Origin of the sequence: Pseudomonas sp. DSP3-2-3 (assembly GCF_049898225.1) — a bacterium.
GTDB lineage: Bacteria > Pseudomonadota > Gammaproteobacteria > Pseudomonadales > Pseudomonadaceae > Aquipseudomonas.
This window is the reverse complement of record NZ_JAFCXH010000020.1, coordinates 57252-114131: the sequence shown is the minus strand read 5'-3', so window position 1 is coordinate 114131 and position 56880 is coordinate 57252. Positions and strand designations below refer to the sequence as shown.

Sequence of the window (56880 nt, the reverse complement as noted above, 5' to 3'; positions counted from 1 at the left end):
CACACCGGTCCCGGACAGCACCTGTTCGTTACGGAACACCGGCATGCCCAGCGATGCTTCAAGGTCTTTCGGACCAATCTTGATCACCGACTTTGGCTCGTCCAGCAGTTTGACCACGGCCTTGCGCACCACTTTGCTCAGCTGTTTTTCCAGCTGCCGCACACCGGCTTCCCGCGCGTAACCGTCGATCACCGCGCGTAACGCGTTATCGCTGATCGCCAGGCTGCCTTTGGAAACGCCCGCTTTAGCCAGTTGCTTAGGCCACAAGTGGCGCTTGGCGATGGCCAGTTTCTCTTCAGTGATGTAACCGGAGAGGCGAATCACTTCCATCCGGTCGAGCAACGGGCCGGGGATCGAATCGAGGGTGTTGGCGGTGCAGATGAACAGCACTTTGGACAGGTCCAGACGCAGGTCCAGATAGTGGTCGAGGAATTCGACGTTCTGTTCCGGGTCCAGGGTTTCCAGCAATGCCGAGGCCGGATCGCCCTGGTAGCTTTGGCCCATCTTGTCGATTTCATCGAGCATGATGACCGGGTTCATCACTTCCATATCCTTGAGCGCCTGCACCAGCTTGCCCGGTTGGGCGCCAATGTAGGTGCGACGGTGGCCCTTGATCTCGGCTTCATCGCGCATGCCGCCGACGCTGAAACGATAGAAAGGACGGCCCAGGGATTCAGCGATGGAGCGGCCGACGCTGGTTTTACCAACGCCTGGCGGTCCGACCAGCAGCACGATGGAACCGCTGATCTCGCCTTTATAGGCGCCGACCGCGAGGAATTCGAGAATGCGCGCCTTGATGTCATCCAGACCCGCGTGATGCTGATCGAGCACCTTGCGCGCGTGCTTGAGGTCCAGTTTGTCCTTGCCAAACACGCCCCATGGCACCGAACTCGCCCAGTCCAGGTAATTGCGGGTGACGGCATATTCCGGCGAACCGGTTTCCAGCACCTTGAGCTTGCCGATTTCTTCGTCGATGCGCTTGCGCGCCTGAGGCGGCAAGGTCTTGCCTTCCAGGCGGGCTTCGAACTGTTCGATGTCCGCGCTGCGGTCATCTTTACTCAGCCCCAGCTCCTGCTGGATGACCTTGAGTTGCTCCTTGAGGAAGAACTCGCGCTGATGTTCACCGATCTTGCGGTTCACCTCGGCAGAGATTTCTTTTTGCAGGCGCGCGACTTCGACTTCCTTGCGCAGCATCGGCAGGACTTTTTCCATGCGCTTGAGCATGGGTACGCAATCGAGCACTTGTTGCAGCTCGACGCCGGTCGCCGAGGTCAGCGCTGCGGCGAAGTCGGTCAGCGGCGACGGATCGTTGGGGCTGAAGCGATTGAGGTAGTTTTTCAACTCTTCGCTGTACAGCGGGTTGAGCGGCAGCAGCTCCTTGATCGCGTTGATCAGGGCCATGCCATACGCCTTGACCTCGTCGGTCGGCTCATTGGGTTGATGCGGGTACTCGACTTCCACCAGGTACGGCGGGCGATGATGTTTCAGCCAGGTCTTGATGCGCACCCGGCTCAGGCCCTGGGCGACGAATTGCAGCTTGCCGTTTTCGCGACTGGCGTGGTGCACCTTCACCAGCGTGCCGTATTCGGGCAACGCGTCGGTATTGAAGTGGCGCGGGTCTTCCGGCGGGGTATCCATGAAGAACAGGGCCAGGGAGTGGTGCTCGGACTTGCTCACCAATTCCAGGGTTTCGGCCCACGGTTCTTCATTGACGATGACCGGCAACACCTGGGCCGGGAAGAACGGGCGGTTATGAATCGGGATGATATAGACCTTGTCCGGCAGGTTCTGCCCAGGCAAGGCGAGCGAGGTGCTGGTGGAACTCAGGGTTACTTCGTGCTCAGCGTCTACTTCATCTGGCAAATCGAGTGAGTCTGCTTGCTGGTCGCTCATGGGGCACCTGCACAATTGAACATGGCTCTTAGATGGGGCGGTCTCCCTCAGGTTTCAATGGCTGCGGTCAATAGCATTTATAACCGGGTCAAAAACAACGCATTCAGCGGCAAATATCCCTTTGTCGCTACGGATTTTCTGGTACCAGTTATCCGCAGGGCACAAAAAAGGCGGCCATCCTTCGATAGCCGCCTTTTCAATGCTTCAGCGAATCATCAATCCGGCAGTTTGAACGCCATCACGTAGTCGCCTTGCTTGGTGCCCAGCGAGCCATGACCGCCGGCCACAACCAGCACGTACTGCTTGCCGTCCTTGCCGGTGTAGGTCATCGGCGTGGTTTGCGCGCCTGCTGGCAGGCGGCCTTCCCACAACTGCTTGCCGTTACGCACATCGTAGGCACGCAGGTATTGGTCAAGCGTGCCGCTCAGGAACCCGACGCCACCGGCTGTGGTGAACGTCCCGCCCAGGCTTGGTACGCCCATGGACAGCGGGACTGGAACCGGCGAGCTGTCACGCACGGTGCCGTTTTTGTGCATCCAGATGGTTTTGTGGTTGGTCAGGTCGACAGCCGCGACATAACCCCAGGCCGGAGCCTGGCAAGGCAAGCCCATCGGTGACAGCAGGGCTTCAAGGATCACGCCATAGGGCGCGCCTTTATTCGGCTGCACGCCTTCGGTTTCGCTTTTGCGACCCGGGCCGCCTTCAACTTCGGCCGCCGGGACCAGTTTCGAGCGGAACGCCATATAGCTCGGGTTTACGAATGCGATCTGGCGTACCGGATCGACCGAAATGCCACCCCAGTCGAACACGCCGAAGTTGCCTGGATAGACCAGCGAACCTTGCAGCGACGGCGGGGTGAAAGGGCCGTCGTAACGCAGGGATTTGAAGTCGATCCGGCACAGCATCTGGTCAAACGGCGTCACGCCCCACATGTCGCGTTCCTTGAGGGGCGGCGGCATGAAGTTCAGGTCGGATTTCGGTTGGGTCGGCGAAGTATGATCGCCAGCTACCGCGCCCTGAGGGACCGGGATTTCGTTGATCGGGATGATCGGCTGACCGGTGCTGCGGTCCAGCACATAGATGCTGCCCTGCTTGGTCGAAACCAGCACCGCTGGCTTGATGCCATCCGCCGTTTTCATATCCAGCAAGGTTGGCTGACCGCCCACGTCCATGTCCCACAGGTCATGGTGAGTGAGCTGCATGCTCCAGCGTACTTTGCCGGACGCGATATCCAGCGCGACGATACTTGCGCTGTATTTTTCCGACTCTGGTGTGCGATTGCCGCCCCATTGATCCGGGGTCTGGTTGCCCATCGGCAGGTACAGCATGCCGAGTTTTTCATCGACCGCGAACATCGACCACATGTTAGGCGAATTGCGGGTGTACTTCTGACCCTCGGCAAGAGGAGTGGTGTCGTCCGGATTGCCGCTGTCCCAGTTCCACACCAGACGTCCCGTGTGTACGTCGAACGCACGGATCACGCCGGAAGGCTCGTCCAGCGAAACGTTATCGGTGACGTGGCCGCCGATCACAACCAGATCCTTGGTCACCGCCGGTGGCGAGGTGGAGTAGTAACCGCCTGGCGCGAAGGTGCCGATGTTGGCGCTCAGGTCGATGGCGCCTTTGTTGCCGAAGTCTTCACAGACCTTGCCGGTGTCCGCGTTCAGCGCGATCAGGCGAGTGTCGGCGGTCGGCAGGAAGATCCGACGTGGGCAGGCATTGCTGCCGGTTGACGCAACCGCCGGAGTGGTCGGGCTTTGGGCCGGCGCGGCGGCATACGCGGCATCATCGTGATACGACACGCCACGGCAGGTCATGTGCGCCCAGCCTTTGAAGTTGGCGGCATTCTGTGTGCTGATCTTTGGATCGTAGCGCCAGATTTCCTTGCCGGTATCCGGGTCCAGCGCGATTACCTGGCTGTGCGGCGTGCAGACATACAGCATGCCGTTGACCTTGAGCGGGGTGTTCTCCGCCGTGGTTTCACCCGGATCGTTCGGCCCAGGGATATCGCCAGTGCGATAGGTCCAGGCCGGAACCAGCTTGTTGGCGTTTTCCGGAGTGATCTGCGCCAGCGGCGAATAGCGGTCACCGAAAGCGGTGCGACCATAAGACTGCCAGTCACCGTCGGGCATGGCCGGCGCAGTGTTGGTGGTACCTGCGGTGTCGCGGTCCAGTTGACCCTTGATTTCGCCAGGGTTGGTGAACTGGCTGGCCAGCGCGGCAACGCCGGCCAGCACCACGGCCACGCTCAACGCGCCGGTCGCCAGGCCGCCGGGTTGGCCACGCAGCACAGGGCGGCGGAACCAGGGCAGCAACAAGACGATACCGAGGGCAAACCACAATGCCAGACGCGGCACCAGTTGCCACCAGTCCAGACCGACTTCCCACAAGGCCCAGACAGTACTCGCGAACAGAATCACCGCATACAGGCCCAAGGCAGCGCGGCGCCCAGTGATGAGCAGCAGGCCCGTCACAGCGAAACCGATACCGGCCAGCAGGTAATACAACGAACCGCCCAGTTGCAGGAGTTTGACACCCCCCGCCAACATGATCAGGCCCATCAACAAGATCACCAGCCCGAGCAACGTCGGTAGCAAGCGATATCGACTGAAAGCACCATCAGTGCTCATAGTGTGAATCTCCGTGACAGATTAAGTGATTGAAACTTTGATATTCGTGACGCCGATTCCTGACGAATCGTGTGGCGATACTTTGACGCTAGTTGCTGAAACGTATTACTGACAGTTCAAATCAACCGTTGGTCAGAACGACGACTGGATTTTCAGTCCCGCGACCAGTGCGTCGTCGACCTTGTCCACACCGCCCGGATGACGGATGAACTGCAGGTTGGGACGCACGGTCAGCCAGTTGGTCAGGTGTACGCCGTAGTACAACTCGGCGTTGTATTCGGTGTCTTGTAGCGGCATGAAAGCCGGGTCGCTGTAGTCGTAGACCGCCGCTGCCCGATTTTGTGCGTCAGCGTTCTTGCGGTACGCCGGGTTGACGTGAATGCGCGCGACGGCCAGGCCGATGTCGTCCTGAGGACGGGCATCGAACGGGCCTTTATAGAAACCGCCCAGCGCCACATAGTTGTCGACCATGTTGGTTTTCTTGTCGTGCAGCGTGCCGTTGACGAACAGGCTCAGGCCGCGACTGGAATCGCCATCGACGGCCGTGACTTGCTGGCGCAAATTCAGCCACATGCCATGTTTGCTCGAAGCGCTGCGATAGGCGCCATCGGTGGCGGCAGCAGACTGACCATTGCTGTTTTTGTACACGTCCTGGCTGTCAGCGGTGCTGTAGTAATAACCGGCGCGGTACTCACCCGGCAGCCCGGCAACTTTTGGCGCCCACACCAGTTCAACCGGCAACACTGCGCCTTGAGTGCCGCTGCCGCTGAGCTTGAAGCCGTTGTCGTTTTCCAGGTTCGACGGGTTCTGTTCGAACACGCCGATCTGCGCGAACACCTCAGGCGTCAGCTGGTATTTGACGCGCATGGCCCATTGGCTGATTGGCCAGTTGTAGACGATGCCACCGTCCCAGTTGCCGACCTGGGAACCGCATAACGCCAGGTTCTGGAAGTCGCAGGGGAAGGTGCCGAAGTCTTCGCCCTGATTGAAACGGCCGAGCTTGATGCTCAAGGCCTGATCGAGGAATTTCTGCTGATACCACATCTGCGTCAGACGGGTCACGCTGCCCCGGCCCCAAACTTCCTGGGACGAAGAAAGCGTGCCGGTGCGCGGATCGCCGACGCGGTCATTGCTGATGTTGTCGCCATTACGATTGCTCACCGTCAACTGAAACTCGGCATCGTGCCAGCCGAGAATCTTCTGCAGATCAAGGTGCGCGCCCAGTGCCCATTGATCGCTGTAACGAACGGTTTTGTCATGGTTGTAACCGCCGTGCAGGTTGGAGCCTGTCTCGGAGGTGTAGTCCAGCTTGAAGTCATACCCTTGCCGGGCAAGCTCGCTGCGCTTGCCATTCCAGTCGCCCAGCATCCACGGGGAGTCGGCGTCGAATGCGGGTGCTGCCTGGGCGCAGGTTGCAAGGCCCAGCGCCAGCAGGCCGCAAAAGCCATGGATGGTTTGCAGGCGCGGCAGAACAGACACGGCCATGGCAGCAGAGCGTCTCGGGTAATCGGACATTAGGGACATTCTTTAAGTTATTAGTGAGGGTCGAAAGCGGCATCTCGCGCTTGAAGAAACGAGAGAAGGGATCGAAAAAACAGGATTAATCGATTCAGCCGTTGAGGGTTGCAATGATAGGGGGCTAACGACTCGGTAAACAGCGGGGAAATTGACATGGATCATTGCAACGGTTGCAACAGTAGGCTTGGTGGAGGCTACCTCCAGGCCGGACGCGCACACTGTTTCAGGAGAAGTCCTACACTTTTAAAGGGCATTGGCAGTGCGACAATCGAAAGTCTTCGCACGCTAAGCTCTTCCCGCTGTCAGAAGGCTCGGCTAAGGTGCGCAGCTCTTTGAACGCCCTTGATCATTCAACTCGAAGGTTCCGCATGACAACACAGCATTCCAACCCTCTGCATGGCGTGACGCTGGAACAGATCCTCAACGCTCTGGTTGAGCATTACGAGTGGTCCGGCCTGGCTGAACGCATTGATATTCGCTGCTTCAAGAGCGACCCGAGCATCAAGTCCAGCCTGACTTTTCTGCGCAAGACCCCTTGGGCTCGTGAAAAGGTCGAAGCGCTGTATGTGAAGTTGCACCGCAGCAAGGGTTGGTAACTTTGTCCGGTCTGGAGCCTGGGCCTCAAGGATTAACACTGATGTACGCCGAACACCCGCAACCCGCGCAAGGACAGCGCCGCTACACGATCATCGCTGCGAGCCTGGGCTGGTCGGGACTGATTATTCAGCTGTATCTGATTTTATTCGCGCGCTGGGCCGACGACGCCAGCCTGGTGGGCGGATTGGTGCGGTTCTTCAGCTTCTTTACGGTATTGAGCAACACGCTGGCGGCAATTGCCCTGACCTGTGCGCTGAGCAACAGCGCCTCAGCGGCGCAGCGTTTTTTTCGCCATCCCGTGGTGTGCAGCGGTATTGCGACCAGCATTGTTCTGGTCGGCCTGGCCTACAACATTTTGTTGCGCCATTTGTGGCAGCCCGAAGGCTGGCAATGGGTCGCGGACGAATTACTCCACGACGTGATGCCGCTGATGTTCCTGCTTTACTGGTGGCTGTACGTGCCCAAGGGCGTGTTGCAGTTCAGACATGTTCTGTTGTGGATTCTTTACCCGATTGTCTACTTTGCCTACGTGCTGCTGCGCGGCAATTCCCTCGGCGATTACATGTACCCCTTCATTGATGCGGGGACCATCGGCTTTGCCAGAGCGTTCATCAATGCGGGCGGGGTGTTGGCGGGGTTTGTTGGGGTTGGTTTGTTGTTGGCAGGCGTGGATCGATTCAAGGGACGCAGGGCGTAAAGCCCCGCTCCAACGGCGATTTACCCCTCATCCCGCTCATCAAGACGCCAGTAGCCCGAGCACTTGACCAGCGCTTCATCCAGCCCGAATTCGCCGAGCAACACGCGCCGAATCCTGCGCGACAACGCGGCTTCGGTGGCGACCCAGGTGTACAGCTGGCCTTCGGGCATTTCCAGGCGGCGGGTGACGTCCACCAGATCCTGCTCACCGCGCACGATCCAGATCACATCGACCTGCGCCTGGCTCTGGAATACCTGCTGCTCGCCCATATCCGCAACTTCGACTACCACCAGCGCGCAGCGATTGGCCGCCAGGCCTTCAAGGCGGCGCGCGATGGCCGGCAGAGCGGTTTCATCGCCGATCAGCAGGTAGCTGTCGAACATATCCGGCACAATCATCGAGCCGCGCGGGCCGGCGATGTACAGAAACTGTCCTGGTTCAGCCTGCGTTGCCCAAGTCGCGGCGGGGCCTTCGCCGTGCAGCACGAAGTCGATGTCCAGCTCGCCGCTTTCGGCGTCATAACGACGCGGCGTGTAATCACGCATGGCCGGGCGCGGGCCGTCATCTGGCGCGCCGAGCTTCATGGATTCCATCGCTCGCTCTTCTTCTGCAGTCTGCGGAAAAATCAGCTTTACGTGATCGTCGGTGCCCAGGCTGATAAAGCCGGTCAGATCCGGCCCGTGCAGTGTAATCCGACGCATCTTCGGCGTTATGTCTGTTACGCGCAGCACCTGCAACTTACGGCGTTTGATTTCATGGCTGACACGATGGATCGATTGTTGCGAATTCATTCGGACTTCTCCGGTGCGCTGTGGGGGCCATCAACGATGGCTTTGGCAGTGTTGTTGAGCAGGTCGCGAACCCGCAGGATTTCTTCGGGGCTCCAACGTCCATCATGCAGATGCATGGCATGACGCAGATTGTTTACGGCTTCGTGGATTTCCGGCGGCCGTTCGTGACCCCGCAAGGAGCGCTTGCTGACGTCGATGCGCATGCGCACGCCGTCCAGCGCCACGGCTTGTTCGGTCAATGAGGCGCGACCCGCTTCGGTGATGGCGTAGTGTTTTTTGCCGCCGTGAGCGCTGCCTTCGATCAGCTCGCTTTCTTCAAGGAAGGTCAGGGTCGGATAAATCACGCCGGGGCTCGGGCTGTAGGCGCCATCGAACATGCTTTCGATCTGGCGGATCAGGTCGTAGCCGTGGCAAGGCTGTTCGGCGATCAACGCCAGCAACAGCAATTTCAAATCCCCCGGCGCAAACACCCGAGGCCCACGGCCGCCGCGTTCGCCGCGAGGACGCTTTTCAAAACCGTCACGCCCTTCGCCATGGTCGCGGTGATGGGGGCGGTGTTCATTGTGGTGATGGTCATCACGCATTTCTCTATCTCCAATGCAAGTTAGATATACCTTAAGATATATCTTGGACCTTACGCAAGGGATAAAGACGAACGGTTATCATCTGCACGCGTCAGCATTTGTGTGGGAGCGAGCTTGCTCGCGAAGAGGTCTACATACGCCACATTTTTTGAACCTGAAATAGTATCTTCGCAAGCAAGCTTGCTCCCACACAGTCTCTGGTGGATGCCTACAAAGATTGGGTTCCAGGCGCAGTGCACTGCGTATGCGCCCCCGGCTCAAGATAAGGACTCAGGATCGGCGCCATGCCCTTGAGTACCTGCACCGGTAGCGCAGAAGTGAAGCGAAACCCTTCCGCTGCCTTGCCAGGCACGAAGGCGGTTAGGGTGCCGAAGTGGTTGTCGCCCAGATAAAACACGAAGGTCGCCGTGCGGTTTATCGCCCTGGAGCTGAGGATGCGACCGCCCGCGCCGATGCTTTCAATGCGGTTGTCGCCGGTGCCGGTTTTGCCGCCCATCGCCAGCGGGCTGCCATCCGGCAATTTGAAACTGCCTAGCACGCGCTTTGCGGTGCCGCCTTCCACCACTTGCGACAAGGCTTCACGCATCGCTGCCGCCACTTCGGACGACAACACGCGCTTGCCCGATTCCGGGTTGTTGGCGAGTCGCGTTTCGTACGGCGTGTCGGCGGCAAAATGCAGACTGTCGATGCGCAAGGTCGGCAAGCGAATGCCATCGTTCTGGATGATGCCGATCAACTCCGCCAAGGCCGCAGGGCGGTCCCCCGAGCTGCCGATTGCTGTCGCCAATGAAGGCACCAGATGATCAAACGGGTAGCCGACCCGCTGCCAGCGTTGATGGATATCGAGGAACGCTTCGATCTCCAGCATGGTGCGGATACGACTGTCGCGAGCACTTTTATGCCGGCTTTTGAACAGCCAGCCGTAAACTTCCTGGCGCTCGAAATGGCTGGCCGCAACCGCATCCTTGAACTGCGCCTCCGGGTTTTTCAGGAGATAGCCCACCAGCCACAGATCCAGCGGGTGAACCCTGGCGACATAGCCCTGATCCGGCAAATCGTAGGCGCCCGGGCCGTAGCTCTGATACAGGTCAGTCAGGCGCTTTTCGTTCAGCTTGGGGCCGATTTTTGCTTCGGCCATGTGCGCCCGGACAAACGAGTTGAACGCAGTCTGATCGGCTTCCGGCAGCAAGTAGCGATGCACTGCCGCCAGTCGCGGCGCAGTGGGATGAACGCCGTCGAGAAATGTATCCAGCCGCTCCTGGGTGGTCTTGTTCTTGTAGCGTTTCCAGAACCGCAACAGAAAAACCGTGCCTTCCCGATCCGCAAAGTTGGCGAGGTATTCCTGACGGCGCGGATTGTCATCGTCCTTGAGCAACTCGGCGCTATTGCTGGGCGCTTGATAGGTGCTGTAACGCACCACGTCGCGCATCAAGCGAATGAACGGCAAGTTGATCGACTCGCGCAGGGCTTCGCGCAGAGTGGGATTACGCGCGTTGTCTTCTTTGCGAAAGTTATTGAAGTGATGCAAACCGCCGCCAGTGAAAAAGCTTTCGCCGGGGCTGGCTGAGTAATGCCGGTCCAGGGCCGCAGACAGCATCTTCGGCAAACTGCGATCTTTATTTTGCGTCAGATAATCCACCGCCCAGCGCGTCAGCCGATCCTGCTCTTGCACTGGAGTTTTGCTCAGTTGCGCCGAGGTCAGACCGGAGTAGCGCTCGTGCAGTTCGGCGATCATCTCCAGATAAGTCGTCAGCACCCGCATCTTTGCCGTGGACCCCAGTTCCAGCTTGCTGCCTTCATTGATGTCAAACGGCTGGTCGGTGCTGTCGGTCTGCACCCGGACCCGTGACCCATCGGGACCGCGCTCGAACAGGGTGAAGCTGTAACGCACCTGCGCGGTACTGGCTGGCGTCAGCAAGCGCTCGCCCAACAGCCCGACGTTCGCTGCAAACGCCGGGTCCGCCAAATCGCGCAGATACTGGCCGACGCGGGTCTGCAACTCGCTTTGCAAAGTAGTGGTGGCGGACAGGTCCAGCCGATCCAGATCGTAGAGCGGGCGATTGAGCATCCCCGACAACCGGCTGCGCGCCACACTGATGCCCTTGTTGGTTTCAATCGGCTGAATGGTCGGCTGCTGAACCCAGTTGCGGTACGTGACCGTGCTGTTCAACGCCGCATCAGCCAAGCGCTGATCAATGATTTTATTTAGCGCCAGCAGACGGATATGGCTATCGGTCAGGTCAGCCAGCTCCGCGCGGCCCTTGGCCAGATAGTGCGACGGGCGCCGCTGGGCAATCACCAGTGACAGCACTTCACGCAAAGCCAGGCCTCGTGCGGCCAGGCTCTGCGGATCGCTTGCGGTGGACGCCAGTAGCTGGTTGGTGCGCACGAAATCCGCGCCATACCAGACCCGCAAACCTTCGGCCAACCCATGCACTTCGCCATGGCCCGGCACGGCCGACAACGGCACGCTGTTCAAATAATCGCGCACCACTCGTTGCCGGGCTTGCAGGGTTTGCTCGCCGGGTTGATAGGCGCGAACGCTGGCGGAAATCATCTGCCGCAGCTTCTCGGAACCGGATTGAGTCAAGCCGTCGGGAGAGTGACGGTATTTTTCCAGCTGTGTGGCCAGCGTACTTCCGCCTGCCGACTGGCCGGGCAAACCGGCCAATTTCGCCAGCTGCGACACGGCAGCCTTGGCGAAACGCGGCCAGTCCACCGCCGGGTTGGCCATTGGTTGCTTTGGGTCCAGCAAGTCACGGTTCTCGATGAATAACAGGCTGTGTACCACCACCGATGGAATCGCGGCATAGCTCGGATAGAACTGCTGCGGGTAGCGGAACTGGTAGAGATCAGTACCCCGACAGTCGGTAATCGACAGGCCTGCCTGAATCTTCTCTTCGTAAGGCACGAAAAATCCGCGCCGACCGTAAGCGAGAAGTTCTGGAGAGAAGCGGGTCTGTTCAGTGATCAGGTAGTCGCGTTTGAGCAGTCGCGGCAGAAACTCATCCAGCGACGAATAACCCAGACGTTTATCAAACGGCCCGTCCCCCGGATACAAAACGGCATCACTGGGACCGGGCTGCAGTGAGTAGCTCAGGCTAGCCGCAAAGCGGCTGAACTCCCGGGCCTGCAGCCGGGAGGTCCGCGACTCGGTTGAAATAACAAAACCGAACACCACCAGACCCATGACCAGCAACACCCAAAACACGCGCCACGCATAACGCCTGTGGCGAGGGCTTTTCGGCATTGATGGCTGATCTTGACTGTCGACGTTCAGCGCAGCCTGCTTCGTATCGGAATGCCGTAATACGCCCATATCCATTGGCCCGGTTAAACCTGTTAATCGCACCTGACACAAGCTTAGACGCTGGCAGACGTGGCAGCAGAAATCTTTGCTAAAGGGCGGGGTAGGGCCTTGGAGGTGCCTTTGTAGGAACGGTCTGTTTATAAACGTCAGCGGTTGACGGCCAGTGGGTCGGGTGATTACGTCCGGTTTTGTCAGTGGCCTAAACGCCCTGTGTAAATGAATTTATATATTGATTGAATCTATTCAAGGATGTGTGATGAACAAGAATAGGCCTGAAAGTTTTGAGCAACAGAAGAAATGGACGGCTGCGTTCGCGTTGCATTGCATCAGCAACTAAATAACCTTATAGATAGGCAGGTCTATAAGCCCCGCCTATCTATTTTGTCAGCGTTCAGTCATCACGTTTTATATCAATAGAACGACGCTCATAAATTGGTTCGTTGGGAATCCAGGGCTTTCCGAAGAGATCCAGTGCGCCGGTCGGATGTGCCAATAGCGCCGCATAATTCACACGCGTGCCTAGATTTTCCATGCTAAGAAGATCTTGTCCGGGTTTGGGCACTTTATAACTTGCGTATTTTATTAGCGTTTCTGCATGTGCTTGAAGGGCCGCGTTAAGCCGCTTGTGATCGCGTATGGACTGGGTCAAAATTGCTTGCTCTAGCTGGGTGAGTTCTTCTGAGTCAATAATGCTGATTTGGCCGCATGCATCCAGCGTGAAGTTGAATGGTTTGGTCGATAGCTCTGGATATGTTTTGGCTAGCGAACCCTTAAAATTTTGCAGCTCTGACTTGATCGTGTTGACTCCTGTCTCCGCGATCTGGCGTAACGTAGATAGCTCGTAGTGTCGGCATGTCCAACAGCACTCTTTTTCCTTGAGAACTTCCAGGCCGCCCCAAGGATTTTCTCTTGCGTAATTTTGGTCTGCTGTCATTCCGATAACTCCCTGGAACAAACATTGCTGATCCGAAGAGCCTCTATATCCCTTCAACGTATCAGTCGAACTGACTGGCTTATCGCTGGGTTGCGAAGTGGTCCGCAAGGATTGTCTTTGTTCATGATTAGCTTGAATGGCTTCCTCCTCCTTGGCATTTCTCGATGCCAGGGTTGGGTAGGGTAATTTCGCAGCTGAATTTGTATTGATATTCACAATAACTCTCTCTCTAATTTATTCACCCTTCATAACGGCCAATCGCGACAAAACTTGGCCTGATAAATTTGTGGGAAACTTCCGAGAAGGAGTTTCAGTGCGACGCTGTTCTCAAACAGCAACCACCTACGCAGGTTTTGGTTTGCCCAGGCGTTAGCCATGTCGCGAGCGGGGGCGAGGAGTACGCCGAGGCAGGAGGTTTTCAACGAGTATCAACTCGCTGTCAGTTGTAAGTATCGGCAGCACTGGTTGTGCGAAATGTATGGCGAAATTGCAGGTGAGTAGGATACTTCTGATTTTTTACGAGCGTGTTGACTCAAATTATACGCAGTGATTACGTCGGATTTGTCAGTGGCCAAGCTGCCTGGCATAACCGAATTTAATTGTCGAGGTTTCACATGCGTAAGAATAAAAAATTACTATTGGGTATTGTCGTGTCCGCTGTTTTTTTAGCGGGAACTCATGCTGCACGGGCACAAGCTGTTGACGAGGGAAGCGTTGCACAAGTTTCCCCCGCACCGACGGTAGAGGAGCCAGTATTCAGCGTGTTGTCAGATAAAATTCATGACATCAACGCCCGGTTAAATAGTTCGACATCCGAGCACTATTACGGCTTCACTTCCGTGCGAGGCCAGGATGTCTTGCTGGATTTATCGAGTCGGCAACACATCAAGGTCGAGCGGCACGTAGACGGAGCCTGGACATTAATTTCAGGCCGAAATACCCTCAAAGGCCTGAAACCGGGCGAAGAAATCATCCTGAGGGTGACGCACAACCAGAGTACGCCCTTTGGCGGCGGAGAATATAGCCTGGTGTTTGGCTCCTATCCCGTCTTGAAGGAATTCAAGTTTCACGATGAGGAGGCTGTTTTGCGGATCCCGTATGGCTATGCCGATCCGGAATGGCTGCCTACTCAAGCCTATAAGCAGGCCAGGATTGAGGTGCAGTTTACTGACACTTCCGGTGCGCCGTTGGAAGGGGCGAAGGCTGGCTTCGGTTTGCGCTTCGAAAACGACTACAGGGAAAAAATCAGCTTTTACTTTTATTCGAACCCTGAAGGTAAAGCTTCGCAGTTGGTGGAGTTCGGGCGGTGCGAAGGTGGTACGCAAGCTAGGGACTTCGTTGAGTACAGCCGGGGCTATAACAATACATGGAGAAGTTATTATCGCACCGGCGGTTACGTGGTCTTGAACCCAATGGTCGGAGTAACGATTAATCCTGAAGGCTACAATTTGGCGCATATCTGTCGCCAGCAATTGGTGAGCAGCAGGCCTTCTTGAGCATAGCAATATCTGCGGCCCGCCAGTTTTGCCTGGCGGGCCGCTTCGGGTGATTAGGCATAAGTATCGAGGAGCGTTTGGGGTTTTTTTTCTACGTAGTGAGTCAGCTTCTGTAGGAAATTGCGCTGCAAATCACCCCAAGGGACTCTGAGGTTGTCACCGTAAAACAAGGTTGACTGAAAGTTATACCTGTTCAAAGTGTACTTTCCTTTATAAGGTTCGAAGTGATCTATCATTGCCATCAGTGTTTTGGAGTGAGCGTGTGCTGTGGCACGTAAATCGTCGAAATTGTTGATTTCTTTTGTCAGCCAGTCTATATCCACTTCGCTGAGCTCTACCGGGGACGCAAGTATCTTGATTTTTGCATTCTCGTCCAATGTGAATGAAAATTCCACCGAAGCGATATCGGGACGAAGGTCTTTAACATGATCGGTGAATTGCTCGAATTTTAGTTGTAGTCCTCGAAGGTGTTTTATCGAGTCTAGACAAATCATAATCATATATAAGGCTTCATTATTGCTTTCACTAAGCGTTGCGTCGTACTCCTCGTAGGTCATCCAAGGTTTTTCCTGGTACTCATAGAGTTCGATTTTATCAGCCGTGTCTAGGGCTTCCGGGGCTGCGTCTGCGTCGAGCGCCTTTATGTCTCCGAGTTTGCCAGCTGCCAAAGCTGGCCTCTCAACGTCAATTTTTCTATTTTGTACCAACGGATAAACACTGCTGACGCTCACTGCGGAATTGATATTCACAATAACTCCTTCTCTAATTAATCCATTCCCCTCCTTAACGGCCAACTCCAAAAAAACTTGGCCTGATAAAGTTGTGGGAAACTTCCGAGAAGGAGTTTCAGTGCGACGCAGTTCTCAAACAGTAACAACCTGGGCAGGTTTTGGTTTGCCCAGGCGTTTATTGAGATCGAGCCAGGCGGCCATGAGCACCATCAGCGCGAGGCCGATAAGGGCGGTGCAGACTTGCATCGGCCAGGTGTCGCCGGCGAGGGCGTTGGCCATGTCGGCGAGTGGCGCGAGGAGTACGCCGAGGCAGAAGATTTCCAGCGAGTAGCGCCCCATTCGGCAGGTCTGTTGCGCCGGCCAGTTGTCGAGCCAGGTTTGGCCGACGGGCAGCAGTTTTGCCACGCAGTAGGTCAGAGCCAGGAAGTGCAGCAGGCGAACAGGGGCAAGGTCGGTTTTGCTGATGGGGTAGAGCATATCGGCGATGTTTTGCGGCACCAGCTCGGCGTGCAGCTCAGGGAATTTCCAGAGTACGGTCAGCACGCCCGCCAGCAATACGTAAACGGCGCAGAGCATGAACAGCGGTTGCCGCAGCAGCGCCACCGGCTCGGCGCTGGTAGTCGATTTCGCTTGTGACTTCAGCGCACAAGCGCCGCCCAGAACAAATAGCAACTGCCACGCCACCGGATTGAAATACCAGACGCCGCCACCTTCGTAGGCTGAAAGGTTCCAACCGTACAGCGGCACCATCATGTACAGCGCCAAAGACAAGCCAACAGCCAGCGCAACGCTGCGCAGCATCAACGGCAGAATCAACGGCAAGGCGAGCAACAGCAGAATGTACAGCGGCAGCGGGTCAGTCAGGTTGGGCTTGAAGCGCAACAGCAATTCATCGGCCAGCGCCTGTTGTGGATTGCCGACGAAGTATTCCAGGCCCATTTCCCGGACCATGTCCCGGGTTTCGACGTGATTGTTGGCGACGAACACGATGCCCATCAACAAGGTCAGCAAGAAGATATGCACCACATACAGCACCCAGGTGCGGCGCAGGATGCGGATGCAGGCGACGACAAAACCGTCGCGTTGGGCAATGCGGCCGTAGGCCAGGATCGCAGCGTAGCCGGCCAGGAACACGAAAATTTCCGCAGCGTCGCTGAAACCGAAATTACGCACGGTCAATTGAGCGAAGGGATTGTCCGGCACGTGATCCCAAAAAATGAAGATCAGCGCCAGGCCCCGAAAAAAGTCGATGCGCAGGTCGCGTCCGTTGGTCATAACGGTGGGCTCTTGAAGTCGTAAAAAGTAGAGGTCAATGCACAGGCATGGTTCACGCCGCCGGTCCATAGGGCGGCGGCGCGGCAGGGTGGCGGGTTATACGGGTAAATGCAAAGCGGGGCTATTACAGAATGTGAGCAACGCCGTTTGACCAATAACGATCAGCGAACAGGCTAAACCCCTTGGTTAGGCTCAAAACTGTCGGCCCTCGCCATTTGCCACATGTTCGAATAGAAACTGCCATCAACAGGTCCGGTGAGTAACTGGCCGGGCTGCAGGAATACGTGGGATTGCGAGAACAGTTTCACTTCCGTCGCCGACATGCGCCGCACCAGGTGCCGCGCTCCCAGTTGCGACGGGTGATCCAGCCCGGCAGCGGCGATCATTTCCGCCAGGGCCTTGAGCGTATTGCGATGGAAGTTGAAGACTCGCTGAGCCTTGTCCGGCACCACCAGCGCACGCTGGCGCAAGGTGTCCTGAGTAGCGACGCCGGTCGGGCATTTGTTGGTGTGGCAACTCTGCGACTGGATGCAGCCGATGGCGAACATGAAGCCGCGCGCCGAGTTGGCCCAGTCGGCGCCGATGGCCAGCACGCTGGCGATGTCGAACGCACTGACGATCTTGCCGCTGGCGCCGAGCTTGATCTTGTCCCGCAGGTTCAAGCCCACCAGGGTGTTATGCACAAACAGCAGGCCTTCGCGCATCGGCACGCCCATGTGATCGGTGAATTCCACGGGCGCTGCGCCGGTGCCGCCTTCGGTGCCATCAATCACGATGAAGTCGGGCAGGATGCCGGTTTCCAGCATGGCCTTGGCGATACCCATGAATTCCCACGGATGGCCCAGGCAAAACTTGAAACCCACCGGCTTACCGCCGGACAACTCGCGCAACTGTGCGATGAATTGCATCAGTTCGTAGGGTGTAGAGAATGCGCTGTGCCGTGACGGCGAGACGCAGTCTTCGCCCATCATGATGCCTCGGGTTTCGGCGATTTCCTTGGTCACCTTGTCCTTGGGCAGGATGCCGCCGTGGCCGGGTTTGGCGCCCTGGCTCATCTTGATTTCGATCATTCGCACCTGCGGGTCCTGCGCCTGTCTGGCGAAGCGCTCGGGATCGAACCGGCCATCTGCAGTGCGGCAGCCGAAATAGCCGCTGCCCAGCTCCCAGGTCAGGTCGCCGCCGTTTTCCCGGTGATACGGGCTGATGCTGCCTTCGCCCGTGTCATGGGCGAAATTGCCGAGCTTGGCGCCCTGATTCAAGGCGCGGATGGCATTGGCACTGAGTGAGCCGAAACTCATCGCGGAAATATTGAACAACGAAGCCGAGTATGGCTGCGTGCACTGCGGGCCGCCGACGATGACGCGAAACGAGTTCGGATCGCTCAACGGCGCAGGACGCATGGAATGGCTGATGAATTCGAAGCCAGTCTGGTAGACATCAATCAGCGTGCCGAAGGGCCGGTCTGCCGACTCATTCTTGGCTCGGGAATACACCAGCGAACGCTGCGCCCTGGAAAAGGGCAGGGCGTCGCTGTCGGATTCCAGCAGGTATTGGCGAATTTCCGGGCGGATGGCTTCCACGGCGTAGCGAATATTGCCCAGGATTGGGTAATTGCGCCGCACCGAATGCGGTGATTGCAGCAGATCGAGAACACCGACTACCGATAGCACCCCGGTGACCAGGGTAAACGGCCATAACCATTCGTGGTGCCAGAACGGCAAGCTGAACAGCGTGAACAACACACAACCTACAAAGAAGGCGTAACGACTGAGAAGGGACAGGCTCATACGTATTCCTGGGCTAATAACGGTGATGCGAATACTGCTCGCAGAGCCAATGAGCAGGCCAGCATTTGTTGCGCTAACGGTGGAGCGATGAGCGTTGACCACGTCCTGTTGGCGAGTCTTGCCCGCGAACATAGAATCTCCAACGAATCTGTATATCCATTTAGGCGGCTTGCGTTCGGCCTATAAAGATCAGCTCTCCAACACCCACGGTTTCACGCGACGGGTTTGCTGCGCCATTTCATGGATATCTTCCCGTCCTTCGAGGCTTGTCCAGCGCAGGTGCTCAATCAGCTTCATTTCCATGGGGTTGAGCGCCACGAAGCCCAGTTCGTCGGCCTTGCGCATGAACGTGTCACGGGGTTCGGCAGGCTGGCTGGCGGCGATCACGTCCTGCAAGGCGCCTTGCAGCATCGAGACGTAGCTCACCAACATTGAAGGGTTGCACAGCACATCGGTTTTATTGACATAACCATCAAGCAGACGCAGCGAGTCGCGGGCTTCGACCAGGCGGTTGTACGCGTAGGAGGGGAGTTGAAAATGATCGGGTTGAGACATGGCTTGTTTCCATCCGGCCAGTACGCCAGGAGACCAATCCCGGGTCATTGATTGAGCAACAGCGGCTCGAACCTTAGCGACAAGCGCCTGCCTAATCAAGTTCGCGAATGATGCAAGTCACGACAATCGATGATGGTTCATATTTAACGTTATGTTACTGTATAACACATCGATTACGTACTCATCCGGAGGCAACATGAAACCTGATATCCACCCCGCGTACCGTACCGTGCTGTTCCACGACACCGCTGCCGATGTCTTTTTCCTGATCGGCTCCACGGTTGATACAGACCGCACCCAACAACACACCGACGGCCAGACGTACCCTTACGTAGCCCTCGATGTGTCCAGCGCTTCGCACCCGATGTACACCGGGCAACAGCGTAAAACCACCACCGAAGGCCGCATCGCCGGCTTCAACAAACGCTTTGCAACCTTTGGCTCCGCTGGCAAGAAAGATGCTGAAGCGGCTGAATGAAGCAGCGTGGTCCCGGGCGCTGGACGATCAGGTTCTGTTCGTCCAGCGTGCGGGATTTTTTTTGCCTGGATTTTGCCTCCGACGACAACTGGCATGCTTCGCCGCTGGACTAACGCCTCGATTTGCTTTTGACTCTGCGGCCTGAAAACCAGGAGTTGTCGCTTTGAAAACATCAGTCGCCATCCTCTTCGGCGGACAATCCAGCGAACACGAAGTCTCGCTACAGTCAGCCAGGAACGTGATCAACGCGATCGACCGCGGCAGTTATGACCTCACTTTGATTGGTATCGACAAGCAAGGCCGCTGGCTGCGTTTCGATGAGCATGATTACCTGCTCAATGCTGACAATCCCGCGCAGATCAAACTCAGCGGCTCGGGCAAGCGCTTGTCATTGCTGCCGGGCAGCCTGGCCGGGCAGTTTGTCGAGGTTGAATCAGGCATTGAGTTGCCCAGAATTGACGTAGTGTTCCCGGTGATTCACGGTGCCTTTGGCGAAGATGGTTCGTTGCAGGGCTTGTTGCGCCTGCTGGCGATCCCCTGTGTCGGACCGGACGTGCTCTCGTCTGCGGCCTGCATGGACAAGGACGTCACCAAACGTTTGCTGCGCGATGCCGGGATCGCCGTCGCCCCTTCGCGGGTGCTGACTCACGGGCAATCGGCGCGTTTCGAAGAGGTGTCCGCGACGCTGGGCCTGCCGATGTTCGTCAAACCGGCCAGCCAGGGTTCGTCCGTCGGCGTCAGTAAAGTCAGCGATGAAGCGGGCTTTATCGCGGCGTTGGCGCTGGCTTTCGAGTTCGACCACAAGGTGCTGATCGAGCAGGGCATCGTCGGTCGTGAAGTGGAATGCGCGGTGCTCGGCAATCGCCAGCCGCAAGTTAGTGTCTGCGGCGAAGTCATCGCCAATGACGAGTTCTATGCCTACGACACCAAATACCTGAACGGCGATCAGGCCCGGATCGCCATTCCCGCCGAGCTGGCGCCAGAACTCAGCGATCAGGTGCGCGAAGTCGCCTTGCGCGCTTATGCGGTGCTGGGATGCGCGGGGCTGGCGCGGGTGGATTTCTTCGTCACCGAGGGTCGGGACATCATCATCAATGAGGTCAACACCCTTCCGGGATTCACCTCTATCAGCATGTATCCCAAGCTCTGGCAGGCCAGCGGCATGACCTATGCAGGCCTGATCGACCGGTTGATTATCCTGGCGCTGGAGCGCGCCGACGAAGTGCGCCAGCTCAAGGTCGAGATATTTTCATGAAAGGGATTCAGATAGCCGCAGCGCTGTTGATCGGTACCGATGGCCGCACCTTGTTGGTCCGCAAGCGCGGGACGACAGCCTTCATGCAACCGGGCGGCAAGATCGAACCCGGCGAGCCGCCTGCCGTCGCCTTGGCGCGAGAGCTTGAGGAGGAACTGGGCTTGCTGATTGATCCGGCCCAGGCGGGTTATCTCGGCTCGTTCGCTGCACAGGCTGCCAACGAACCTGGCTTCGAGGTGCGCTGCGAGCTTTTTGAAGTGCGCATCGATGGCGACGTGGTACCGGCGGCAGAGATCGAAGAAGTGGTCTGGATCAGCGCCGACAGTCATCCCGAACTGCCATTGGCCCCGCTGACCCGGGACTCGATCCTGCCGATTTATCGGCAGATGCTGGCTACGATTTAATTGCTGGAGCGAGGCTTGCCCGCGAAAAACTATAACGCGGTGGATCTGTTCCACCGAGGCGCTTGATTCCCGGGCAAGCCTCGCCCACGGATCTACGCAACATTCGCGATAGGACGTACAGCCGATGCATTTGCGTCTACTGGAATGCCGTCTTCCCGGATAAATCCGGTCCCACAAAATCAGCGCGATCCAGTGGGACCGGCTTTAGCCGGGAAGGCGTCGGTTCAGACAATACTTCTGCAGCGCCTGGTGGTTGCCCCCAGACATAGAATCTCCAACAGCTCGCCGTTCTACCGCACCGCACTAACCCCATCCAGCGTCGAGAACGAGGTGTCCTTGGCGGTGAGCAGGAAATCGCGCATGTACGGCGCGTCGAGCATGTCGGCGCGCACGGCGGCGTACAGCGTAGCGAACAATCCTTTCTCGCCCAGGCGCTTGGCCTTCACGTAGCCTCGCGAGCTGTATTCATGCAGCGCCCAATGCGGCATGCCACACACGCCACGGCCGCTGGCAACCAGTTGCATCATCATCACTGTCAGCTCCGATGTGCGCACCTGCGCCGGTTCGATGTCGGCGGGTTCCAGAAACCGGGTGAAGATGTCCAGACGGTCGCGTTCCACCGGATAGGTGATCAGCGTTTCCTTGAGCAAATCCTCGGGCACGATATAAGGCTTGTTCGCCAACGGGTGCTGGTTGGCCACGGCTAACATCGCCTCGTATGTGAACAGCGGTACATAAGTAATACCCGCCAGTTCCAGTGGATCGGATGTCACCACCAGATCCAGATCACCACGGGCCAGCGCAGGCAGCGGCGCGAAAGCGAAACCCGAGGCCAGATCCAGCTCCACTTCCGGCCAGGCATCGCGAAACTGATCGATGGTCGGCATCAGCCACTGAAAACAACTGTGGCACTCGATGGCCATGTGCAGACGCCCAGCCGTGCCACCCGCCAGGCGGGCAATGTCGCGCTCGGCGCTGCGCAATTGCGGCAGCACCGAGTCAGCCAGTTGCAGCAGGCGCAACCCGGCGCTGGTGAAACGCACCGGCTTGGTCTTGCGCACGAACAACTGCATGGCCAGTCGCTCTTCCAGTTCCTTGAACTGATGGGACAGGGCCGATTGCGTCAGGTGCAGGCGCTCGGCCGCTTCCACGAGGCTGTCGGCTTCGCGCAAGGCATGCAGGGTTTTCAGGTGGCGTATCTCAAGCACCGCAGGCGCTCCATGAATGGATTTTGTGATCAACACGAAAACAATGAGTTTGTCTCATGTTGCCTCCGCTGTCGACAATAGCGCCATCTTTTACGGAGGGACGCATCATGGCCTTGGCCCACGCACTTGGTTTTCCGCGCATCGGCGCTGATCGCGAATTGAAGAAAGTTCTGGAAGCCCACTGGAAGGGCGAGCTGGATGAGCAGGGCCTGCGCGAAGCCGGTCGCGAACTGCGCGCCGCTCACTGGCAGTTGCAGAAGGATGCAGGCATCGAACTGCTGCCGGTGGGCGACTTCGCCTGGTACGACCAGGTTTTGACCCATTCACTGACCTTCGGCGTGATCCCCCAGCGTTTCGCCGACACCACTGACGCCCATGGCTTGCCGACCCTCAACACGTTGTTCGCCATGGCGCGCGGCGCGACCGCATGTTGCAACGGCGCCCACGGCAAAGGGCAATACGCGCAGGAACTGACCAAGTGGTTTGATACCAACTATCACTATCTGGTCCCTGAATTCACTCAGGATCAGCGTTTCCAGTTGAGCTGGGAGCAGCTGTTCGAAGAAGTCGACGAAGCCCGCGCGCTGGGCCACAAGGTCAAGCCGGTCGTCATCGGCCCACTGACTTACCTTTGGCTGGGCAAGGCCAAGGGCGACAGCTTCGACAAGCTCGATCTGCTGGAGCGCCTGTTGCCGCTGTACGGCGAAATCCTCGGCCGGCTGGCTGCCCAAGGCGTCGAATGGGTGCAAATCGATGAGCCGATTCTCGCGCTGGATCTGCCGCAGGACTGGAAGAACGCCTTCGAACGCACTTATCACAGCCTGCAATATTCACCGCTGAAAAAACTGGTGGCGACCTATTTTGGCGGTCTGGAAGACAACCTTGGCCTGGCGGTTTCCCTGCCAGTGGACGGCTTGCACATCGACCTGGTGCGCGCGCCGGAGCAACTGGCTGCGGTGCTCGACCGTCTGCCGACGTATAAAGTGCTGTCCCTGGGCGTGGTCAATGGCCGTAACGTCTGGCGTTGTGATCTGGACCAGGCGCTGGGCCAATTGCGTGAAGCGCAGCTGCGCTTTGGCGACAACTTGTGGGTCGCGGGCTCCTGCTCACTGCTGCACAGCCCGGTGGATGTGCAGCGCGAAGACAAACTCGATGCCGAGCTGAAAAGCTGGTTGGCGTTTGCCGTACAAAAGTGCGCAGAAATCTCGCTGCTCAGCGCGGCCTTGAACACGCCGGAGTCCTCCGAAGTGCAATCGGCGCTGGCTGAAAGTCGCGAGATACAGCTCAGCCGCGCGCAATCGCCACGCATCCATAAGCCTGAAGTGCAGGCGCGGCTCGCGGCAATCACCGCTGCCGACAGCCAACGTCAATCGGTCTTTGCCGCGCGCATTGAACAACAGCGGGCGCGCTTGAATCTGCCGGCATTTCCGACAACAACCATTGGCTCGTTCCCACAAACGCCGTCCATTCGTCTGACGCGTCAATCCTGGAAACAAGGGCGTCTGTCGGCCAACGATTACACCGATGCAATGCGCCACGAGATCCGCCACGCAGTGCAGACCCAGGAACGCCTGGGGCTGGACGTGCTGGTGCATGGCGAGGCCGAGCGCAATGACATGGTCGAATACTTCGCCGAGCAACTGGACGGCTACGCCTTCACCCGCTTTGGCTGGGTGCAAAGTTACGGCTCGCGCTGCGTCAAACCGGCCGTGATCTTCGGCGATTTGAGCCGTCCGCAGGCGATGACTGTGGACTGGATCAGCTACGCCCAGAGCCTGACCGACAAGGTCATGAAAGGCATGTTGACCGGGCCGGTGACCATGCTGATGTGGTCTTTCCCCCGCGAAGACGTTTCGCGCAAGGTGCAGGCGCAGCAATTGGCGCTGGCGATTCGCGACGAAGTGGTGGATCTGGAAACGGCTGGCATCAAGATCGTGCAGATCGACGAAGCGGCATTCCGTGAAGGGCTGCCGCTGCGTCGGGCGAACTGGCAGGAATATCTGGACTGGGCCGTCGAAGCCTTCCGCCTGTGCGCGTCGGGCGTGCGCGACGAAACGCAGATCCATACCCACATGTGCTACAGCGAATTCAACGACGTGATCGAGTCCATCGCCGCCATGGACGCCGACGTAATTACCATCGAAACCTCGCGCTCCGACATGGAACTGCTGCAAGCCTTCAAGGCGTTCGATTATCCGAACGACATCGGCCCCGGCGTCTACGACATCCATTCGCCACGGGTGCCCGGTACTGAAGAAATGGTCCGCCTGATGTCCAAGGCCGTACAACGCATCCCGGCCGAGCGTTTGTGGGTCAACCCCGATTGCGGCCTGAAAACCCGCGCCTGGCCGGAGACCGAAGCGGCGTTGGTGAACATGGTGGCAGCGGCGCGGCAGTTGCGCAGCGAACTCGCTTAATATTTGTTGGAGCGAGTCCGATCCCTATTGATCCAGAATGACCATTCAGCCCTCTTCATCAAACTGTCACGTAACTGTGGCAGCGCGCTTTGCAAAACATCATCAAACTCATTGCCTACTGGGGATCTGTTTTTTGGTGTTTTTTCATGCGCGTGTTTCTCTTTCTGGCCGCACTTTTGTGCGGCTTGCCGTCTTTTGCGGCCTCTCGATGCGATGTCAACGTTCCTACGCAAATAGCTGAGCTCCAGCAAGTGCGCCTGGCTTACCAAAGTATCGGCCGTGAATCGGACCCTGCACTGCTGCTGGTCATGGGTTTGGGTGGGCAGTTGATTCACTGGCCCGACGAAGTAGTGGTCGCCTTGTGTGAGCAGGGTTATCGGGTCATTCGCTACGACAATCGCGATGTCGGCCTGTCGACCTGGATACAGCCGCCCACCAATGCCAACCTGACCTACGAAGTGCTGCGCTTCAAGCTGGGTCTGCAGGTTTCGGCGCCGTATTCGTTGACTGACATGGCCGATGACGCGCTGGGTTTGATGGACGCATTGCACGTCCGGCAATTTCATGTGCTGGGCGCGAGCATGGGCGGCATGATTGCTCAGCATCTGGCGGATCTCGCGCCGCAGCGCATCGAAAGCCTGACATTGATCATGACCAGTTCCGGTGCCCAAGGCTTGCCGATGCCCAATCCGGTGCTACTGCAATTGCTCGCCAAACGTGGCGCGCCGAACCGCGAGGCCGCTCTGGAGCAGCAGGCGGATCTGCTCGCCGCGTTGGGCAGCCCGCAAGTGAAGGATGATCGTGCGCTGTTGCTGCAACAGGCTGCGACGTCCTACGACCGGGCATTCAATCCGGAAGGTGTAAAGCGGCAGATTCTGGCGATTTTGGCCGAGCCCAGCCGCGTCGAACTGCTGGATCGCCTGCGTTTGCCGGTGCTGGTGGTGCATGGCACGGCGGATCCGTTGTTGCCGGTGATGCACGGCGTGCATGTGGCCGCGCATATTCAGGGCAGTCAGTTGCGGCTGATTCCCGGTCTGGCCCATCGTTTTCAGGAAGCCTTCAAGGCACCGCTGCTGGGCGCGGTGTTGCCCTACCTGCGCGCGCAGCACGAAGACGGCCGACATATGGCGCAGCTTTGAATATCACCGGGACTTAGGCGTATCGTGGCAGCCTTGTTTTCTTTGAGTGAGCCTGCCATGACGACTCCCCTGAAAATCGATTTTGTCTCGGACGTTTCCTGCCCCTGGTGCGTGGTCGGCCTGCGCGCCTTGAGCGAGGCGTTGGCTGAGCTGGGCGATGAAGTCCGGGCGCAGATCCATTTCCAGCCGTTCGAGCTGAACCCGAACATGCCCGCTGAAGGTCAGGATATCGACGAGCATATCCAGGAGAAATACGGCTCCACCCCAGAGCAGTCCAAAGCCAATCGGGAAAACATCCGCCTGCGTGGCGAAGAACTGGGCTTCACGTTCTCTCAGGGCAATCGGCGCATCTACAACACTTTCGATGCGCACCGGTTGCTGCATTGGGCTGAGCTGGAAGGCAAGCAGCAGGCGCTGAAAGAGGCGCTGTTTACGGCTTACTTCACCGATCTGGCCGACCCGTCCAGTCATCGGGTATTGGCGGACGTGGCGCAGAAAGTCGGCCTGGATCGACTGCGCGCCGAGGCTATTTTAAGCAGCAACGAATACGCCACTGAAGTGCGCGAGCTGGAACAGTTGTGGATTTCCCGAGGTATCAGTTCGGTGCCGACCATCGTCTTCAACGATCAATACGCCGTTTCCGGTGGGCAGCCGGTGGATGTGTTTGTGGGGGCGATTCGGCAGATTCTGGGGGAGGGCAAGTAATTATTGTTCCTGCCGGACGCGGTACCGTGGGAGCGAATTCATTCGCGAAGAGGCCGGCACAATCACTAGATTTCCGTCGCCAGGAATGCCGCCTTCCCGGATAAATCCGGTCCCACAATGCGGTTTGCGGCGCGTTTCAGCCCAACCCGTACTTCTTGACCTTGTCGAACAACGTGGTCTTGGCCATGCCTAGCTCCTGACTGGCCTGGCTCAGGTTGCCGCCGCTGCGTTGCAGGGCCTCGCTGAGCAGGTTTTTCTCGAAGGCTTCGACGGCTTCGGCAAAGCCCAGGCTTTGGCTGTCGATGTGGGCGCTTGCGGTCTTGAAGGCTGGCAGGCCGAGGGCAAAGCGTTCGGCGACGTTGCGCAGTTCGCGGACGTTGCCGGGCCAGTCGTGGCTCATCAGGCTGGATACGGTTTGCGGGTCCAGTTGCGGCGGTTCGCGGTCGAAGCGCAACGACGACAGCTGCAGAAAGTGCTCGAACAGCTGCAAGATATCCTCGCGGCGTTCGCGCAGCGGCGGCAACTCCAGGGTCACGACGTTCAAGCGGTAATACAAGTCGCTGCGAAACTGGCCGCTCTTGCCCATCTCGTTCAGGTCCGACTTGGTCGCGGCGATCACCCGGCAATCCACCGCCACGCTCTGGTTGGAGCCCAGGCGTTCCAGCGTCCGCTCCTGCAAGACCCGCAACAGCTTGATTTGCAGGTTGATCGGCATGCTTTCCACTTCATCAAGGAACAGCGTGCCGTTGTGCGCGTGTTCGATCTTGCCGATGCGCCGCTTGCCCGCGCCGGTGAAGGCATTGGATTCATGGCCGAAAATCTCGGTTTCGAACAGGCTTTCCGGTAGTCCACCGCAGTTCAGCGCGACGAATTGCTGGGCGTGACGTCGACTGAAATCGTGCAGGCAGCGGGCGACGAGTTCTTTGCCGGTGCCGGTTTCACCTTCGATCAGCACGTTGGCCGATGTGTCGGCAACGTTGGCGATCAAGGCGCGCAGGTTTTGCATGGCTGGCGAGCGACCGATGATCTTGCCTTCCAGGGAATCCCGTTCAGCCAACTGCTTGCGCAGCGACCAGACTTCCCGGGCCAGCCCGCGTTGCTCCAGGGCACGACGCGCGACTTCCACCAGCCGTTCCGGGGAGAAGGGTTTCTCCATGAAGTCATACGCGCCGTCGCGCATGGCATTCACTGCCATGGAGATGTCGCCATGGCCGGTAATCAGCACCACCGGCAAGCTACGGTCGCGGGCCTTGAGCTGGGTCAGCAGTTGCAGACCGTCGATGCCGGGCAGGCGAATATCGCTGATGACAATCCCGGCAAAGTTATCGCCGATACGCGCGAGGGCTTCTTCGGCACTGCCGACGCCTTCGCTGGGAATGTCTTCCAGCGCCAGCGCCTGCTGGCAGCCGAGCAAGACATGCGGGTCGTCTTCGACGATGAGTACGGTCAGGTCAGTGTTCATTTGGGGTTCTCATCAAGCGACGCAAATTCTGATTCGAGCTGTAGGAGCCAACTTGTTGGCGATGCGTCGGGCCTGCGCAGTGAACGAAATCGCCTTCGCGAGCAAGCTCGCTCCCACCGGTCACACAGGCACCAACGGCAAACACAACACAAACGCCGTCCCGCCCGTTGTTGGATGCTCAGCGCCGAGGCTTCCGCCCGCCGCTGCGGCAAGGCTCGCAGACAAGGTCAAGCCAAGCCCCAGCCCTTGTTCGCCGGGCTTGGTGGTGAAGAACGGCTCGAACAGGTGCTTGCGCGCCTCATCGTCGATGCCGTGGCCGTTATCCCGTACCAGCAGGCGATAGCGGCCGTCCACCACCGAACCTTCCAGCCACAGTTCAGGCAGCGGTTGGGCGTTCATGGCGTCCAGTGCATTGCCGATCAAGTTGACCAGAATCTGTTCAAGGCGCGTCTGGTCGATCATCAACTGCGCATCGACAAAATCCTGATGCAGATCCAGAGAAAAGTTTTCCAGGCGTCCGGCCAGCAATTGCAACGCGGCCTCGACCGCTTTGCTCAGCAAGGCCTGGCCCTTGTCATCGCCGCGTCGGGCGAAGGCGCGCAGGCTGGCGGTAATGCGGCCCATGCGGTCGACCAGATCATTGATGGTGCGCAGGTTGGCGCTGGCCGTATCCAGTGCGCCGCGTTCGAGGAAGCGCACGGTATTGCCCGACAAGGTGCGCAAGGCAGCGAGCGGCTGATTCAGTTCGTGAGCGATGCTGGTGGACATCTGGCCGATGGCCGCCAGCTTGCCAGCCTGTACCAGTTCATCCTGCGCCCGGCGCAGCGTGTCTTCAGCCTGACGGCGTTCGCGAATCTGGCCTTTGAGTCGTTCGTTGCTGGCGCGCAAGTGCTCGGTGCGTTCGGCAATCTTGCGTTCCAGTTCGTTGTTGGCCTGCTGCAAGGCTTCCCGTGCCGCGAGGCGGGTCGAGAGCACTTTGCGTCGCTCGTTCCAGGCGATCAGCAAAAAAGCCACCAACGCGCAGATCACCGCGACCAGCATGCCCTGGCTACCGGCTTCCCGACGCAGGTCTTCCAGCGGAGTCAGCAAGGTCAGGTGCCAGGGCGTGTCGCTCAGTTGTCGGGTCTGCGCAAGATAACTCACTTGTTTATGTTCATGATCGACGCTGACGTTGGCCGGAAACGTGAGTTTCTCCACGCCTTCGTCAAGGGATTCGCGCTCCAGCGGTACCAGTTCATTCAGCGGGAACCAGTAATATTGCAGGCTGCGCGCCAGTCGCTCTTTTATTTCCGCAGTCAGCGGACGCACTGATTTCAAGCGTCGGGACGGGTCGCTGGAGAGAATGATGATGCCGTTCTCGTCACTGACAAATGCCTCCAGACGCGCCCGTTGCCAGCGCTGTTCAAGGGCTTCGAGCTGTACCTTGATCACGGCCACGCCAATGATCTTGCCTTGCTCTTCCAGGCCATGGGCCAGGTAGTAACCGGGTTCGCCGGTGGTGCTGCCGATGCCATAGAAGCGGCCGGGCAAGCCACGCACTGCGTCCTGATAATAGGCGCGAAACGACAAGTCTTCGCCCAGATAACTGTCCGCGTCGCGCCAGTTGCTGGTGGCCAGTACGCGGCCGGTGGTGTCCAGCACATAAATGGCGCGGCTGCGGCTGCGGCGGTTCAAACCTTCGAGGTAGTCGTTGACCTTCTGCCGCAGCTCGGGCGTCGGGTCTTTGAGCAGAGCTGAAACGTTGGACTCAAGCTCCAGCACGCTGGGCAAATAGGTGTATTTGTTGATTTCACTTTCAACGGTGCGCGCGTGCAGCTCCAGCTGACGTTCGCCATTCTCCTTGAGAGCCTTGATGCCGTTGTGTTCACTGAACAGATAGGCGATGTAGCCCAGGCCGATCATCAACGCAATGATCAGCGGCGGCAAAAACAGGTGGCGTATCAGGCGGGGTTTCACGGCGAGTGATGGCGGCGCGGCGCGATAAAGATTGGGGTCGCATTTCATCACAGTCGTCCTGAGCCGAACAGCGGCCTGACTCGCTAGAGAGCCAGGCCGCCGACGGGGTATCGCTTAGTGCTGAAGGATCTTGGCGAGGAAGTGCTGCGCACGCTCGGAGCGGGCGCTGACATCACCGAAGAATTCTTCTTTCTCGCAGTCTTCGACGATCTGTCCCTGATCCATGAAGATCACGCGGTTCGCCACTTTGCGGGCGAAGCCCATTTCGTGGGTCACGCACATCATGGTCATGCCTTCGTGGGCCAGCTGCACCATCACGTCGAGCACTTCGTTGACCATTTCCGGGTCCAGCGCAGAGGTCGGTTCGTCGAACAGCATGACGATCGGGTCCATGGCCAGGGCGCGGGCAATGGCCACACGCTGTTGCTGACCACCGGAAAGCTGACCCGGATGTTTGTTGGCGTGAGCGGACAGGCCGACACGTTCCAACAATTTCAGGCCCTTCTCGGTGGCTTCGGCCTTGCTGCGGCCCAGCACCTTGATTTGCGCGATGGTCAGGTTTTCAACGATGGTCAGGTGCGGGAACAACTCGAAGTGCTGAAACACCATGCCGACCCGCGAGCGCAGCTTGGGCAGGTTGGTCTTGGGATCGGCAATCGAAGTGCCATCAACGGTGATGTCGCCCTTCTGGAAGGGTTCCAGCGCGTTGACGCATTTGATCAGGGTCGATTTGCCGGAGCCGGACGGTCCGCAGACCACCACCACTTCACCCTTTTTGACTTCGGTGCTGCAATCAGTCAGTACCTGGAAGTCGCCATACCACTTGTTAACGTTTTTTATGGAAATCATACGGCGAACCTTTTTTGCAGGCGCTTCACCAGCAACGAGGCGGCAAAGCTGATCGTGAAGTACACCAGACCGGCGATGATCAGGAACTCATTGGCGCGGCCAATGATGTCGCCACTGGCCCGCGAAGCATTGAGGAAATCCACCAGGCCAACGGTGTAGACCAGGGAGGTGTCCTGAAACAGGATGATGCTTTGCTGCAGCAGCAGCGGGGTCATCTTGCGAAACGCCTGAGGCAGGATGATCAACCGCATCATTTGCCCGTAGGTCATGCCCAGCGCCTGTGCCGCACCCATCTGGCCTTTGGAAATCGACTGCACACCCGCGCGGACGATTTCGCAGAAGTACGCCGCCTCGAACATCATGAATGCCACGACGCAGGAGGTGAACGCACCGATGGGCGTGTCTTCGCCGGTGATCCAGCGCAGCACGAACGGCACCGCCAGATAGAACCAGGTGATGACCAGCAGCAGCGGGATGGAGCGGAAATAGTTGACGTAAGCCCCGGCCAGGTTGGACAGCAACTTGTTCGACGACAAACGCATCAACGCCAGGATAGTGCCGAGCACCAGACCGCCGACGATGCCCATGCCCATCAACTGCAGGGTCATGACCATGCCGTTCCACATGCCGGGAATGGCTTGGCTGATTCCGGAAAAGTCCATTATTTACCCCCCACGGAAATCAGGCCGGGCACCGCGACTTTCTTCTCGATCACGCGCATCAGCAACATCAGGCTCATGTTCAAGGTGAAGTAGATCAGTGTCGCCAGAGTGAACGCTTCGAACAGGTTCGCGGAAAACTCGGCGGTCTGTTTGGTCTGGGCGAGCAATTCCATCAGGCCGATCAGCGAGGCCACCGACGAGTTCTTGAACACGTTGAGGAATTCGGAGGTAAGCGGCGGAATAATGATCCGATACGCCTGCGGCAGCAGCACGTTCCAGTAGATCTGCGGCAGCTTGAAACCCATGGCGCGTGCAGCGGATTCCTGGCCGGCGGGCAACGCCTGAATGCCAGTACGCACCTGTTCGCAGACCCGGGCAGCGGTGAACAGACCCAGACACACCACCACGCTCAGGAACGCTGAGGTCGTCGGGTTGAGGTCCTGCTTGTACCACTCCTGAATGTGTTCAGGCAGCAGGTCCGGTACCAGGAAGTACCAGATGAACAGCTGCACCAGCAGCGGCACATTACGGAAGATTTCCACGTATACCGTGGCGATGCCCGATACCCAACGGCTCGGTACAGTGCGCATGACGCCGAGCACGGAGCCCAGCAGCAAGGCGATAATCCAGGCGGCAACGGCAATCGCGATAGTCCAGCCCAGACCGGAGACATACCAGTCCAGATAGGTTTCGCTGCCAACGCCGGTGGACTTGAAGAACACGCTCCAGTCCCAGTTGTAATTCATCAGGGTCTCCCCTCTGATCGATCCAGATACACGCAACGGCATCCTGAGATGGCACAAGCCGTCTCAGGAATATCTTGAGGGGCGATTAAGCCTTTTTGTCGTCAGCCGCTTTGTCGGTTGGGTTGCTGATCAGTTCTTTGACCTTGTCGCTCATCGGGAACATGAGGTTCAGGCCTTTTGGCGGAATCGGCTGTTCGAACCATTTGCTGTAGATCTTGTTGATTTCGCCCGACTTGTAGGTCGCCACGATTGCATCATCGACCGCTTTCTTGAACGGCTCGTCGCCTTTGCGAACCATGCAGCCGTAGATTTCGTAGGATTGTGCGGTGCCGGTCACAGCCCAGTCATCCGGCTTCTTGGCCTTGGCCATTTCGCCAGCGAGCAGCGCGTCGTCCATCATGAACGCAACGGCACGACCGGATTCCAGCATCTGGAAGGATTCGCCGTGATCTTTGGCGGAGATAACGTTCATGCCCATCTGCTTGTCGGCGTTCATCGACTTGAGGATGCGCTCGGACGTGGTGCCAGCGGTGGTCACGACGTTCTTGCCTTTCAGATCAGCAAAATCCTTGTAGGCCGAATCTTTCTTGGCCAGCAAACGGGTGCCGATTTCGAAGATGCCTACCGAGAAGTCAACCTGTTGCTGACGCTCGACGTTGTTGGTGGTGGAACCGCATTCAACGTCAACGGTGCCGTTCTGCACCAGCGGGATACGTGTCTGGGAAGTGACCAGGTTGTACTTGACCTTCAGGTCCGGCATGTCCAGGTCTTTTTTGATGGCTTCGACGATTTTCAGCTGGATATCGTGGGAGTAGCCAACCGGAACGCCGGAAGCATCAGCGATATAGGAAAACGGAATCGAAGCATCGCGGTGCCCGAGGGTGATGGTGCCGGACTCTTTGATTTTCTTCAGTGTGCCGGTGAGTTCGGCGGCGAAAACTGGAGTGGTAATCAGAGCGGCAGCGATTGCTGCGCCCAGAAGATGGGGGACGATGCGCATCTGTAATTCCTCGACTTTGTTTTTTTTATGGGGCCGAAACAGGTGTGGCCCGCTTGTTCGGCGAATGCTTCAACGGCGGCCGACAAGGGCACACGTTACTGTCGAAGCGATCGACAAGTAGTGTAGAGCAGGAGCCGTGCCAAGCACGCGTCTGTGAGTCAAGTCTTTGGTTTTAAAGGATTTATAGTTTTATCGGGGGAGCGGTGGGGTGTTTGGGCGTCCGGGATGCCGAACCAGGTGTCGAGGAGTGTTCGGAAAACCGAATGTATGACCGGCGGTTGAAATGCAAAACCCGTGGAAGCGAATGCATTCGCTTGCCACGGGTTCGTCCAGCGCAGCGTGATCAGGCTGCTTCGATAGCGCCTTTTCTACGCGCCACAACATCCAGGTATTGCTGGACGCCAGCACGCTCTTCAGCGGTCATGAACAGGCCCAGTTTGCTGCGACGCCAGAGAATGTCTTCAGCGGTGGTTGCCCATTCAGTGCTGCACAGGTAATCCACTTCACGGGTGTACAGGCCGGCGCCCAGGCTGTCGCCCATGTCCGCGAGGCTTTGCACGCCTTCCAGCAGGCGCCAGCTGCGACTGCCGTAGGTGCGCGCCCAGCGTTGGGCGATCTCTGCTGGCAACCAGGTGCAGCGTTGAGTCAGCTCAGCGCTTAACGTCGCCGGCGTGCTCATGTCTTCACCGCCGGGCAGGCTGGCCTTGGCGGTCCAGCTTGGCTTCATGTCCTTGAAGAACGGTGCGAGTTGCGCCAGAGCCGATTCCGCCAGCTTGCGATACGTCGTCAGCTTACCGCCGAACACCGACAGAATCGGTGCTTCATCGGCGCCGCCGGACAGCGACAGGGTGTAGTCGCGGGTAATCGCTGACGGGTTGTCAGATTCGTCGTTGCACAGCGGGCGCACGCCGGAATAGGTGTTGCGCACGTCGTCGCGGGTCAGCTGCTTCTTGAAGTGGTCGTTGGCGACTTTGAGCATGTAGTCCATCTCGCCATCGGTTATTTCAACCTTGCTCGGATCGCCCTGATACTCGCGATCCGTGGTGCCAATGATCGTGAAGCGTTCCAGGTACGGAATCGCAAACACGATGCGCTGATCTTCGTTTTGCAGAATGAACGCGTTTTCGCCTTCATACAGCTTCGGCACGATCAAGTGGCTGCCCTGAATCAGGCGGATGCCGTACGGCGAAGTAAGTTTCAGGTCGTCGCGAATGAATTTGGCAACCCACGGGCCAGCCGCATTGACCAGCGCCTTGGCGCGAATCGAAAACAGCGTGCCGTCGGTGCGTTCCATGTGCAGATGCCACAGGCCATTGCTGCGCCGCGCGTTCAGGCAGCGGGTCTGGGTGTGAATATGCGCGCCGTGTTCCCGCGCAGCCATGGCATTGAGGACCACGAGGCGGGCGTCATCGACCCAGCAATCGGAATATTCAAAGCCACGGGTGATATTGGCTTTCAGCGGGCTGTCGCTGCCGAAACGCAGGCTGCGCGAGCCGGGCAGCTTTTCGCGCTTGCCCAGGTGGTCATAGAGGAACAGACCGGCACGAATCATCCACGCCGGACGCAAGTGCGGGCGATGGGGCAGCACGAAGCGCATCGGCTTGACGATGTGCGGTGCCTTGGCCAACAGCACTTCACGCTCGGCCAGGGCTTCGCGCACCAGACGAAATTCGTAATGTTCGAGGTAACGCAGCCCGCCATGGATCAACTTGCTGCTGGCAGAGGACGTGTGACTGGCAAGGTCGTCCTTTTCACAAAGGAAAACTGAAAGACCGCGACCGGAGGCATCTGCGGCAATTCCGACACCATTGATACCACCACCAATGACGGCGATGTCGTAGACCTCGGAAAGGGGCGGTACAGGCAAGACGGAATGGGGCATCGGATGGCCTCCTGATATTTGTTCGAACAACAAATTCGAACATTTATGTTCATTTCCGAAAATCATAGCTCAATAGTGAAGGTCTAGCCAGTCAAGACTGATTGAAAATACTGATGAAGGAGAGGGGAAAGGAACAAAAGCGAACATGCGACCAATCTGTTAGAGCGAGGCTTGCCCGCGAATGCCTTCTCACGGTATGACCTGATGCACTGGATGGCTGACCCCTTCGCGGGCAAGCCTCGCTCCAACGAGTGCAGAGTCGTCTGAACTAAACCACTTCCAGCCGAATCTTGTTCTGCGCCAGCAACTGCATCAGCGCCGGCACGGGTGCCTGATCGGTTACCAGACAATCGATCAAACTGATAGGTCCGAGGCGCACCATGGCGTTGCGGCCGAATTTGCTCGAATCCGCCGCCAGCAAGACTTGCCGCGCATTGGCGATGATCGCCTGGGAAACCCGGACTTCCTGATAATCGAAGTCCAGCAGGCTGCCGTCTTCGTCGATACCGCTGATGCCTACCAGCGCAAAGTCGACCTTGAACTGATTGATGAAGTCGACGCTGGCCTGACCGACGACACCGCCGTCACGGCGCACATTGCCGCCCGCCAGCAACACCTCGAAATCATCCTTGGCGCTGAGAATCGACGCCACATGCAGGTTGTTGGTGATGATTTTCAGGTTGTTGTGATTGAGAAGAGCGCGAGCGATGGACTCGGTGGTGGTACCGATATTGATAAACAGCGAGGCGTGATCGGGGATTTGCGCGGCGATGGCCTCGGCGATCCGTTGTTTCTCATCGCGCATCTGATCCGCACGCATGGCGTAAGCGGTGTTTTCAATGCTCGAATCATAGGCCGCGCCGCCGTGGTAGCGGCGCAACAGGTTCATTTCCGCCAGTTGATTGATATCGCGGCGGATAGTTTGCGGGGTCACGACGAACAGCGTGGCCATTTCCTCGATGCTGACATAGCCGCGGTCACGGACCAGTTCGAGGATCTGCTGCTGACGGGGGGGCAGATTCATTATTGTTGAGTATCCTTTCAGGCTGCCAAATGCGGCCCATGATGCCGCAGGCACAGGCTGCCTGTCAGCCGGAAACTCATGTAACTCAATACTGCCCGCCGGTCAGGCGCCGCTTACTCTTCGTTTTCGTGGGGTTCCCAGTCGCGGGTGCGCGCCACGGCCTTCTGCCAGCCTGCGTAGAGTTTCTCGCGCTTCTCGGGTTCGCATTGTGGTTCGAACTCGCGCTCGATCACCGCCTTGTCGCGCAACTCGTCCAGACTGCTCCAGAAACCAATGGCCAGGCCGGCAAGGAACGCTGCGCCCAAAGCCGTGGTTTCGCGCATTTTCGGGCGTTCCACGTGGGTGCCCAAAATGTCTGCCTGGAACTGCATGAGGAAGTTGTTGGCCACGGCACCGCCGTCGACACGCAGGGATTTCAGGCGTTCGCCGGAATCCTGTTGCATGGCGTCCAGTACGTCGCGGGTCTGGTAGGCAATGGATTCCAGTGCAGCACGAATGATGTGATCGACTTTCACGCCACGGGTCAGGCCGAACAACGCGCCACGGGCATACGGGTCCCAGTACGGCGCGCCCAGTCCGGTGAAGGCCGGGACCAGGTAGACGCCGTTGCTGTCCTTGACCTTGGTGGCGAAGTACTCGGTATCCACCGCATCGGTGATGATCTTCAGTTCGTCACGCAGCCACTGCACCGTCGAACCGCCGTTGAAGACTGCGCCTTCCAGTGCATACGCGACTTCACCACGCGGGCCGCAACCGATGGTGGTCAACATGCCGTGCGCGGACTTCACTGCTTTTTTACCGGTGTTCATCAACAGGAAACAACCGGTGCCGTAAGTGTTCTTGGCCTGACCGGGCTCAACGCACATCTGGCCGAACAGCGCAGCTTGCTGATCGCCCGCGATACCGGCGATGGGAATGCCGCTTTTGCTGTGGCCGTAGACTTCCGACGAAGACTTCACTTGCGGGAGCATTTCGCGCGGGATATCCAGTACGTCCAGCATGCGCTGGTCCCATTCCAGCTTGTGAATGTTGAACAGCATGGTCCGCGAGGCGTTGGTGTAATCGGTGACGTGCACCTTGCCGCCGGTGAATTTCCAGATCAGCCAGCTATCGATGGTGCCGAACATCAGCTCGCCGTTGCGCGCGCGTTCGCGGCTGCCTTCGACGTTGTCCAGAATCCACTTGATCTTGGAGCCGGAGAAGTACGGGTCGATGACCAGCCCGGTGGTCTCCCTGATGTAATCTTCCATGCCATCACGCTTGAGCTGCTGGCAGATTTCGGTACTGCGGCGGCACTGCCAGACGATGGCGTTGTAGATCGGCCGGCCGGTTTCCTTCTCCCAGATCACCGTGGTTTCACGCTGATTGGTGATGCCGATGGCGGCGATCTGATTGTGATGCAAGTCGGCCTGGGCCAGCGCCTTGGTCATGCAGGCCGTCTGGGTGGCGAAGATTTCCATCGGATCGTGTTCGACCCAGCCCGCTTGCGGGTAATGCTGGACGAATTCGCTCTGGGCGGTGCTCACCACATTGGCGTCGCGGTCGAAGATGATCGCCCGTGAGCTGGTCGTGCCCTGGTCAAGCGCAATGATGTAGTTCTTGTTCTGTGAGTCAGTCATGTCGATTGCCTTGCAATAATGGGTGAGTTTCAAGAGAGCGGGTGAGGTTCAAGCTCACGCCCGGGCCTTCACGGCAGCAACATCAGCATCCTTCTTTAAAGCGGGAGCGGTACTAACAGGGGTGGCGTTGGGCAGATGACGCGCGATCAACGCACGATAGCTGGCAGCGCCGAGGCAGGCACCAAGAATTGGTGCAAAAATCGGAATCAGGAAATAGGGAATATCGCGTCCGCCGGTGAAAGCCATTTCACCCCAGCCGGCAATAAACGTCATCAGTTTAGGGCCGAAATCCCGTGCCGGATTCATGGCAAAACCGGTCAGTGGGGCAGTGGAGGCGCCAATCAATGCCACCAGCAAACCGATCAACAGTGGCGCCAGGGCGCCGCGTGGCAGACCGTTGTTGTCATCGGTCAGCGACATGATCACAGCCATCAGGATCGCGGTGATCACAAATTCGACCAATGCCGCCTGGCCGATGGAAATCGCCGGATTCGGGTAGGTGGTGAAAGCCGAGGCCAGCTCGAGGCTTTCAAGCGTGCCGCGAACCATATGATGAGTTTGTTCGAATTCGAAGAAAAGGCTCACATACAGCAGATACACCAGACCGGCACCGCAAAAGGCTCCAGCCGTTTGTGCGGCAATGTAAAACGGTAGTTTGCGTTTTTCAAAACCGGCAAACAGGCTCAGCGCGATGCTGACCGCCGGATTGAGGTGGGCTCCGGAAACCCCGGCGCTGAAGTAGATCGCCATGCTGACCGCCAGGCCCCAGATGATACTGATTTCCCATAAGCCAAACGTGGCACCCGCGACCTTGAGCGCCGCAACACATCCTGTGCCGAAAAAAATCATCAGGGCTGTGCCCAGAAATTCGGCCACGCATTGGCCTTTCAGCGTCGGTTGTTGTAGAGCGATTGTCATGAAGGACCTCGTTTTTTGTTTTTGTGCAACGCCGTGTGCAATGCACCGGTGCTTTCTTTTTCGTCGTGTCGGCGAAACCCCATCGCCGACCGAGATTCGACCGTGGCTAGAAATATAGTTCCGGCGATATTCGTAAACGAAAAAATATAGACAAGAATGAATACTGTCAAAGGTCGAATGTGAACCATCGGCCATATTGTGACTAAAGAGGGAGGGTGGGTTGCGATTTGGTCTGTATCAGGCGTGCTTGAGCATTCATCACCCCGAATACAGACGTCGATCAAGACGCACTGACGACGGATCGCTTAAAGTAGCGGCCTGAATCGATCTGCCCGCCACCCTGGAGCGCTGCATGACCCCCGCACTGGATCTGCTGAAAAAAGTTCGCGCCGAACATCGTATCCACAGTTACGAACATGACCCGAAAGCGGCCTCCTATGGTCTGGAGGCCGCGGAAAAGCTGGGGCTGAATCCGCAGCAGGTGTTCAAGACGCTGCTGGCGAGTACGGAAAAGGGCGAGTTGCTGGTGGCGGTGGTTCCGGTGGTCGGCACGCTGGATCTCAAGGCGCTTGCCCATGCGGCGGGAGCCAAGAAGGCGGAAATGGCCGATCCAGCCGCTGCGCAGCGTTCGACCGGTTACTTGCTGGGCGGCATCAGCCCGTTGGGCCAGAAGAAGCGTTTGCGCACATTTATCGACCAGAGCGCCGAGGCCTTCTCAACGATTTACGTCAGCGCCGGGCGGCGCGGGCTGGAGGTCGAACTGGCACCGGCGGTGCTTGCGGAGCAGACCAAGGCGATTTTTTCGCCGGTTGGGCGTTCGTGATGGCTTAGCTGGCTTGCGGGAGCGAGCTTGCTCGCGAAGGCAATTCTTGACGCACTAACCTGCTGGCGATGTAACAACCTCTTCGCGAGCAAGCTCGCTCCCACAGGTAGTGCGTCCCCAGTCTGTCAGCTCAAGCCAGCGCTCTGCGCGGGAACACTCCCCGCCGCTGGAAACACCACCAAGTGCTCAGCCGCAACGCGAATCCCGACTTCTTCACCGGCGATGTAGTCGGCATGGCTTGGAAAGATCGCCTCCAGCTGGCTGCCCGTGGAAAGCTGCAAGCGGTAGAGCGTTGACGCACCCTGGAAGGTCTTGCTGGTTACCCGCGCCTTGAGCGCGCTGTCCCGGTCATAAACGATATCGTCGGGTCGTAGCAGAACGTCAACGGCGCTGCCTTTGATCGCGGCGTAGGCACGATTGCCTTGCAGCACGCCCAGTTCGGTTTGCACCGATTGCGGATCGACCATCAGGCCACGAATGAAATAGCCCTGGCCAATGAAGCTGGCAACGAAAGGCGTCAGTGGTTCGTGATACAGGTTGTAGGGCGTATCCCACTGTTCAAGGCGACCTTCTTTGAACACCCCGACATGATCGCTGACGGCAAATGCCTCTTCCTGATCATGAGTGACCAGAATCGCACTGGTGCCGCGCGCCTTGAGAATGTCGCGAACTTCATGGCTCAGCCGCCGCCGCAATTCTCCATCCAGGTTGGAGAACGGTTCATCGAGCAATAACAGCTGTGGCTCGGGCGCCAATGCACGCGCCAGGGCGACGCGTTGCTGCTGGCCGCCAGACAATTCATGGGGGTGACGCTTGCCAAGCGCGCCCAGATTGACCAATTCAAGCAGTTCGTCAATGACCTGCTTCAAGCGCGGATGTTTGCGAATGCCGAATGCGATGTTCTCGGCGACGCTCAGGTGCGGGAACAACGCGTAATCCTGAAAGACCATGCCGATGCGGCGCTTTTCCGGCGCAAGGGTAAACCCTGGTCGGGAGATGACTTCGCCGGCGAGGGTTATTTCCCCTTCATGCACGGGCTCAAATCCGGCAATGGCGCGCAGGGTCGTGGTCTTGCCGCAGCCGGAAGAGCCCAGCAGGCAGCCGATATCACCGGCGTTCAGGTGCAGATTGAGATTCTGCACCACCCGTTGATCCTGATAGCCGCATGCCAGATTGCGAAGATTCAGCAGAAGCGGCTGGCTCATTCTGGCTGGCAGGACGGCGCGACGAGAAATTCGAGCAAGGCTTTCTGCGCGTGCAGGCGATTTTCCGCCTGATCCCAGGCTACGGCGCGCGGATCGTCGAGCAGATCGACGCTGATTTCTTCGCCTCGGTGTGCGGGCAGGCAATGCATGAACAGCACTTCTTCGGCAGCCAGGTCGAGCAGCTCGCGGGTCACCTGGAACGGTCGGAACTGCGCGATGCGCTTGGCGGTTTCTTCTTCCTGGCCCATGGAGGTCCAGACGTCAGTGCTGACCAGGTGTGCGCCAGCGACGGCTTCCCGAGGGTCGCGCACCACTGTTACCCGATCACCGGCCAGGGCCAGAAATTCAGCGTTTGGTTCATAACCGGCAGGGCAGGCAATCCGCAGTTGGAAGTCGAACTGGATGGCGGCTTCTATATAGCTGTTGCACATGTTGTTGCCGTCGCCGATCCAGGCGACTGTTTTGCCCTGGATCGAGCCGCGATGCTCCAGGAAGGTCTGCATGTCGGCCAGCAATTGGCAGGGATGCAAATCGTCAGACAAGCCGTTGATGACCGGCACGCGAGAGTTGGCTGCGAACTCAAGCAGATTGCTGTGGGCAAACGTACGAATCATCACCACGTCGAGCATGCTCGAAAGGACCCGGGCGGCGTCACCAATGGGCTCGCCACGGCCCAATTGAGTGTCCCGAGGCGATAAAAAGATCGCCTGACCGCCCAGCTGGATCATGCCGGCTTCAAAGGAAACACGGGTACGTGTCGATGATTTTTCAAAAACCATCCCCAGCACCCGACTTTTCAGTGGCTCGTAAAGCACGCTGCGATTTCGCAGCTCCTTGAGCTCTACGCCGCGTCGAATCAGGCGCACGAGCTCTTCTGGCTGGTAGTCCATCATCGAGAGAAAGTGCCTGGCGTTCATCATTAACTACCTTTTTGCAACAGACCGCAGATGCTCAAAGCCGGGTTTTATCGGGAAAACGGGCGAGATCTACGGCGGAGGCCGCACGAGGCGGCGAACAGGAAAGGCGCGATGGTATAAAAAAATGTCGCCTGTTACCAATAGCGGCATTGATTTATAAGCCTTTGGCAATGTTTGGAAACATGCTTGGGCCCATCGTGAGCCATTGTGGGATTGTCGGCGTCGACTAGACTCTTTCTATCCTCACGAGGATTTGACCCTGCTGGAAGCGGGGAAGGACATTTGTACACCGACCTCACGAGCCAATGCAATTGCTGCCAACCCCAGCGCTGTTATGCGCAGCATATGCGACCTGCTTCACGTGGCTGACACATCGCCCGTTTCATTCCGTTTCATAAAAAGCCGTGCTGAGTTATAAATGGCCAGCGCGCAATCAAGAGGCTCGGGGAATGGATTCAAAAGAACAACAGTTGACGGAACTGCTCGGTCTCACGGCCCGCACCCTCACACACCTCACAGCTTCGATGACTTCAATGTCATTTGAGCTGTTGCGCAGCGAAGACGAAGTGACTCGCTCTGCCGGTCGTCGCATGATCGACCGTATGGCGACCATCAGCTCCGGTCTGGATGAGCACTGGCGCCTGATCGGCGAACTGACCGGCGTTCATGTGGCTCAGGAACAGATCGAAACCGTCCACGAAATCCAGTTGCAGCGCAAGATCACGCCTATCGGCGGCTGATTCGCGGGCAAGCCTCGCTCCAACGGACCGTCTACGCCATCAGAAGCTCTCTCATCGGCGCGCCTGATGCACGCCGATTCACGGGATGAACGACTCTGGCGAAGTCGCCTGCCACGCTCCATAGTTTCGGTTGCTCGATCACTCCCGGATCGTAACGACAAGAATATGAGGCTGGCGATGACCAAGACCCTCCACCACCGTGCCTGTCACCTGTGTGAAGCCATTTGCGGCCTCACCATCGAAACCACATCGACCGCAGAAGCTGGAACGCAGATCACCTCAATCAAGGGTGATGCGCTGGACACGTTCAGTCGCGGGCATATCTGTCCCAAAGCGGTGGCATTGCAGGACATCCAGAATGATCCGGATCGACTGCGCGAGCCGATGCAGCGCATTGGCGATCAGTGGCGGCCGATCAGCTGGGACGATGCGTTCGAGCGGGTGGCCGAACGTCTGCTGTCCATTCAGCAGCGTCATGGGCAGAACGCTGTGGCGGTGTATCAGGGCAATCCCAGCGTGCATAACTACGGGTTGATGACGCACAGCAATTACTTTCTTGGCCTGCTCAAGACCCGCAATCGATTCTCCGCAACTTCGGTCGATCAACTGCCGCATCACCTCACCAGTTTCCTGATGTACGGCCACGGCCTGCTGCTGCCGATCCCTGACATCGATCACACCGATTTCATGCTGATCCTGGGCGGCAATCCGCTGGCTTCCAATGGCAGCATCATGACCGTTCCGGATGTGGAAAAGCGTCTGAAAGCGATTCAGGGGCGTGGCGGCAAAGTGGTGGTGGTCGATCCACGGCGCAGCGAAACGGCGGCGATTGCCGATCAACATGTGTTCGTTCGTCCTGGCGGCGACGCGGCCTTGTTGTTCGGTTTGCTCAATACGCTGTTCGATGAAGGTCTGACCCGCGCAAGCCATTTGCCAGTCGAGGGTCTGGATGAGGTGCGCCAGGCGATTGCTGCGATGACGGCCGAAGCGATGAGCCCGCGTTGTGGCGTTCCTGCGCAGCAGATTCGGCAACTGGCGCGGGACTTCGCGGCAGCCGACAAAGCCGTGTGTTACGGACGCATGGGCATCTCCACGCAGGTGTTTGGCACCTTGTGCCATTGGCTGGTGCAGTTGATCAATCTGGTCAGTGGCAATCTTGATCGCGTGGGCGGCGCCTTGTGCACCGAGCCCGCCGTGGATCTGGTCAGCACCACGTCCGGCGGGCATTTCAATCAGTGGCAGAGCCGGGTTTCCGGCCTTCCAGAATATGCGGGCGAGTTGCCGGTATCGGCGCTGGCCGAAGAAATCCTCAGCGAAGGAGAAGGGCAGGTCAAAGCGTTGATCACCGTGGCGGGCAACCCGGTGTTGTCAACGCCCAACGGCCGGCAGCTGGATCAGGCGCTCGACGGGCTTGAATTCATGCTCAGCATCGATTTGTACATCAACGAAACCACGCGCCACGCCGACTTGATTCTGCCGTCGACGTCGGCGCTGGAAAACGATCATTACGACACGACATTCAACATGTTCGCCGTGCGCAACGTGACCCGTTTCAATCGCTCGATTCTCGAAAAGCCGGAGGGTGCGTTGCATGACTGGGAAATCTTCGTCGGCCTGGCCAAGGCTTTCGCCGCCAGAGCCGGGCGGGAGTTGAAACCGACCATGGCGCCAGCGCAAATGATTGATCGTGGTCTGCGTGGCGGGTTGTACGGCGAGGCTTCAGAACACAAACTCTCATTGGATCGCCTGCTTGACCATCCTCACGGCATAGACCTTGGCGCGTTGAAACCCAATCTTGCGCCGCGCCTGAAGACTGCGAATGGGCACATTCAGGCCGCGCCCGAGGTAATCATGGCTGATCTTGCGCGTTTCGCTGCTGCCAGCCTTCCAGCCGTCGGCGAATTGTTGCTGATCGGTCGACGTCACGTGCGCAGCAACAATTCCTGGATGCACAACTATCACCGGCTGGTGAAGGGCAAGCCGCGCCACCAGCTGTTCATGCATCCGGAGGACCTGGCCAGTCGTGGGCTGAGCGACGGACAGCAAGTGCGGGTCAGCTCGCGGGTGGGTGTCATTGAAGTGCAGGTGCTGGCCAGTCTCGACATGATGCCGGGCGTGGTCAGCCTGCCGCACGGCTGGGGGCATGCACGGCCTGGTGTGCAAATGGGCATCGCACAAAGCCAGCCTGGTGTCAGCGCTAACGACCTGACTGATGAGCGGCAACTCGACAGCTTGTCCGGCAATGCGGTGTTGAACGGGGTTTGTGTGCAGGTGGCGGCTGCCTGAAGGCAGGGAAGGCTGAGCGTCTTGCTCGGGATTCCGTTACAATGCGCCACCGTGTCGACAACTGAGTCGGAAAAGTTAAGCCGAGGTGCTCCATGGATATTATCGAAACGATTAAAGAGCAGATTGCCAACAACACCGTTCTGCTTTACATGAAAGGCTCTCCGAATGCCCCGCAGTGCGGTTTTTCGTCGAAGGCTTCTCAGGCATTGATGGCATGTGGCGAGAAATTCGCCTATGTCGATATCCTGCAGAACCCGGAAATCCGCGCCAACCTGCCAAAGTACGCCAACTGGCCGACTTTCCCACAGCTGTGGGTAGCAGGCGAACTGGTTGGCGGTAGCGACATCATCACCGAGATGATGGCTGATGGCTCGCTGCCAACGCTGGTCAAGGAAGCAACCGTCAAAGCAGCGGCCAACAAGACCGAAGCTTGATAGAACCTGTTGGAGGCTATCCGCGAACCGTGGGACCGGCTTTAGCCGGGAAGGCGTTTTCCCGGCTAAAGCTGGTCCCACGTCTGGCTCGCTCCAACAAAAAGCCCCGCTCTCGTCTGAGAAGCGGGGCTTTTTCGTATCGGCCGATCAGATGATTCAGTCGCCCATCTGCGACTGCAGGTAGTTTTCAATTCCTACCTTGTCGATCAGGCCCAGCTGGGTTTCCAGCCAGTCAATGTGCTCTTCCTCGGATTCGAGAATATCTTCCAGCAGTTCGCGGCTGCCGAAGTCGCCAACCACTTCAAAGTGAGCAATGGCAGCCTTGAGGTCGGCCAGGCCTTTTTGCTCGATCTTCAGATCGCACTCAAGCATCTCCTTGGTGTGCTCACCGATCAGGATCTTGCCCAGTTCTTGCAGATTAGGCAGGCCTTCAAGGAACAGGATGCGCTTGATCAGCTTGTCAGCGTGCTTCATCTCGTCGATGGATTCGTGATACTCGTGCGCCCCCAGCTTTTTCAGACCCCAATCTTCGTACATGCGTGCATGCAGAAAGTATTGATTGATCGCGACCAGCTCGTTTCCGAGGATCCTGTTGAGATGCTGGATGACTGTAATGTCGCCTTTCATGTTCGAGGTCCCGCCAATGGCTTGTGTCTATAAAAGGCAAGTTTGAGCCGCAGTTATAACTCTGTCAAACCTAAGTTATTGAATACTAAGTGAAAATAAATAGTAATAAGAATGTTTGTGTTCCGCATCTTGGTCCTAAGCGGTTGAATTACAGGCATAAAAAAACCGGACACAAGGTCCGGTTCTTTAAATTCGTTTAATCAGGCGACTGAAAATTCTGCGGGGTAAGCCAGCGAGGGCTTGCTGATTTGCAGTTCGGTCAGCGTATTACGCACCACTTCCTTGGCGAGACACGCGCATTTCCCACATTGGCTGGCTACGCCCAGGGTTTGCCGGACGTCGCGATAACTACAGCAACCCTCGAGAATTGCATCTCGGATTTGACCGTCAGTAACACCTTGGCAGAGGCAGACATACATAAGAGAGAACCGTCGCTGTTCATTGCTCGATGCGGGGATACTAATGTTAATGAGAATGCTTGTCAAAACTCTTTGGGAGGCTTTCGCGCAGGAGCGATGAATGGTCAGTCACGGAATATGCTTAGCGTTAAATGGCCTGAAGAGCTGTGCGGTGGCGAAAAAAAACCGGCCTGGAAAGGGCCGGTTTTGATGTGCCGAATCACGACTCAGTCGTTGAAGTCTTCCCAGCCGCCCATCTGTTTCCAGCGATTGACGATGCCGCAGAACAGGTCAGCGGTCTTCTCGGTGTCGTAACGCGCGGAGTGCGCCTCACGGCCATCGAAGTCGATACCCGCCGCCGAACAGGCTTTGGCCAGCACGGTCTGGCCATAGGCAAGCCCGGCCAGTGTCGCGGTATCAAAGCTGGAGAACGGGTGGAACGGATTGCGCTTCATGTCCAGCCGCGCTACGGCGGCGTTGAGGAAGCCCAGGTCAAAGCTGGCATTGTGTCCGACCAGCACCGCGCGTTTGCAGCCATTGGCCTTGAGCGCCTTGCGCACGCCACGGAAGATGTCGGTCAGGGCCGTTTCTTCACTGACGGCCATGCGCAGCGGATGGTCGAGTTTGATTCCGGTGAATTCCAGTGCTGCCGCTTCGATGTTCGCGCCCACGAAAGGCTCGACCCGAAAGAAGTAGGTGTGCTCCGGGAAGACAAAGCCCTTTTCGTCCATACCGATGGTGACCGCTGCGATTTCCAGCAGGGCATCGGTGGCGCAGTTGAAGCCACCGGTTTCAACGTCGATGACGACAGGCAGATAGCCACGGAAACGGGCAGCCATCGGATGACGCGAGCCGCCTCCGCCGTGACCTTCCTGTTCGTCGTCGAAATGATCTTCACTCACGTGTGTGTCTCCAGCAGGCGCCAGCGCAGTTTTTCACCGGCACGCAGGGGAATTACGGACAGCTCGCCAAACGGCAGACTGGTGGGCGCGGTCCATTCATCACGGACCAGCGTTATGGTGTCTTGGTGAACCGGCAGGCCATAGAAGGCCGGGCCGTGGAGGCTGGCAAAACCCTCCAGTTTGTCCAGGGCATTGCGCTGCTCGAAGGCTTCGGCGTACATCTCGATCGCCGCGTACGCGGTGTAGCAACCGGCGCAACCGCAGGCGGCTTCCTTGGCATGCTGGGCATGAGGCGCCGAGTCGGTGCCCAGGAAGAACTTCGTGCTGCCGCTCGTTGCGGCATCCAGCAAAGCACTTTGATGAGTGTTGCGCTTGAGAATCGGCAGGCAATAGAAGTGCGGACGGATGCCGCCAACCAGCATGTGGTTGCGGTTATAGAGCAAGTGATGGGCAGTAATCGTCGCGCCGACATTCTCGGAAGCCTGATTGACGAACTGCACGGCCTCGGAAGTGGTGATGTGTTCGAACACCACTTTGAGCGTCGGGAAGCGCTCGACGACGCGGGTCAGCTGTTCGTCGATGAACATCTTCTCGCGGTCGAACACATCGATTTCGCCACGGGTCACTTCGCCATGCACCAGCAGCGGCATGCCGACTTCGGCCATGGCCTCCAGCGCCGGGAAGATCTTGTCGATGCTGGTCACGCCGGAATCGGAATTGGTGGTCGCGCCGGCCGGATACAGCTTGGCCGCGTGAACGAAGCCACACGCCTTGGCCGTGCGGATATCTTCCGGCTGGGTCAGGTCGGTGAGGTAAAGCACCATCAAGGGTTCGAAACGGCTACCGGCCGGACGTGCCGCCAGGATGCGCTGGCGATAAGCGTCAGCTTCCTGTGCGTTGCGTACCGGTGGCACGAGGTTCGGCATGATGATTGCGCGGCCAAAAGTGCGCGCAACGTCAGCAACGGTGTGAGGCAAAACAGCTCCATCGCGGAGGTGAATGTGCCAGTCGTCGGGACGCAGGAGGGTCAGGCGGTCAGACATTGGGGATTCCAGGCGGGTCAAACTCGCTGGGAATGCTACCGGAAAAGACTCTCTCAGGCACTCGCTATCAAGTTTTGTAGGAAGTTACCGATAGCCAGTTGTAGGAAGCCATTTTTTGGTAACGCCGTATTTTTTTGTGGAGCCTCCCGTGCGCCAGCGATATTTAGCCTTGCTCAGCCTTTTCGCCAGCCTGCCGGCGATGGCTATTACTTTCCAGACGCGTCTGGAAAGTATCGAGTGGAAGGTCGAAGGCGATCAGTTCGAGTGTCGTCTGAGCCAACCCATCACCGATTTCGGTGCGGGCGAGTTCGTGCGCCGGGCGGGTGAGCAAGCGATCTTCCGCATCAAGGCATCCGGGGGCATGATGGGCCCAGGCTCCGCGACCCTGCTGGCTGCCGCTGCGCCCTGGCAGCCGGGGCGTGGCGATATCAATCTGGGCTCGGTCCGGGTCAGTAACGGCGGTTTCCCCTTCAATAGCTCCCAGGTGCAGGCCGGGCGTTTGATCAATGGCTTGATGGACGGCCGCAGTCCGGTCATCCGGCATTATTCCCGTGACGGTGGCGGCACGATGGAAGTGCGCTTGCTGCCGGTCAAGTTCAACAAGGCCTTCAGCGACTATCAACTGTGTGTCACCAAGCTCTTGCCGATGAACTTCGACCAGGTCAAGCAAGCCGAGGTCGGTTTTCCCGGTGGTGGCATCGAGCTCGACACCCGTGCCAAGTCACAGCTGCAAACCGTGGTGGCTTATCTGAAGGCTGATCCAACGGTCAATCACATCGAGCTCGACGGCCACTCCGACAACAGTGGCAACCGCCTGACCAATCGCGACCTTTCCCGCCGTCGCGCATTGGCAGTGATGGATTTCCTCAAGGCCCAGGGCGTTCCTGAAGAGCAGATCACCTTGCGCTTCCATGGCGAGCGTTACCCGCTGGCGCCGAACACCAATAACGCCAATCGCGCCCGCAACCGCCGGGTGAACATTCATCTTGAGCGGGTTACTCCCGACGAGAACCCCGCGCCCGTTGCCTCCGCCGGTAGCGCAGCCAGCGCTTCCTGATCCAGCGAGATTCGTCGCGCACTCGACATAAACTGTCGCTTCATCGTCAGAAGCTGTCGCGCCACTGTAAATCACTGCCCATGAGCGGTAGAATCCCGGGTTTTCCGTACAACCCGGTGGAGTGATGGCATGGCGGACGTAAACAAGGTAGTTCTCGCGTATTCCGGTGGCCTGGATACTTCGGTAATCCTCAAGTGGCTGCAAGATACGTACAACTGCGAAGTGGTGACCTTTACCGCTGACCTGGGTCAGGGCGAAGAAGTCGAGCCCGCACGTGCCAAGGCTAAAGCCATGGGCGTGAAAGAAATCTACATCGACGATCTGCGCGAAGAGTTCGTGCGTGATTTCGTGTTCCCGATGTTCCGTGCCAACACCGTCTACGAAGGCGAGTACCTGCTGGGTACTTCCATCGCTCGCCCGCTGATCGCCAAGCGTCTGATTGAAATCGCCAACGAAACCGGCGCTGACGCCATTTCCCATGGCGCGACGGGGAAAGGTAACGATCAGGTGCGTTTCGAACTGGGTGCTTACGCGCTCAAGCCGGGCGTCAAAGTGATTGCCCCTTGGCGTGAATGGGACTTGCTGTCCCGTGAAAAGCTGATGGACTACGCAGAGAAGCACTCGATCCCGATCGAGCGTCACGGCAAGAAGAAATCACCGTACTCGATGGACGCCAACCTGCTGCACATTTCCTATGAAGGCGGCGTTCTGGAAGATACCTGGACCGAGCACGAAGAAGACATGTGGCGTTGGACCAAGTCCCCGGAGGACGCACCGAATGTTGCGACCTACCTGGAACTGACCTATCGCAATGGCGACATCGTCGCGCTTGATGGCGTTGAAATGACGCCTGCGACCGTGCTGGCCACCCTGAACCGCATCGGCGGCGAAAACGGTATTGGTCGTCTGGATATCGTTGAAAACCGCTATGTCGGCATGAAGTCCCGTGGCTGCTACGAGACACCGGGCGGCACCATCATGCTGCGCGCTCACCGCGCCATCGAGTCGATCACGCTGGATCGCGAAGTCGCTCACTTGAAAGACGAGCTGATGCCCAAGTACGCCAGCCTGATCTACACCGGTTACTGGTGGAGCCCTGAGCGTCTGATGCTGCAACAGATGATCGATGCGTCCCAGGCTCATGTGAACGGTGTCGTACGTCTGAAGCTGTATAAAGGCAACGTCATCGTGACCGGTCGCAAATCCGACGAGTCGCTGTTCGATGCCAATATCGCGACATTTGAAGATGATGCGGGCGCCTACGACCAGGCTGACGCAGCAGGCTTCATCAAGCTCAACGCGCTGCGCATGCGTATCGCGGCCAACAAAGGCAGAAAGCTGTTCTGAGCTGTGTCTGACTTAATGTAAAGAATGCAGCACCTTGAACCGGTGCTGCATTTGAAATTCGTTGCTGAAGGCCATCGTATTCTCAGGCTAGCGTGTGGTACCAAGGCGCTGACTATCCGGTTTTTTTGCTTGAGGCCTTTCCATAGGGTCGTCTGTTCTCCTGTGCTTGCAGGCTGGCCCCGAGCGCCGGTTTGACGAACGCCAGCAAATCCTCTGTTCTCTTGCTGTATCGCTTTAACAGCGTCATCAGTCTTTTTTCGAATTCCAGTTCCTTGATCAGTTCAGGATTATTCTTGAGGTGTTCAAGTCGTTGCAGATTTTTGTCCAGGGCACGCTCTGCGTCGCGGTAATCTCTTAGTTTTGACATGATATTTTCCGTCGTCTGTCTTTGGGCTTGATTGAGTCATGTAAAAGCAGTTCTCATAAACGTTTCGTCCTTTGTTGATTACGTTAAACACTAGCTTCTTTTTTTGGTGCGTACTTTATTGTCTGTGCAGTATTAGAAGTTAGAGTCAATAACGCCTGTTGATTGAAGTGTTTGATTGCACAGCGTTTAATTTCTTTCGCTTTTTAAAATGGACCAATCTGTCAGATAAATTCTACTATTCCTACAAAATTCATCGCCTAAGTCTGTTGGTTTGTATCCGTTTGCGGTGGGATGTATGACGTTTTCCTACAACTATATTCTTCTTTGCTGAAACTCAAGTTCAACGCCATTGCTTCTTTTGAAGTGTTGCTTTGGGAAGAGGTAGCTTCAGGGTTGTTCTCATTTTTGAGGCAGAGCTGTTTCAGTTCAGCGGGCGTGTATAGCACCTTGTTATTAAAGTTCAGTGTCAGAAAAAAGAACACTACCAACGCTGAAGGGAAAGCTATCAAAAACCAGATATATATCTGGCGGTTTTCATCATCAAGGTAAGGCAGTACCGTTGTCGCTGATGCTTCAGACAACGCTGCAAATGCCGCGATGATGCTGATGGGGTTTGCAATCCGGTTTAAACGTTTCATTTTTGTTCCTTATAGGGAAGGGGAAAAGCGCGCCGATAGGCGATAAAGAACGTTTAATCAGATTGAATTTTTTTTCGCAATATCCGAAAAGAGGGCAAAATCGTGCGCTATTCCCTGGAGCTCGGGTGAATACAACGGCGGGGACCTTGTTTACCGGGGATGCGGGGCTATTCAGGGGGTGGAGCCGGTACTGACGGGTTGTCGGCTGTCATTGCGATCAGATAGGTACCGGCCATAGGTTGGGTGCAAACGAGGTTCAGGGAGTGTCGCCGTCTTTCCTCAGCTGAAATTCGAAGCGATAAGCCCTACCGATATCCCACACCTGTCGCACGGTCAGATCAAGCAAGCGAGCGATCTCGACTGCTGTGTAACCCAGGCTGGAGTAATGCATCGCATGCCCTGCGACCAGGTCGTCTATCTCCATGGGATCTTGTAATGCTTCCCGCTTGATTTCACTGATAGGTCGGCTGAATGCTATTTTTACACCGTGTTCGAATGCCAGCTGTTTTATTTCCTTCCTGTTCATCCTCAGTGAATATTGCAGCGCAGACATACCGGCGCCCTTGGCGACCAGATCTTTGAGAAGATGAACTTTACTGTTTCGCTCCTCGTCCGACGTGTTAGCGGAGGCAGAAGTTGATCGCGGCGGCGATACATTCCCTTCCTTTATGACATCAATCACTCCGCCTTGAGCGACGAATCGTTCGACGGCTGCAGCCAGGTCCATGGTACTTCGTTGGTCGGGCGAGCGGTGGATAGTCTTGTTATTCATGGTATATCCTTTTTTGAACATGGTTATACACATGGCCAATTCAAAATGAATCTACAGGCCGGACCCAGGTCTGTCAGTGTTGAGCAGTGTCTGATTGACCTTGCCTGCACTGTTCGAGTCCCTTCAGTTGTTTTTGAATGGGATCCATACAATAAAAAATTTTATTAAAGGTAGTCAAAGTGACATTACCTCTTTGGCGGATACTCAATTAATTCAGCATGCTTCACGCTAAGATTAGTGAGTTGGTTGTTAAAAAAGTAACGACTGGTAATAGATTTTGCAAGTAAAAATGGACGCTTTACATGAATTGGTTCGGCTTGGGGTTGGTTGTCTTACATGCTTTTATTTGGCGTCTGTGAGTTTTGTAGTACATTTCCTCTTTAAGTGGTGGAGTATGGCGTCAGATAGCAATATAGTATTAGCTATATGTCGGATGAGCGGTTTTAAAGCGTTTTAGGGCGGCGCGCAACGCTGTGGGAGCATAAAAGATAGTTTGGTAATAAATAGTTATGCATCTGTTGTGCGCTGTTTTGATAACAACAAAATTCTATTGTCCCGTGAGAACCTGCCAAGGACTTGCGGCGCCAAGGCGCTCCCATTGATTAGGGTTTTTCCGAAATGTTTGTAGGATATTTCCTGAAATATATATATTTACAAAACCAGCGCTGCAATATGTGTAGTTTTTCAACAGATGCAACAGGCGATTTTGAGGTAATTATGTGTGCAACATTTTCTGGCTGTGGTCGCTGGTGTCTTCATCGATACCACATATCATGAACAGATAAAGAACACGTGGGCTGCAGGCGCAGGCTGGCGCGTTGAAATTACCGTACGCAGGTGGTGTGGCAGGTCAGGCGGGTGTTTAAACCCGGGCCGGTCCGTTTATTCAGCCAATCGATACTGCCAGTATCCGGTAATCCGACGCTAGAAACCGATCTGAAAGCAGTGGCGAGACGCTATCTAGCCTGAGGTCGTGTTAAGTCCGCCGGATGCGTAGGAGTGAGCCGTGGTTCGAATGAGAAATGTTCATCGACTTGCGTAGCATCCGGTTCATTAATCATAAGAGGTAGCAGGCCTAATGCTTGATTCGACTGTAGTGATGTTCCTCGCATTGCAACGCTCTATCCCGGTCTTTGTCGGGATCGACGATTCGTCAATTGTCAGGGAGGATATATTTTGAAAAAATTCTGGAATGCTGCAATGCGGCTGAAATTTGTAGGACTATTCTGTTGTAAGTGTACGAACGGTCTTTGGCTGTTAGTCCTCAGGGGTGAGCGCCATGCAAAGCACTAAACGACTAGGCTATTGTGCTGACTCTGAAAATTCGAATAGCGAAAAATGGACTGCCCATGAATAAAGTGCTGATCGTGGATGATCATCCCGTCATTCGCCTTGCCGTACGTATGCTGATGGAGCGCCATGGCTATGAGGTCATCGCGGAGACGGACAACGGCGTGGATGCCCTGCAGTTGGCACGCGAGCATTTGCCCGACATCGTGATTCTCGACATTGGAATTCCCAAGCTCGACGGGCTTGAAGTCATTGCTCGTTTATCGGCAATGACGCTGCCTTTCAAGGTGCTGATACTCACCTCGCAGGCGCCTGGGCATTTTTCCATGCGCTGCATGCAGGCTGGCGCGGCAGGCTACGTCTGCAAACAGCAGGATTTGACCGAGCTGTTGAGCGCTATCAAGGCGGTTTTGTCAGGTTACAGTTACTTTCCGAACCAGGCGCTGCACACCGTTCGTTCGAGCATGGGTAACGCCAGTGAGGCCGATATGGTCGATCGTCTTTCCGGGCGGGAAATGATGGTCTTGCAACAACTCGCCAGGGGAAAAACCAATAAGGAGATAGCCGACGGTATGTTTCTGAGCAATAAAACCGTCAGTACTTACAAGACACGCTTGCTGATGAAGCTCAATGCTCACTCGTTGGTGGACTTGATCGAGTTGGCCCAGCGCAACGGCTTGGTCTGAGGCTCTGTAGCCTCTCGAGCATGAGAGGCTCTGACGGCCCGGGCGTCGCGATTCATGCATGGCGCGTTGCGTCTTCGATCTTAAAGATCGAAGTCGTAATCCGCCAATTGCTTTTGCAGGCGCCGCTCTTCCAGCAGGTTATCGATGGTGCGACGTTTACTCAGGTTGGTCTTGGCCTGCTCGACGGGCGTCGGCTCGGCGTCGTCTGACTCGACGGCAACGAAGTCGTCGTCTACGTCTATTTGCTCTTTGTCAGTGCTCATGAAATTGACTCCAGGCTTGGGGCATTCATGGCGCACCTTATAGCGGCAAAGCGGGAGCGGGTAAAAAAGATTTTTTCAATCGATCAGCCGCTAAAACCTCTATCGCTCAATCGTCCGAGGTTTTGTATTTGTAATCACACAGGTCTTCGATTCGACAACTGCCGCAGCGGGGCTTGCGTGCCTGGCAAACATACCGGCCATGCAGGATCAACCAGTGGTGAGCGTCGAGCAGATAATCCTTGGGTACGAATTTCATCAGTTGCTTCTCGACTTCGACCACGTTCTTGCCGGGTGCGATACCGGTTCGATTGCTGACGCGGAAGATATGCGTATCCACTGCCATCGCGATCTGGCGGAACGCCGTATTGAGCACCACATTGGCAGTCTTGCGACCCACGCCCGGCAAGGCTTCCAACGCCTCACGGGTTTCGGGCACCTGGCCGCCGTGCAGCTCAACGAGCATTCGGCAAGTCTCTATGACATTTTTGGCTTTGCTGTTGTAGAGGCCGATGGTCTTGATGTACTCGGATAAACCTTCGACACCCAGGTCGTATATCGCCTGTGGTGTGTTGGCAACCAGGTAGAGGCGGGCCGTGGCCTTGTTGACGCTGACGTCCGTGGCCTGCGCTGACAGAATCACCGAAATCAGCAGTTCGAACGGCGATGTGTAGGCCAGTTCGGTTTTCGGGTCTGGATTGTCTTCGTGGAGTCTGCGGAAAATTTCCAGGCGTTTCGCGGCATTCATGTACGGAGTGTTTCCCTGGAGGCTTGTGCCTCGTTAAATACTGGTGTGTTTTCGGCGCAGGCGTAGCGCGTTTGCCACGGCGAGCACGAGTCCTAGAAGCATAAAGCCTCCAGGAGCAAGTGCCGCGAGATGAAGGCCGGACCCTGACGGGAATAGGTCAATCCGCCACCTTGCTGCGCTGCTGCCAAACAACCATTGCGCATTGCTCAACAGCGAGGCTTGCCCCAGTAATTCCCGAACCGCTCCGAGCAACATGAATGTCACGCCGTAGTAAGCGCTCAGGCGTAGAAAGCCCCAGGCGCTGCCATGCTGGTCAGTTTCGGTATTCGATAGCAGCAGACATTGAACGCCGATGAGCGGCAGGTAAACCCCCAGCGCTTGATACAACTCCAGGGCGTGCGCTTGCAGCAGCAGTCCGGCGAGAGTGACCAGGGTGGCAGCAATTGTTGCGCCGATCAGCAACCTGGTCGTTGGGCGCAGCAGCGGCGCGACGGCCTTCATCAGTGCGAAGTGCAGCAATCCCACTGACCCCAACACCAGCAGGAATCCGATGCTTTTAACCAGCGAGTCGGAAACGCCGATCAATGGCGTCAGGCTCAAGGGGCCCATCAGCATGAACGGAACGGGGCGATTGCCGGGGTTCATCGCCGTTCTCCCGTCAAGTTGGGCAGCAACCGGGTTTTCTCGGCATCGAAGTAGCGCAGCGTCTCGCGGATCGCGTCGATGGCACCTCGCGAAGTCATGGTCGCGCCAGCGATTTGATCGAAAGTCCCACCGTCCTGTTTCAGTCTCCAGCCTGCATCATCCGGGTCGGTCAACGATTTGCCGAGAAAACCATTGAGCCACTGCGGTTGAGACACTATCCGCCCGCCCAGTCCGACTGTCTCGGTGTGCTTGAGCACTTTGATGCCCAGCAGCCTGCCATCCACCGATACGCCAATCAGCAGTTCTATCGGCCCTGCGTAACCTTGCCCACGACTGTGAAAAATAATTGCAACGGGCTGGCCTCCCTGTGTCACCAGGAAGCCTTCGAGTACGGCCGAGTCTGGCATGCGACCGGGCAACTCCAAGGGGTTCTGCAGTGGTTGGTTATCGTATTTTTGCGCAGGAATGACACCGACTAGCACCTGATTACGCAGCGCATCCCGGCTCGCCTGGATGGCTGGCGCGGAGGTTTTCTCCAGCACAATCGTGAGGCCGATACCCAGGCACAGAACGACAAGGAGCAGTAGCCAGGCGACAGGTCTTGAGAGCGGTTTCACGAATGTTCACCGGGCGTCGCGGGTGATGCGCTCAGGCGCTCCAGCGCCGGTACGGCCAGGTTCATCAGCAACACTGCGAATGCCACGCCGTCCGGGTAAGCGCCCCAGGTTCGAATGACATAGATAATCAGGCCGGCGCCGATGCCGAAAAGCAGGCGCGCTCGGGGATTGTCCGGGCCGGACACCGGTTCGGTGACAATGAAAAAGGCGCCGAGCATCGTTGCGCCGGTGAACCAGTGAAACAGCGGTGAGCCGTTGGAGTCCGATCCCGAACCGTTCCAGCACAGCAGGCTGATCACGAACAGGCTGCCGAGCATGCCGGCAGGCGCGTGCCAACTGATCAGACGACGTTGCAACAGCAGCACCCCTCCGGCGAGGAAAGCCAGGTTGACCCACTCCACACCGCGCCCGCCAAGGCTGCCAAATGCCCGGCTGCGCGCGAACAGTTCGTCGACGGTCAAACTCTTGTTGATGCGAAGCACATCGAGTGCCGTGGCCTGAGTCCAGGCATCCGGGTTGGATATCCCGCTGAGGTCGAGGCCGAAGATGTGCTGCA

The 56880-nt window shown here is 57.4% G+C and carries 52 protein-coding genes (2 of these 52 running past the window's edge); 16 read left to right on the top strand and 36 right to left on the bottom strand.

Annotation, left to right across the window (positions count from 1 at the left end; genetic code table 11):
• From lon to ACP7E4_RS21470, 3 genes are all read right to left on the bottom strand, one after another.
• A protein-coding gene (gene lon, locus ACP7E4_RS21480) for an endopeptidase La (RefSeq protein WP_426117596.1) crosses the window boundary here: on the bottom strand, positions 1-1893 show its 5' portion. Its footprint begins 528 nt before the window's first position; the window shows 1893 of its 2421 coding nt (coding positions 1-1893); its start codon is at positions 1891-1893; the stop codon falls past the left edge of the window.
• Positions 1894-2108: 215 nt separating this feature from the next.
• Positions 2109-4523 carry a glucose/quinate/shikimate family membrane-bound PQQ-dependent dehydrogenase gene (locus ACP7E4_RS21475; protein WP_426117595.1) on the bottom strand — a complete coding sequence of 805 codons (2415 nt, stop codon included), beginning with the start codon at positions 4521-4523 and terminating at the stop codon, positions 2109-2111.
• A 132-nt stretch (positions 4524-4655) separates the two neighbouring features.
• Complete coding sequence (locus ACP7E4_RS21470) at positions 4656-6008, bottom strand: carbohydrate porin (RefSeq protein ID WP_426117600.1); 1353 nt, start codon at positions 6006-6008, stop codon at positions 4656-4658.
• A 401-nt stretch (positions 6009-6409) separates the two neighbouring features.
• On the opposite strand from ACP7E4_RS21470, the gene ACP7E4_RS21465 reads away from it, so the two are divergent.
• Both ACP7E4_RS21465 and ACP7E4_RS21460 read left to right on the top strand, forming a co-directional pair.
• Positions 6410-6637, top strand: a complete 228-nt coding sequence (locus ACP7E4_RS21465) for a VF530 family DNA-binding protein (RefSeq protein ID WP_020288901.1) — start codon at positions 6410-6412, stop codon at positions 6635-6637.
• Positions 6638-6678: 41 nt separating this feature from the next.
• On the top strand, positions 6679-7335 hold the full coding sequence (locus ACP7E4_RS21460) for a Pr6Pr family membrane protein (RefSeq protein WP_426117594.1): 657 nt from the start codon (positions 6679-6681) through the stop codon (positions 7333-7335).
• 20 nt (positions 7336-7355) lie between these two features.
• Here the strand turns inward: ACP7E4_RS21460 and ACP7E4_RS21455 are convergent, their stop codons facing one another.
• The 4 genes from ACP7E4_RS21455 to ACP7E4_RS21440 all read right to left on the bottom strand — a co-directional run bounded on the left by ACP7E4_RS21455 (position 7356) and on the right by ACP7E4_RS21440 (position 13170).
• Positions 7356-8126, bottom strand: a complete 771-nt coding sequence (locus tag ACP7E4_RS21455) for a siderophore-interacting protein (RefSeq protein ID WP_426117593.1) — start codon at positions 8124-8126, stop codon at positions 7356-7358.
• Positions 8123-8710, bottom strand: a complete 588-nt coding sequence (locus tag ACP7E4_RS21450) for a PadR family transcriptional regulator (RefSeq protein WP_426117592.1) — start codon at positions 8708-8710, stop codon at positions 8123-8125. The genes ACP7E4_RS21455 and ACP7E4_RS21450 overlap by 4 nt, the downstream gene beginning before the upstream one ends.
• 208 nt (positions 8711-8918) lie before the next feature.
• Positions 8919-12029: a transglycosylase domain-containing protein gene (locus ACP7E4_RS21445; protein ID WP_426117599.1), complete on the bottom strand. Its 3111-nt coding sequence runs from the start codon at positions 12027-12029 to the stop codon at positions 8919-8921.
• A 382-nt stretch (positions 12030-12411) separates the two neighbouring features.
• Positions 12412-13170 carry a hypothetical protein gene (locus tag ACP7E4_RS21440; RefSeq protein WP_426117591.1) on the bottom strand — a complete coding sequence of 253 codons (759 nt, stop codon included), beginning with the start codon at positions 13168-13170 and terminating at the stop codon, positions 12412-12414.
• Between the two features lie 398 nt (positions 13171-13568).
• Here ACP7E4_RS21440 and ACP7E4_RS21435 point away from each other — a divergent pair, with 398 nt between their 5' ends.
• On the top strand, positions 13569-14450 hold the full coding sequence (locus ACP7E4_RS21435; protein WP_426117590.1) for a hypothetical protein: 882 nt from the start codon (positions 13569-13571) through the stop codon (positions 14448-14450).
• A 53-nt stretch (positions 14451-14503) separates the two neighbouring features.
• Here ACP7E4_RS21435 and ACP7E4_RS21430 read toward each other — a convergent pair whose 3' ends face one another.
• The 4 genes from ACP7E4_RS21430 to ACP7E4_RS21415 form a co-directional block, all read right to left on the bottom strand.
• Positions 14504-15199: a hypothetical protein gene (locus ACP7E4_RS21430; RefSeq protein WP_426117589.1), complete on the bottom strand. Its 696-nt coding sequence runs from the start codon at positions 15197-15199 to the stop codon at positions 14504-14506.
• A 114-nt stretch (positions 15200-15313) separates the two neighbouring features.
• Complete coding sequence (locus ACP7E4_RS21425; protein ID WP_426117588.1) at positions 15314-16456, bottom strand: OpgC domain-containing protein; 1143 nt, start codon at positions 16454-16456, stop codon at positions 15314-15316.
• A 173-nt stretch (positions 16457-16629) separates the two neighbouring features.
• Positions 16630-18243, bottom strand: coding sequence for an FMN-binding glutamate synthase family protein (locus ACP7E4_RS21420; RefSeq protein ID WP_426117587.1), 1614 nt, complete (start codon positions 18241-18243; stop codon positions 16630-16632).
• A 189-nt stretch (positions 18244-18432) separates the two neighbouring features.
• A complete protein-coding gene (locus ACP7E4_RS21415) occupies positions 18433-18798 on the bottom strand; it encodes a hypothetical protein (protein ID WP_426117586.1) in 366 nt (121 codons plus the stop codon).
• A 196-nt stretch (positions 18799-18994) separates the two neighbouring features.
• Here ACP7E4_RS21415 and ACP7E4_RS21410 point away from each other — a divergent pair, with 196 nt between their 5' ends.
• From ACP7E4_RS21410 to ACP7E4_RS21400, 3 genes are all read left to right on the top strand, one after another.
• A complete protein-coding gene (locus tag ACP7E4_RS21410; protein WP_426117585.1) occupies positions 18995-19276 on the top strand; it encodes a type B 50S ribosomal protein L31 in 282 nt (93 codons plus the stop codon).
• 163 nt (positions 19277-19439) lie between these two features.
• Complete coding sequence (ddlA, locus tag ACP7E4_RS21405) at positions 19440-20531, top strand: D-alanine--D-alanine ligase (RefSeq protein WP_426117584.1); 1092 nt, start codon at positions 19440-19442, stop codon at positions 20529-20531.
• Entirely contained in the window at positions 20528-20935 is a 408-nt protein-coding gene (locus ACP7E4_RS21400; protein WP_426117583.1) for an NUDIX hydrolase, read from the top strand. The genes ddlA and ACP7E4_RS21400 overlap by 4 nt, the downstream gene beginning before the upstream one ends.
• Positions 20936-21225: 290 nt before the next feature.
• Here ACP7E4_RS21400 and metR read toward each other — a convergent pair whose 3' ends face one another.
• Positions 21226-22143, bottom strand: a complete 918-nt coding sequence (gene metR, locus ACP7E4_RS21395; protein WP_065835433.1) for a transcriptional regulator MetR — start codon at positions 22141-22143, stop codon at positions 21226-21228.
• A 107-nt stretch (positions 22144-22250) separates the two neighbouring features.
• Between metR and metE the strand changes: the two genes are divergently transcribed.
• From metE to ACP7E4_RS21380, 3 genes are all read left to right on the top strand, one after another.
• Positions 22251-24560, top strand: coding sequence for a 5-methyltetrahydropteroyltriglutamate--homocysteine S-methyltransferase (metE, locus tag ACP7E4_RS21390; protein ID WP_426117582.1), 2310 nt, complete (start codon positions 22251-22253; stop codon positions 24558-24560).
• 146 nt (positions 24561-24706) lie between these two features.
• Complete coding sequence (locus ACP7E4_RS21385; RefSeq protein WP_426117581.1) at positions 24707-25699, top strand: alpha/beta fold hydrolase; 993 nt, start codon at positions 24707-24709, stop codon at positions 25697-25699.
• Between the two features lie 57 nt (positions 25700-25756).
• Positions 25757-26404 carry a DsbA family oxidoreductase gene (locus ACP7E4_RS21380; protein WP_426117580.1) on the top strand — a complete coding sequence of 216 codons (648 nt, stop codon included), beginning with the start codon at positions 25757-25759 and terminating at the stop codon, positions 26402-26404.
• A 136-nt stretch (positions 26405-26540) separates the two neighbouring features.
• Here the strand turns inward: ACP7E4_RS21380 and ACP7E4_RS21375 are convergent, their stop codons facing one another.
• The 10 genes from ACP7E4_RS21375 to ACP7E4_RS21330 all read right to left on the bottom strand — a co-directional run bounded on the left by ACP7E4_RS21375 (position 26541) and on the right by ACP7E4_RS21330 (position 38522).
• The gene (locus ACP7E4_RS21375; RefSeq protein WP_426117579.1) at positions 26541-27866 is read right to left on the bottom strand and encodes a sigma-54-dependent transcriptional regulator; all 1326 of its coding nucleotides are present in this window, start codon (positions 27864-27866) and stop codon (positions 26541-26543) included.
• A 120-nt stretch (positions 27867-27986) separates the two neighbouring features.
• A complete protein-coding gene (locus ACP7E4_RS21370) occupies positions 27987-29870 on the bottom strand; it encodes a sensor histidine kinase (RefSeq protein ID WP_426117578.1) in 1884 nt (627 codons plus the stop codon).
• A gap of 66 nt (positions 29871-29936) precedes the next feature.
• On the bottom strand, positions 29937-30671 hold the full coding sequence (locus tag ACP7E4_RS21365) for an amino acid ABC transporter ATP-binding protein (RefSeq protein ID WP_426117577.1): 735 nt from the start codon (positions 30669-30671) through the stop codon (positions 29937-29939).
• Entirely contained in the window at positions 30668-31336 is a 669-nt protein-coding gene (locus tag ACP7E4_RS21360; protein ID WP_426117598.1) for an amino acid ABC transporter permease, read from the bottom strand. Before ACP7E4_RS21360 ends, ACP7E4_RS21365 begins: the two co-directional genes overlap by 4 nt.
• Positions 31333-32079: an amino acid ABC transporter permease gene (locus tag ACP7E4_RS21355; RefSeq protein ID WP_426117576.1), complete on the bottom strand. Its 747-nt coding sequence runs from the start codon at positions 32077-32079 to the stop codon at positions 31333-31335. Before ACP7E4_RS21355 ends, ACP7E4_RS21360 begins: the two co-directional genes overlap by 4 nt.
• Before the next feature lie 85 nt (positions 32080-32164).
• Positions 32165-33079, bottom strand: coding sequence for a glutamate/aspartate ABC transporter substrate-binding protein (locus ACP7E4_RS21350; protein ID WP_426117575.1), 915 nt, complete (start codon positions 33077-33079; stop codon positions 32165-32167).
• 343 nt (positions 33080-33422) lie between these two features.
• Positions 33423-34961 (bottom strand): glycerol-3-phosphate dehydrogenase, encoded by a 1539-nt coding sequence (gene glpD / locus ACP7E4_RS21345; RefSeq protein ID WP_426117574.1) that lies wholly within the window; start codon positions 34959-34961, stop codon positions 33423-33425.
• A 268-nt stretch (positions 34962-35229) separates the two neighbouring features.
• Entirely contained in the window at positions 35230-35985 is a 756-nt protein-coding gene (locus tag ACP7E4_RS21340; protein WP_426117573.1) for a DeoR/GlpR family transcriptional regulator, read from the bottom strand.
• A 113-nt stretch (positions 35986-36098) separates the two neighbouring features.
• Positions 36099-37604: a glycerol kinase GlpK gene (glpK, locus tag ACP7E4_RS21335; protein ID WP_426117572.1), complete on the bottom strand. Its 1506-nt coding sequence runs from the start codon at positions 37602-37604 to the stop codon at positions 36099-36101.
• A 54-nt stretch (positions 37605-37658) separates the two neighbouring features.
• Positions 37659-38522, bottom strand: coding sequence for an MIP/aquaporin family protein (locus tag ACP7E4_RS21330; protein ID WP_426117597.1), 864 nt, complete (start codon positions 38520-38522; stop codon positions 37659-37661).
• Positions 38523-38874: 352 nt separating this feature from the next.
• On the opposite strand from ACP7E4_RS21330, the gene ybaK reads away from it, so the two are divergent.
• Positions 38875-39345 carry a Cys-tRNA(Pro) deacylase gene (gene ybaK, locus ACP7E4_RS21325; RefSeq protein ID WP_426117571.1) on the top strand — a complete coding sequence of 157 codons (471 nt, stop codon included), beginning with the start codon at positions 38875-38877 and terminating at the stop codon, positions 39343-39345.
• Positions 39346-39470: 125 nt separating this feature from the next.
• Here ybaK and ACP7E4_RS21320 read toward each other — a convergent pair whose 3' ends face one another.
• On the bottom strand, positions 39471-40550 hold the full coding sequence (locus ACP7E4_RS21320; RefSeq protein ID WP_426117570.1) for an ABC transporter ATP-binding protein: 1080 nt from the start codon (positions 40548-40550) through the stop codon (positions 39471-39473).
• Positions 40547-41467, bottom strand: coding sequence for an ornithine carbamoyltransferase (gene argF, locus ACP7E4_RS21315; protein WP_426117569.1), 921 nt, complete (start codon positions 41465-41467; stop codon positions 40547-40549). Before argF ends, ACP7E4_RS21320 begins: the two co-directional genes overlap by 4 nt.
• Before the next feature lie 449 nt (positions 41468-41916).
• Here argF and ACP7E4_RS21310 point away from each other — a divergent pair, with 449 nt between their 5' ends.
• The 3 genes from ACP7E4_RS21310 (at position 41917) to grxD (ending at position 44927) form a co-directional block, all read left to right on the top strand.
• Positions 41917-42207, top strand: a complete 291-nt coding sequence (locus tag ACP7E4_RS21310; protein ID WP_020288935.1) for a hypothetical protein — start codon at positions 41917-41919, stop codon at positions 42205-42207.
• 177 nt (positions 42208-42384) lie between these two features.
• A complete protein-coding gene (locus ACP7E4_RS21305) occupies positions 42385-44493 on the top strand; it encodes a molybdopterin oxidoreductase family protein (RefSeq protein ID WP_426117568.1) in 2109 nt (702 codons plus the stop codon).
• 92 nt (positions 44494-44585) lie between these two features.
• Complete coding sequence (gene grxD / locus ACP7E4_RS21300; protein WP_020288937.1) at positions 44586-44927, top strand: Grx4 family monothiol glutaredoxin; 342 nt, start codon at positions 44586-44588, stop codon at positions 44925-44927.
• Between the two features lie 156 nt (positions 44928-45083).
• Here grxD and bfr read toward each other — a convergent pair whose 3' ends face one another.
• From bfr to pyrC, 4 genes are all read right to left on the bottom strand, one after another.
• Positions 45084-45554, bottom strand: a complete 471-nt coding sequence (gene bfr / locus ACP7E4_RS21295) for a bacterioferritin (RefSeq protein WP_020288938.1) — start codon at positions 45552-45554, stop codon at positions 45084-45086.
• Between the two features lie 200 nt (positions 45555-45754).
• Positions 45755-45973 carry a bacterioferritin-associated ferredoxin gene (locus ACP7E4_RS21290; RefSeq protein ID WP_020288939.1) on the bottom strand — a complete coding sequence of 73 codons (219 nt, stop codon included), beginning with the start codon at positions 45971-45973 and terminating at the stop codon, positions 45755-45757.
• A 206-nt stretch (positions 45974-46179) separates the two neighbouring features.
• Entirely contained in the window at positions 46180-46854 is a 675-nt protein-coding gene (gene rnt, locus ACP7E4_RS21285) for a ribonuclease T (RefSeq protein ID WP_020288940.1), read from the bottom strand.
• Positions 46851-47897: a dihydroorotase gene (gene pyrC / locus ACP7E4_RS21280; RefSeq protein WP_426117567.1), complete on the bottom strand. Its 1047-nt coding sequence runs from the start codon at positions 47895-47897 to the stop codon at positions 46851-46853. Before pyrC ends, rnt begins: the two co-directional genes overlap by 4 nt.
• 148 nt (positions 47898-48045) lie before the next feature.
• Between pyrC and ACP7E4_RS21275 the strand changes: the two genes are divergently transcribed.
• Positions 48046-48954, top strand: a complete 909-nt coding sequence (locus ACP7E4_RS21275; protein ID WP_426117566.1) for a flagellar protein MotY — start codon at positions 48046-48048, stop codon at positions 48952-48954.
• Positions 48955-49083: 129 nt separating this feature from the next.
• Positions 49084-50301, top strand: a complete 1218-nt coding sequence (locus tag ACP7E4_RS21270) for an argininosuccinate synthase (RefSeq protein ID WP_020288943.1) — start codon at positions 49084-49086, stop codon at positions 50299-50301.
• A 112-nt stretch (positions 50302-50413) separates the two neighbouring features.
• Here ACP7E4_RS21270 and ACP7E4_RS21265 read toward each other — a convergent pair whose 3' ends face one another.
• The 3 genes from ACP7E4_RS21265 to ACP7E4_RS21255 form a co-directional block, all read right to left on the bottom strand.
• A complete protein-coding gene (locus ACP7E4_RS21265; protein WP_426117565.1) occupies positions 50414-50668 on the bottom strand; it encodes a hypothetical protein in 255 nt (84 codons plus the stop codon).
• 257 nt (positions 50669-50925) lie between these two features.
• Complete coding sequence (locus tag ACP7E4_RS21260) at positions 50926-51306, bottom strand: hypothetical protein (RefSeq protein WP_426117564.1); 381 nt, start codon at positions 51304-51306, stop codon at positions 50926-50928.
• 256 nt (positions 51307-51562) lie between these two features.
• Positions 51563-52078, bottom strand: a complete 516-nt coding sequence (locus ACP7E4_RS21255) for a hypothetical protein (protein ID WP_426117563.1) — start codon at positions 52076-52078, stop codon at positions 51563-51565.
• Positions 52079-53427: 1349 nt separating this feature from the next.
• Here ACP7E4_RS21255 and ACP7E4_RS21250 point away from each other — a divergent pair.
• Positions 53428-54054 carry a response regulator transcription factor gene (locus ACP7E4_RS21250; RefSeq protein WP_020288947.1) on the top strand — a complete coding sequence of 209 codons (627 nt, stop codon included), beginning with the start codon at positions 53428-53430 and terminating at the stop codon, positions 54052-54054.
• Between the two features lie 80 nt (positions 54055-54134).
• On the opposite strand, the gene ACP7E4_RS21245 is transcribed toward ACP7E4_RS21250, so the two are convergent.
• From ACP7E4_RS21245 to ACP7E4_RS21225, 5 genes are all read right to left on the bottom strand, one after another.
• On the bottom strand, positions 54135-54317 hold the full coding sequence (locus ACP7E4_RS21245; protein ID WP_426117562.1) for a PA3496 family putative envelope integrity protein: 183 nt from the start codon (positions 54315-54317) through the stop codon (positions 54135-54137).
• Positions 54318-54423: 106 nt separating this feature from the next.
• Positions 54424-55062, bottom strand: coding sequence for an endonuclease III (nth, locus tag ACP7E4_RS21240; RefSeq protein ID WP_426117561.1), 639 nt, complete (start codon positions 55060-55062; stop codon positions 54424-54426).
• A gap of 33 nt (positions 55063-55095) precedes the next feature.
• Positions 55096-55707 carry an Rnf-Nqr domain containing protein gene (locus ACP7E4_RS21235; RefSeq protein WP_426117560.1) on the bottom strand — a complete coding sequence of 204 codons (612 nt, stop codon included), beginning with the start codon at positions 55705-55707 and terminating at the stop codon, positions 55096-55098.
• Positions 55704-56324 (bottom strand): RnfABCDGE type electron transport complex subunit G, encoded by a 621-nt coding sequence (locus ACP7E4_RS21230; protein ID WP_426117559.1) that lies wholly within the window; start codon positions 56322-56324, stop codon positions 55704-55706. The genes ACP7E4_RS21235 and ACP7E4_RS21230 overlap by 4 nt, the downstream gene beginning before the upstream one ends.
• Positions 56321-56880: the 3' portion of an RnfABCDGE type electron transport complex subunit D gene (locus ACP7E4_RS21225; protein ID WP_426117558.1), read on the bottom strand. Its footprint extends 460 nt past the window's final position; only the last 560 of its 1020 coding nucleotides appear in the window; its start codon lies beyond the right edge, outside the window; its stop codon occupies positions 56321-56323. Before ACP7E4_RS21225 ends, ACP7E4_RS21230 begins: the two co-directional genes overlap by 4 nt.

What these genes read in the sequence shown, in the direction of transcription:
- ACP7E4_RS21475 (WP_426117595.1), bottom strand. Translation starts at nt 4,523, where the DNA reads ATGAGCACTGATGGTGCTTTCAGTCGATATCGCTTGCTACCGACGTTG.
- ACP7E4_RS21470 (WP_426117600.1), bottom strand. Translation starts at nt 6,008, where the DNA reads ATGGCCGTGTCTGTTCTGCCGCGCCTGCAAACCATCCATGGCTTTTGC.
- ACP7E4_RS21465 (WP_020288901.1), top strand. Translation starts at nt 6,410, where the DNA reads ATGACAACACAGCATTCCAACCCTCTGCATGGCGTGACGCTGGAACAG.
- ACP7E4_RS21460 (WP_426117594.1), top strand. Translation starts at nt 6,679, where the DNA reads ATGTACGCCGAACACCCGCAACCCGCGCAAGGACAGCGCCGCTACACG.
- ACP7E4_RS21455 (WP_426117593.1), bottom strand. Translation starts at nt 8,126, where the DNA reads ATGAATTCGCAACAATCGATCCATCGTGTCAGCCATGAAATCAAACGC.
- ACP7E4_RS21450 (WP_426117592.1), bottom strand. Translation starts at nt 8,710, where the DNA reads ATGCGTGATGACCATCACCACAATGAACACCGCCCCCATCACCGCGAC.
- ACP7E4_RS21445 (WP_426117599.1), bottom strand. Translation starts at nt 12,029, where the DNA reads ATGGGCGTATTACGGCATTCCGATACGAAGCAGGCTGCGCTGAACGTC.
- ACP7E4_RS21435 (WP_426117590.1), top strand. Translation starts at nt 13,569, where the DNA reads ATGCGTAAGAATAAAAAATTACTATTGGGTATTGTCGTGTCCGCTGTT.
- ACP7E4_RS21425 (WP_426117588.1), bottom strand. Translation starts at nt 16,456, where the DNA reads ATGACCAACGGACGCGACCTGCGCATCGACTTTTTTCGGGGCCTGGCG.
- ACP7E4_RS21420 (WP_426117587.1), bottom strand. Translation starts at nt 18,243, where the DNA reads ATGAGCCTGTCCCTTCTCAGTCGTTACGCCTTCTTTGTAGGTTGTGTG.
- ACP7E4_RS21415 (WP_426117586.1), bottom strand. Translation starts at nt 18,798, where the DNA reads ATGTCTCAACCCGATCATTTTCAACTCCCCTCCTACGCGTACAACCGC.
- ACP7E4_RS21410 (WP_426117585.1), top strand. Translation starts at nt 18,995, where the DNA reads ATGAAACCTGATATCCACCCCGCGTACCGTACCGTGCTGTTCCACGAC.
- ACP7E4_RS21400 (WP_426117583.1), top strand. Translation starts at nt 20,528, where the DNA reads ATGAAAGGGATTCAGATAGCCGCAGCGCTGTTGATCGGTACCGATGGC.
- metE (WP_426117582.1), top strand. Translation starts at nt 22,251, where the DNA reads ATGGCCTTGGCCCACGCACTTGGTTTTCCGCGCATCGGCGCTGATCGC.
- ACP7E4_RS21385 (WP_426117581.1), top strand. Translation starts at nt 24,707, where the DNA reads ATGCGCGTGTTTCTCTTTCTGGCCGCACTTTTGTGCGGCTTGCCGTCT.
- ACP7E4_RS21380 (WP_426117580.1), top strand. Translation starts at nt 25,757, where the DNA reads ATGACGACTCCCCTGAAAATCGATTTTGTCTCGGACGTTTCCTGCCCC.
- ACP7E4_RS21375 (WP_426117579.1), bottom strand. Translation starts at nt 27,866, where the DNA reads ATGAACACTGACCTGACCGTACTCATCGTCGAAGACGACCCGCATGTC.
- ACP7E4_RS21370 (WP_426117578.1), bottom strand. Translation starts at nt 29,870, where the DNA reads ATGAAATGCGACCCCAATCTTTATCGCGCCGCGCCGCCATCACTCGCC.
- ACP7E4_RS21365 (WP_426117577.1), bottom strand. Translation starts at nt 30,671, where the DNA reads ATGATTTCCATAAAAAACGTTAACAAGTGGTATGGCGACTTCCAGGTA.
- ACP7E4_RS21355 (WP_426117576.1), bottom strand. Translation starts at nt 32,079, where the DNA reads ATGAATTACAACTGGGACTGGAGCGTGTTCTTCAAGTCCACCGGCGTT.
- ACP7E4_RS21350 (WP_426117575.1), bottom strand. Translation starts at nt 33,079, where the DNA reads ATGCGCATCGTCCCCCATCTTCTGGGCGCAGCAATCGCTGCCGCTCTG.
- glpD (WP_426117574.1), bottom strand. Translation starts at nt 34,961, where the DNA reads ATGCCCCATTCCGTCTTGCCTGTACCGCCCCTTTCCGAGGTCTACGAC.
- ACP7E4_RS21340 (WP_426117573.1), bottom strand. Translation starts at nt 35,985, where the DNA reads ATGAATCTGCCCCCCCGTCAGCAGCAGATCCTCGAACTGGTCCGTGAC.
- glpK (WP_426117572.1), bottom strand. Translation starts at nt 37,604, where the DNA reads ATGACTGACTCACAGAACAAGAACTACATCATTGCGCTTGACCAGGGC.
- ACP7E4_RS21330 (WP_426117597.1), bottom strand. Translation starts at nt 38,522, where the DNA reads ATGACAATCGCTCTACAACAACCGACGCTGAAAGGCCAATGCGTGGCC.
- ybaK (WP_426117571.1), top strand. Translation starts at nt 38,875, where the DNA reads ATGACCCCCGCACTGGATCTGCTGAAAAAAGTTCGCGCCGAACATCGT.
- ACP7E4_RS21320 (WP_426117570.1), bottom strand. Translation starts at nt 40,550, where the DNA reads ATGAGCCAGCCGCTTCTGCTGAATCTTCGCAATCTGGCATGCGGCTAT.
- argF (WP_426117569.1), bottom strand. Translation starts at nt 41,467, where the DNA reads ATGAACGCCAGGCACTTTCTCTCGATGATGGACTACCAGCCAGAAGAG.
- ACP7E4_RS21310 (WP_020288935.1), top strand. Translation starts at nt 41,917, where the DNA reads ATGGATTCAAAAGAACAACAGTTGACGGAACTGCTCGGTCTCACGGCC.
- ACP7E4_RS21305 (WP_426117568.1), top strand. Translation starts at nt 42,385, where the DNA reads ATGACCAAGACCCTCCACCACCGTGCCTGTCACCTGTGTGAAGCCATT.
- grxD (WP_020288937.1), top strand. Translation starts at nt 44,586, where the DNA reads ATGGATATTATCGAAACGATTAAAGAGCAGATTGCCAACAACACCGTT.
- bfr (WP_020288938.1), bottom strand. Translation starts at nt 45,554, where the DNA reads ATGAAAGGCGACATTACAGTCATCCAGCATCTCAACAGGATCCTCGGA.
- ACP7E4_RS21290 (WP_020288939.1), bottom strand. Translation starts at nt 45,973, where the DNA reads ATGTATGTCTGCCTCTGCCAAGGTGTTACTGACGGTCAAATCCGAGAT.
- pyrC (WP_426117567.1), bottom strand. Translation starts at nt 47,897, where the DNA reads ATGTCTGACCGCCTGACCCTCCTGCGTCCCGACGACTGGCACATTCAC.
- ACP7E4_RS21270 (WP_020288943.1), top strand. Translation starts at nt 49,084, where the DNA reads ATGGCGGACGTAAACAAGGTAGTTCTCGCGTATTCCGGTGGCCTGGAT.
- ACP7E4_RS21265 (WP_426117565.1), bottom strand. Translation starts at nt 50,668, where the DNA reads ATGTCAAAACTAAGAGATTACCGCGACGCAGAGCGTGCCCTGGACAAA.
- ACP7E4_RS21260 (WP_426117564.1), bottom strand. Translation starts at nt 51,306, where the DNA reads ATGAAACGTTTAAACCGGATTGCAAACCCCATCAGCATCATCGCGGCA.
- ACP7E4_RS21255 (WP_426117563.1), bottom strand. Translation starts at nt 52,078, where the DNA reads ATGAATAACAAGACTATCCACCGCTCGCCCGACCAACGAAGTACCATG.
- ACP7E4_RS21250 (WP_020288947.1), top strand. Translation starts at nt 53,428, where the DNA reads ATGAATAAAGTGCTGATCGTGGATGATCATCCCGTCATTCGCCTTGCC.
- ACP7E4_RS21245 (WP_426117562.1), bottom strand. Translation starts at nt 54,317, where the DNA reads ATGAGCACTGACAAAGAGCAAATAGACGTAGACGACGACTTCGTTGCC.
- nth (WP_426117561.1), bottom strand. Translation starts at nt 55,062, where the DNA reads ATGAATGCCGCGAAACGCCTGGAAATTTTCCGCAGACTCCACGAAGAC.
- ACP7E4_RS21235 (WP_426117560.1), bottom strand. Translation starts at nt 55,707, where the DNA reads ATGAACCCCGGCAATCGCCCCGTTCCGTTCATGCTGATGGGCCCCTTG.